This window comes from Foetidibacter luteolus, from assembly GCF_009650435.1.
Taxonomy (GTDB): Bacteria; Bacteroidota; Bacteroidia; order Chitinophagales; family Chitinophagaceae; genus Foetidibacter; species Foetidibacter luteolus.
In genome coordinates this window covers 1-57,671 of sequence record NZ_VVIP01000040.1, presented here as the reverse complement: position 1 = coordinate 57,671, position 57,671 = coordinate 1, and the positions used below count along the sequence as shown (strand labels likewise).

At 44.9% G+C, this 57,671-nt stretch carries 50 protein-coding genes and 1 other RNA gene; 25 read left to right on the top strand and 26 right to left on the bottom strand.

All coding sequences use genetic code 11. From position 1 onward, the window contains the following. Window positions 1–739 precede the first annotated feature (739 nt). Entirely contained in the window at window positions 740–1,417 is a 678-nt protein-coding gene (locus tag F0364_RS12250) for a hypothetical protein (protein ID WP_153798078.1), read from the bottom strand. A gap of 306 nt (window positions 1,418–1,723) precedes the next feature. Between F0364_RS12250 and F0364_RS12245 the strand changes: the two genes are divergently transcribed. The 4 genes from F0364_RS12245 to F0364_RS12230 all read left to right on the top strand — a co-directional run bounded on the left by F0364_RS12245 (window position 1,724) and on the right by F0364_RS12230 (window position 6,191). Then, complete coding sequence (locus F0364_RS12245) at window positions 1,724–2,287, top strand: CAP domain-containing protein (RefSeq protein ID WP_153798077.1); 564 nt, start codon at window positions 1,724–1,726, stop codon at window positions 2,285–2,287. An 80-nt stretch (window positions 2,288–2,367) separates the two neighbouring features. After that, window positions 2,368–3,501 carry a Gfo/Idh/MocA family protein gene (locus F0364_RS12240; RefSeq protein ID WP_153798076.1) on the top strand — a complete coding sequence of 378 codons (1,134 nt, stop codon included), beginning with the start codon at window positions 2,368–2,370 and terminating at the stop codon, window positions 3,499–3,501. Window positions 3,502–3,976: 475 nt separating this feature from the next. After that, window positions 3,977–5,089, top strand: a complete 1,113-nt coding sequence (locus tag F0364_RS12235) for an O-antigen ligase family protein (protein ID WP_153798075.1) — start codon at window positions 3,977–3,979, stop codon at window positions 5,087–5,089. A gap of 19 nt (window positions 5,090–5,108) precedes the next feature. Beyond that, complete coding sequence (locus tag F0364_RS12230) at window positions 5,109–6,191, top strand: endo-1,4-beta-xylanase (protein WP_153798074.1); 1,083 nt, start codon at window positions 5,109–5,111, stop codon at window positions 6,189–6,191. Between the two features lie 125 nt (window positions 6,192–6,316). On the opposite strand, the gene F0364_RS12225 is transcribed toward F0364_RS12230, so the two are convergent. The 5 genes from F0364_RS12225 to F0364_RS12205 all read right to left on the bottom strand — a co-directional run bounded on the left by F0364_RS12225 (window position 6,317) and on the right by F0364_RS12205 (window position 12,612). Next, complete coding sequence (locus F0364_RS12225) at window positions 6,317–6,796, bottom strand: hypothetical protein (protein WP_153798073.1); 480 nt, start codon at window positions 6,794–6,796, stop codon at window positions 6,317–6,319. Further along, window positions 6,771–7,820 carry an AAA family ATPase gene (locus F0364_RS12220; RefSeq protein ID WP_153798072.1) on the bottom strand — a complete coding sequence of 350 codons (1,050 nt, stop codon included), beginning with the start codon at window positions 7,818–7,820 and terminating at the stop codon, window positions 6,771–6,773. The genes F0364_RS12225 and F0364_RS12220 overlap by 26 nt, the downstream gene beginning before the upstream one ends. 69 nt (window positions 7,821–7,889) lie before the next feature. Continuing rightward, a complete protein-coding gene (locus tag F0364_RS12215; protein ID WP_153798071.1) occupies window positions 7,890–9,524 on the bottom strand; it encodes an acyl-CoA carboxylase subunit beta in 1,635 nt (544 codons plus the stop codon). 197 nt (window positions 9,525–9,721) lie between these two features. Continuing rightward, complete coding sequence (locus F0364_RS12210) at window positions 9,722–11,152, bottom strand: L-serine ammonia-lyase (protein WP_153798070.1); 1,431 nt, start codon at window positions 11,150–11,152, stop codon at window positions 9,722–9,724. Window positions 11,153–11,283: 131 nt separating this feature from the next. Next, window positions 11,284–12,612, bottom strand: a complete 1,329-nt coding sequence (locus F0364_RS12205; protein WP_207632643.1) for a M24 family metallopeptidase — start codon at window positions 12,610–12,612, stop codon at window positions 11,284–11,286. 405 nt (window positions 12,613–13,017) lie between these two features. Here F0364_RS12205 and F0364_RS12200 point away from each other — a divergent pair, with 405 nt between their 5' ends. After that, on the top strand, window positions 13,018–13,785 hold the full coding sequence (locus F0364_RS12200) for a metallophosphoesterase (RefSeq protein WP_153798068.1): 768 nt from the start codon (window positions 13,018–13,020) through the stop codon (window positions 13,783–13,785). 8 nt (window positions 13,786–13,793) lie between these two features. Here the strand turns inward: F0364_RS12200 and F0364_RS12195 are convergent, their stop codons facing one another. Further along, window positions 13,794–13,946, bottom strand: coding sequence for a hypothetical protein (locus tag F0364_RS12195; protein ID WP_153798067.1), 153 nt, complete (start codon window positions 13,944–13,946; stop codon window positions 13,794–13,796). 200 nt (window positions 13,947–14,146) lie between these two features. Here F0364_RS12195 and F0364_RS12190 point away from each other — a divergent pair, with 200 nt between their 5' ends. From F0364_RS12190 to F0364_RS12180, 3 genes are all read left to right on the top strand, one after another. Continuing rightward, entirely contained in the window at window positions 14,147–15,337 is a 1,191-nt protein-coding gene (locus tag F0364_RS12190; protein ID WP_153798066.1) for a DUF481 domain-containing protein, read from the top strand. 98 nt (window positions 15,338–15,435) lie between these two features. After that, window positions 15,436–17,931 carry a mechanosensitive ion channel family protein gene (locus F0364_RS12185; RefSeq protein WP_207632642.1) on the top strand — a complete coding sequence of 832 codons (2,496 nt, stop codon included), beginning with the start codon at window positions 15,436–15,438 and terminating at the stop codon, window positions 17,929–17,931. 193 nt (window positions 17,932–18,124) lie between these two features. After that, window positions 18,125–18,772, top strand: a complete 648-nt coding sequence (locus F0364_RS12180; RefSeq protein WP_153798064.1) for a COG3650 family protein — start codon at window positions 18,125–18,127, stop codon at window positions 18,770–18,772. Here F0364_RS12180 and F0364_RS12175 read toward each other — a convergent pair. The 4 genes from F0364_RS12175 to F0364_RS12160 form a co-directional block, all read right to left on the bottom strand. Further along, the gene (locus F0364_RS12175) at window positions 18,769–19,083 is read right to left on the bottom strand and encodes an outer membrane beta-barrel protein (RefSeq protein WP_207632641.1); all 315 of its coding nucleotides are present in this window, start codon (window positions 19,081–19,083) and stop codon (window positions 18,769–18,771) included. The two genes, F0364_RS12180 and F0364_RS12175, sit on opposite strands and share 4 nt — an antisense overlap. Window positions 19,084–19,285: 202 nt before the next feature. Then, a complete protein-coding gene (locus tag F0364_RS12170) occupies window positions 19,286–19,726 on the bottom strand; it encodes a response regulator (RefSeq protein ID WP_153798062.1) in 441 nt (146 codons plus the stop codon). Between the two features lie 273 nt (window positions 19,727–19,999). Beyond that, a complete protein-coding gene (locus tag F0364_RS12165; RefSeq protein ID WP_153798061.1) occupies window positions 20,000–21,322 on the bottom strand; it encodes a citrate (Si)-synthase, eukaryotic in 1,323 nt (440 codons plus the stop codon). Between the two features lie 371 nt (window positions 21,323–21,693). Then, window positions 21,694–23,052 (bottom strand): GH1 family beta-glucosidase, encoded by a 1,359-nt coding sequence (locus F0364_RS12160; protein WP_207632640.1) that lies wholly within the window; start codon window positions 23,050–23,052, stop codon window positions 21,694–21,696. Window positions 23,053–23,175: 123 nt separating this feature from the next. Here F0364_RS12160 and F0364_RS12155 point away from each other — a divergent pair, with 123 nt between their 5' ends. The 4 genes from F0364_RS12155 to F0364_RS12140 all read left to right on the top strand — a co-directional run bounded on the left by F0364_RS12155 (window position 23,176) and on the right by F0364_RS12140 (window position 26,026). Continuing rightward, window positions 23,176–23,574, top strand: coding sequence for a hypothetical protein (locus tag F0364_RS12155; RefSeq protein ID WP_153798060.1), 399 nt, complete (start codon window positions 23,176–23,178; stop codon window positions 23,572–23,574). A gap of 265 nt (window positions 23,575–23,839) precedes the next feature. Further along, complete coding sequence (mtaB, locus tag F0364_RS12150; protein WP_153798059.1) at window positions 23,840–25,129, top strand: tRNA (N(6)-L-threonylcarbamoyladenosine(37)-C(2))-methylthiotransferase MtaB; 1,290 nt, start codon at window positions 23,840–23,842, stop codon at window positions 25,127–25,129. Between the two features lie 156 nt (window positions 25,130–25,285). Further along, window positions 25,286–25,576: a hypothetical protein gene (locus F0364_RS12145; protein ID WP_153798058.1), complete on the top strand. Its 291-nt coding sequence runs from the start codon at window positions 25,286–25,288 to the stop codon at window positions 25,574–25,576. Window positions 25,577–25,759: 183 nt separating this feature from the next. Continuing rightward, window positions 25,760–26,026: a hypothetical protein gene (locus tag F0364_RS12140; protein WP_153798057.1), complete on the top strand. Its 267-nt coding sequence runs from the start codon at window positions 25,760–25,762 to the stop codon at window positions 26,024–26,026. Between the two features lie 68 nt (window positions 26,027–26,094). Here F0364_RS12140 and F0364_RS12135 read toward each other — a convergent pair whose 3' ends face one another. Together F0364_RS12135 and gyrA are read right to left on the bottom strand one after the other, a co-directional pair. Next, window positions 26,095–27,396: a hypothetical protein gene (locus F0364_RS12135; protein WP_153798056.1), complete on the bottom strand. Its 1,302-nt coding sequence runs from the start codon at window positions 27,394–27,396 to the stop codon at window positions 26,095–26,097. A gap of 24 nt (window positions 27,397–27,420) precedes the next feature. Further along, a complete protein-coding gene (gyrA, locus tag F0364_RS12130; protein ID WP_153798055.1) occupies window positions 27,421–30,111 on the bottom strand; it encodes a DNA gyrase subunit A in 2,691 nt (896 codons plus the stop codon). Between the two features lie 592 nt (window positions 30,112–30,703). On the opposite strand from gyrA, the gene F0364_RS12125 reads away from it, so the two are divergent. Continuing rightward, window positions 30,704–32,146 (top strand): hypothetical protein, encoded by a 1,443-nt coding sequence (locus tag F0364_RS12125; protein ID WP_153798054.1) that lies wholly within the window; start codon window positions 30,704–30,706, stop codon window positions 32,144–32,146. A 213-nt stretch (window positions 32,147–32,359) separates the two neighbouring features. Here the strand turns inward: F0364_RS12125 and F0364_RS12120 are convergent, their stop codons facing one another. Both F0364_RS12120 and F0364_RS12115 read right to left on the bottom strand, forming a co-directional pair. Beyond that, window positions 32,360–32,689 (bottom strand): DMT family protein, encoded by a 330-nt coding sequence (locus F0364_RS12120; protein ID WP_153798053.1) that lies wholly within the window; start codon window positions 32,687–32,689, stop codon window positions 32,360–32,362. A gap of 20 nt (window positions 32,690–32,709) precedes the next feature. Then, complete coding sequence (locus F0364_RS12115; protein WP_153798052.1) at window positions 32,710–33,147, bottom strand: hypothetical protein; 438 nt, start codon at window positions 33,145–33,147, stop codon at window positions 32,710–32,712. Window positions 33,148–33,270: 123 nt separating this feature from the next. Between F0364_RS12115 and F0364_RS12110 the strand changes: the two genes are divergently transcribed. Then, window positions 33,271–34,302: a DUF4421 domain-containing protein gene (locus tag F0364_RS12110; protein ID WP_207632639.1), complete on the top strand. Its 1,032-nt coding sequence runs from the start codon at window positions 33,271–33,273 to the stop codon at window positions 34,300–34,302. Window positions 34,303–34,482: 180 nt separating this feature from the next. Here F0364_RS12110 and fsa read toward each other — a convergent pair whose 3' ends face one another. Both fsa and ffs read right to left on the bottom strand, forming a co-directional pair. Then, window positions 34,483–35,133: a fructose-6-phosphate aldolase gene (gene fsa, locus F0364_RS12105; RefSeq protein ID WP_153798050.1), complete on the bottom strand. Its 651-nt coding sequence runs from the start codon at window positions 35,131–35,133 to the stop codon at window positions 34,483–34,485. 80 nt (window positions 35,134–35,213) lie between these two features. Further along, window positions 35,214–35,313: signal recognition particle sRNA small type (gene ffs, locus F0364_RS12100), an RNA gene on the bottom strand. 141 nt (window positions 35,314–35,454) lie between these two features. Here ffs and F0364_RS12095 point away from each other — a divergent pair. Then, complete coding sequence (locus F0364_RS12095; protein WP_207632638.1) at window positions 35,455–35,865, top strand: DUF3997 domain-containing protein; 411 nt, start codon at window positions 35,455–35,457, stop codon at window positions 35,863–35,865. A 182-nt stretch (window positions 35,866–36,047) separates the two neighbouring features. On the opposite strand, the gene F0364_RS12090 is transcribed toward F0364_RS12095, so the two are convergent. Together F0364_RS12090 and F0364_RS12085 are read right to left on the bottom strand one after the other, a co-directional pair. Beyond that, window positions 36,048–38,282 carry a cation:proton antiporter domain-containing protein gene (locus tag F0364_RS12090; RefSeq protein WP_153798048.1) on the bottom strand — a complete coding sequence of 745 codons (2,235 nt, stop codon included), beginning with the start codon at window positions 38,280–38,282 and terminating at the stop codon, window positions 36,048–36,050. Window positions 38,283–38,534: 252 nt separating this feature from the next. Next, on the bottom strand, window positions 38,535–39,011 hold the full coding sequence (locus F0364_RS12085; RefSeq protein WP_153798047.1) for a YkgJ family cysteine cluster protein: 477 nt from the start codon (window positions 39,009–39,011) through the stop codon (window positions 38,535–38,537). 106 nt (window positions 39,012–39,117) lie between these two features. Between F0364_RS12085 and F0364_RS12080 the strand changes: the two genes are divergently transcribed. The 4 genes from F0364_RS12080 to F0364_RS12065 all read left to right on the top strand — a co-directional run bounded on the left by F0364_RS12080 (window position 39,118) and on the right by F0364_RS12065 (window position 44,045). Beyond that, window positions 39,118–40,059 (top strand): sterol desaturase family protein, encoded by a 942-nt coding sequence (locus tag F0364_RS12080; RefSeq protein ID WP_153798046.1) that lies wholly within the window; start codon window positions 39,118–39,120, stop codon window positions 40,057–40,059. Window positions 40,060–40,160: 101 nt separating this feature from the next. Continuing rightward, window positions 40,161–41,492 (top strand): 4Fe-4S dicluster domain-containing protein, encoded by a 1,332-nt coding sequence (locus F0364_RS12075; protein WP_153798045.1) that lies wholly within the window; start codon window positions 40,161–40,163, stop codon window positions 41,490–41,492. Between the two features lie 269 nt (window positions 41,493–41,761). Continuing rightward, window positions 41,762–43,519, top strand: coding sequence for a glycoside hydrolase family 9 protein (locus tag F0364_RS12070; protein ID WP_153798044.1), 1,758 nt, complete (start codon window positions 41,762–41,764; stop codon window positions 43,517–43,519). 241 nt (window positions 43,520–43,760) lie between these two features. Next, window positions 43,761–44,045 (top strand): DciA family protein, encoded by a 285-nt coding sequence (locus tag F0364_RS12065; protein WP_153798043.1) that lies wholly within the window; start codon window positions 43,761–43,763, stop codon window positions 44,043–44,045. Here the strand turns inward: F0364_RS12065 and F0364_RS12060 are convergent. From F0364_RS12060 to F0364_RS12035, 6 genes are all read right to left on the bottom strand, one after another. Then, complete coding sequence (locus F0364_RS12060; protein WP_153798042.1) at window positions 44,042–44,503, bottom strand: CBS domain-containing protein; 462 nt, start codon at window positions 44,501–44,503, stop codon at window positions 44,042–44,044. The two genes, F0364_RS12065 and F0364_RS12060, sit on opposite strands and share 4 nt — an antisense overlap. 102 nt (window positions 44,504–44,605) lie before the next feature. Then, window positions 44,606–45,652 (bottom strand): ABC transporter permease, encoded by a 1,047-nt coding sequence (locus F0364_RS12055; RefSeq protein ID WP_153798041.1) that lies wholly within the window; start codon window positions 45,650–45,652, stop codon window positions 44,606–44,608. Between the two features lie 55 nt (window positions 45,653–45,707). Further along, window positions 45,708–46,097, bottom strand: coding sequence for a VOC family protein (locus tag F0364_RS12050; protein WP_153798040.1), 390 nt, complete (start codon window positions 46,095–46,097; stop codon window positions 45,708–45,710). Window positions 46,098–46,106: 9 nt separating this feature from the next. Then, window positions 46,107–46,364, bottom strand: coding sequence for a hypothetical protein (locus F0364_RS12045; protein WP_153798039.1), 258 nt, complete (start codon window positions 46,362–46,364; stop codon window positions 46,107–46,109). Window positions 46,365–46,520: 156 nt separating this feature from the next. Next, window positions 46,521–47,363: a mechanosensitive ion channel family protein gene (locus tag F0364_RS12040; RefSeq protein ID WP_207632637.1), complete on the bottom strand. Its 843-nt coding sequence runs from the start codon at window positions 47,361–47,363 to the stop codon at window positions 46,521–46,523. A 243-nt stretch (window positions 47,364–47,606) separates the two neighbouring features. After that, window positions 47,607–48,863, bottom strand: a complete 1,257-nt coding sequence (locus F0364_RS12035) for an aminotransferase class I/II-fold pyridoxal phosphate-dependent enzyme (RefSeq protein WP_153798038.1) — start codon at window positions 48,861–48,863, stop codon at window positions 47,607–47,609. A 416-nt stretch (window positions 48,864–49,279) separates the two neighbouring features. Between F0364_RS12035 and pafA the strand changes: the two genes are divergently transcribed. The 3 genes from pafA to F0364_RS12020 all read left to right on the top strand — a co-directional run bounded on the left by pafA (window position 49,280) and on the right by F0364_RS12020 (window position 54,140). Beyond that, window positions 49,280–50,932, top strand: a complete 1,653-nt coding sequence (gene pafA / locus F0364_RS12030) for an alkaline phosphatase PafA (RefSeq protein WP_153798037.1) — start codon at window positions 49,280–49,282, stop codon at window positions 50,930–50,932. A 523-nt stretch (window positions 50,933–51,455) separates the two neighbouring features. Beyond that, entirely contained in the window at window positions 51,456–52,472 is a 1,017-nt protein-coding gene (locus F0364_RS12025; protein WP_153798036.1) for a ligase-associated DNA damage response exonuclease, read from the top strand. A 6-nt stretch (window positions 52,473–52,478) separates the two neighbouring features. Continuing rightward, window positions 52,479–54,140: an ATP-dependent DNA ligase gene (locus F0364_RS12020; RefSeq protein ID WP_153798035.1), complete on the top strand. Its 1,662-nt coding sequence runs from the start codon at window positions 52,479–52,481 to the stop codon at window positions 54,138–54,140. A gap of 166 nt (window positions 54,141–54,306) precedes the next feature. Here the strand turns inward: F0364_RS12020 and F0364_RS12015 are convergent, their stop codons facing one another. After that, window positions 54,307–55,209, bottom strand: a complete 903-nt coding sequence (locus F0364_RS12015) for a sugar phosphate nucleotidyltransferase (protein ID WP_153798034.1) — start codon at window positions 55,207–55,209, stop codon at window positions 54,307–54,309. 65 nt (window positions 55,210–55,274) lie between these two features. Between F0364_RS12015 and F0364_RS12010 the strand changes: the two genes are divergently transcribed. The 3 genes from F0364_RS12010 to F0364_RS12000 are packed head-to-tail and all read left to right on the top strand — an operon-like array spanning window position 55,275 to window position 57,317. Further along, window positions 55,275–56,171 carry a 1-aminocyclopropane-1-carboxylate deaminase/D-cysteine desulfhydrase gene (locus tag F0364_RS12010; protein WP_207632636.1) on the top strand — a complete coding sequence of 299 codons (897 nt, stop codon included), beginning with the start codon at window positions 55,275–55,277 and terminating at the stop codon, window positions 56,169–56,171. A 38-nt stretch (window positions 56,172–56,209) separates the two neighbouring features. After that, complete coding sequence (locus F0364_RS12005) at window positions 56,210–57,025, top strand: hypothetical protein (RefSeq protein ID WP_153798032.1); 816 nt, start codon at window positions 56,210–56,212, stop codon at window positions 57,023–57,025. Window positions 57,026–57,056: 31 nt separating this feature from the next. Next, complete coding sequence (locus tag F0364_RS12000; protein ID WP_153798031.1) at window positions 57,057–57,317, top strand: acyl-CoA-binding protein; 261 nt, start codon at window positions 57,057–57,059, stop codon at window positions 57,315–57,317. The last annotated feature ends 354 nt before the right edge of the window (window positions 57,318–57,671 follow it).

The window sequence follows — 57,671 nt, the reverse complement described above, 5'->3', positions numbered from 1 at the left end:
AGCAAAAGAACATTGAACAACAAAGCCTCGTAGAGGCGGCATGTTAGTAGATAAGGAAAGATGCGGTTGCAAAGAGCGCCGTAGGTGCGATATGTTAAGCTGGGCGATGTGAAACAGCATGTTGGTGATTACCAGGCCCTTTTGCAAGAAGCTGTTTAACATGCCGCCTCTACGAGGCTTTACAAAACAGGCCGCGATGTTATGCTTGCTACTAACATATCGCTCCTACGGAGCTTTGCGGTTGGTTGTGAAAAGCTTAATCAAAAGGTTACCCGGAAGCTGGTTGCTGGTTACAGGTTGCAAGTTGCTGGTCTGTTGATGGGTAAGTGATTGAGGTTTTTTTGGGGTGATGAAGTGCAAGTGCCATACAAAGTCAGGGCCGCAAACATAAAGCTTTAAGCAAAAGAACATTGAACAACAAAGCCTCGTAGAGGCGGCATGTTAGTAGATAAGGAAAGATGCGGTTGCAAAGAGCGCCGTAGGTGCGATATGTTAAGCTGGGCGATGTGAAACAGCATGTTGGGGGATTATCACGAACATGGAACATTAAACAAAAGAACATTGAACAACAAAGCCTGACAGAGGCAACAAACCAAACTATACTGCGGGAAAAGCCGCATAGCGTACAAGGCGTACACGAGTGCGACGCAACGAAAGCCAAATTAAAGTTCCTGCTGCCGGGCCCATAATTCTCTTCCTCTAAGGCAAAACATTCGGTAGAACATTAAGGGCATTGCCCTTACCTGAATTTTATACTGAAGGCTTTGGAAAGAGTATCATAGTCATGGCTGGTAAGCTTCCCTTTTGTTTTTCTTAAGGTGATCAGTTCGTCGCTTTTATTGATAATCCTTGCCACAAGTTCGCGGGTATCCTGTGAATAATTGAAGGAAAGTTTTTGCCAGTTCTGCCGCAAAATGGGTGACTGCATCCACATAAGAAAGTTATTGACCCAAACATAACTACCCGTAATATCGTAAGAACCGGTTGATAAAAAATCTTCCATAGCCTGGAAGATGCGCATGGAACTGTACACCTCCAGCTGCCGGCGTTTGGCCGTATCAAAGTGGGTGGGTTCTATTGTGCCGAATTCTGCATCAGGCGTCATGCTTTTATACAGAAAATAGCCTTCGGGATAACTCTGGCATAGTTCCCGCTGGGGCTGCAGCCAGTTTTGCTGTATGTTGGCCAGCGTGTTGTAGGATATCCTGCTTTTCTCAATACGGTCGTTAGAGCGTACCGAAACATAGATATTATACGTAACCAGGAATACAGACAATGCCGCAATATTCCTTACGCTCAGGTCAAACTTTTTATCGCTGCTGATGTCGAACTTCCTGATATAGTAGTACCCCACCAGCCAGATAAAACAAACCACGCAAAAAATAATGAGGGGGCCATTTTGGCTTAAGCTTGTCATATGTAAAATGCATTTTATTTTTTGATACGGCCCAAAACTGGTTACTGTATGCGGTGGATTTTTGCAACGTAAAAAAAGCAGGAGACAATACCGTTGCCTGAAGACACATTACAGGGAAAACATTTGCCATAATGGGCCGGATTAATAACAATAAATATACAAATATCACTGCATCTGTAACCTATTCCTTACCATACATAGCGGAAAAAAACAGACCTGACCAACAGGATTTTTAACGGCAGCTTGACAACTTACAACAAACCGCCAGCGTTATTTTGACAAGAGTTTAAAACCACTCTTTTTTACATGAAAACTGCAGCCTTTTTTTTACTCGCAATCCTTTGCTCCTTTTCTCCTGTTGCGGATAAACCTGTAACTGACAAAACCGAAGCCCTTAAAGCGTTTGAACTGATTAACAGCATAAGGCAAAACCCGGCCTCTTTTACCGGCGCCAACCTTAGCGGCGTTAACGCGATGCCCGCACTTAACTGGAATGATACGCTGGCCAAAGCCGCAGAAGCCAAAGCGCTGGATATGGCCAGGCGCAATTATTTTTCTCATACAGACCCTAACGGGTTGGGCATGAACTACCACATTAACAAAGCCGGGTACAGCCTTAACCAGGCATGGCTTACCAATACCAGCAATAACTACTTTGAATCTATACAGGCCGGCGCTGCCGATGGAGAAGAAGCTGTAAGCATGTTGATTATAGACAATGGTGTTCCCACCCTTGGCCACCGCAAACATTTGCTTGGCATGGACCAATGGAATGCCTCGCTGAAAGACATAGGCATTGGCTTTGTGCGTACTGCAGAAGGATCGAAATTCAAGAGTTATACCTGCATACTGATTGCCCGGCACAGGTAGTGTTACAAGTTACTTGTAAAAATATTAGCCATACCAGCCGGTTTGTATCTGCTATCTTAGCCTGCTAAACAGCCGCCGGAATGAAAAATAAATTGCACTGCTATTACACCGTTGCGCTTATAACGATTACATGCCTTACTGCAAACCTGTCCGCCAAGGCACAGGATAATTTAGCCAAACCTGTACGTGTAGCCGTAGCGGGCATTACCCATGGCCATGTACCCTGGATATTGAGTAAAAAAGACAAGAAAGATGTTGAACTGGTGGGTGTGTACGAAACCAACAGCGAACTGGCTGCACGCTATGCCAAACGTTATGGGTACAGCGAATCTTTAATTTACAGCGACCTGGGCAAAATGCTGGATGCGGTTAAACCTGAGGCTGTAGTTGCATTTGGTTCTATTCTGCAGCACATGGCCGTTGTAGAAGCCTGTGCCCCGAGGGGGATACATGTTATGGTGGAAAAGCCGCTGGCTACCACTATTGAACAGGCTTTGAAAATGCAAAGCCTGGCAAAAAAATACAGCATACACCTGCTTACCAATTTTGAAACATCCTGGTACCCGGCTACCGTTAAAGCGTACCAACTGGTTAACGACAGCAACTACATAGGCAGTATTAAGAAAGTTGTTATACATGACGGGCATGAAGGGCCCCGTGAAATTGGCGTAAACAAAGAATTTTTTGACTGGCTTACCGACCCCGTGGAGAATGGCGGCGGCGCTTTGGTTGACTTTGGCTGTTATGGCGCCAACCTGATGACTTACCTGATGAAGGGCGAACAACCGGTTTCAGTAACCGCGGTTACGCAACAATTCAAACCGGGCATTTATCCTAAGGTGGATGATGAAGCCACTATTATTGTAACCTATCCTTCCGCACAGGCTATTATACAGGCTTCGTGGAACTGGCCGTTTGGCCGCAAGGATATGGAGGTGTACGGGCAAACGGGTTATGTTATTACCGTTAATGATACTGATATGCGGGTGCGGGCTAAAGGGGATAAAGCCGAACATTTCGCAAAAGTTACCGAAGCCGATGTTCCTGTGTATAGAGACCCGTTTGCTTACCTGGCTGACGTTATCCATGGCAAAATTACTGTACCTGAATATGGGGTTTACTCACTGGCCACCAACGTTACCGTAGTGAAAATACTGGATGCCGCGAGGGAGAGTGCCAAAACAGGAAAAACGGTTTGGCTGAAAGATAGATAAAACTACCTGCACGCAAGCCAAAGCTAAAGCTTACGGCCGCTATATTAACCCTCTTGCTTGTAACACCAACAGCAGACATAGCAACATACGTATACATTAGCCTATACTATTACTACCATTTAAAAAGCAGTTTAAGCGGCTCTGTTCAACCATTTGGGTAAAACGATGAAGTTTTTAATTAATTTATTGACAGATAATATTTTAAGCCTGCTTTTTTAGCTACTTCATTATATTTGTTTGCAAGTTTTAACCCGGCATTTCATAATGCCCTGGTATATACCTTCGTACAATTACCCCTGATTGATAGTTCATCAACATCAAGCTTAGCCATTTTAGAAACGTTACTTGCGTATGAATAACATTTTGTAGTTATTCACAAACTACCTGGCAATATATTTTTTGCTGCTACAATAAGCTTTCCGGTTAAGTTTATTGTACGGCTAAAGCTATACCAGGTACCAACCTAGCTAATGAAATGACACTAAGAAAGCTTCTTATACTGGTATCCATAGCCTGTTACTATCTTGTACCCAAAGGGCTGGGATTGATTCCTATGGCAGCGGTAATAGCCGGAAATTTTGTTGAGTGGACGGGCTCCCTGCCTATTAAAAAATACTGGGCACTTTACCTCTTTACTTTATCAGTGGCAATGGCAGCCCCGCTAAACCATGCAATAGAAACCATCGTGGTTATCTTATTTTGTCACGCAGCCGCCACAACAACAAAAACTTACATTAAGGCCCTTCTATTGTTGTACGGTGTAGTTATCGCTTTTCTCAGCCTGAAGTTTCCGCCTAAACTGGGTGCATGGTATTTTGCCGGGGAAGAAGTTGTCATCATCAACTCTACGATGGATATTCCCTTGTTAACCGCTATTTTTATCGGGCTTGCCGCTACCTGGCGACATAGGCTGTTAACCCTTCCTGTGCTTTTTTACCTGCTTTTAGTGTGCAACAGAAGAATGGTTATTGCCATCAGCATTATTCTATGCATTCTAGTTCTCACTAAATGGATCAATCAAAAAAAGATCTATTGGATAGCTGTAATTGCCAGTTTTATTGTTCCGCTTAATTTTTTGCTGTTGATTAAGTACGCTGATACATTCAGCTCCATACCGCTGCTGCAGGAGTTATTACTGAGATCCGGGGATCTTAACGAAGACAATGCAAGGTTATCAGGATGGTTATTGGCGCTGGATAATTTTTTCCCCATCAGCCTCGAAGATTTTTTTGGGTTTCACCGTGAAATTCAAAGGCATGCAGACCCACGCTATAATCATTTTCACAATGGATGGATACAGCTTTATTACAAGCAGGGCATTTTTGGATTTGTTACTTTACTCATCCTGATAAAACAGGTTATCGGCAAAATAAGCAATGCAGCACTACCCTGGCAATTGATTTTCTTTACCACCATCATTTTATCCATCACAGAAAGCGTATGGATGAATGCAGGCTTCATTTGCAACTTTTTTCTTATGGCTTGCTTTTTTATTTTAAAAGGTGGTCAAACCGAACCGGGTTTTAACCTTCCGTATCCACATTATCCTTACCGGCAAAAAAAACAATTGCTGCAACCACAACTTTGATTTTGATTAAACTATCTGTATGTCACAAAACATTCTATCGTTAAAACATAGCCTTACGGTAATACTATTTGTTTTTCTGTGCACTTCATGCTCATCGCAACCTCAATCCGCAACCGCGATGTTGCAGCGCGGAAAAAAACTTAAAGAGGCTTACAAAGATTATTTCCCTATTGGCGTTGCGCTGGACATTGAAGAGTTGCGGGATACTTCCATACAAAAACTGGTAACTGATCAGTTCTCATCCATTACCGCTAAAAAAGTAATGCAGCCTATGCGCATCCATGCAAAAGAGAAAGAATACAACTGGGCGCCGGCCGACAGTATGGTTAACTTTGCAGTTCAAAATAACCTCAAAATCAGGGGCCATTGCCTTGTTTACAATATACACATGCCAAGATGGTTTTGGCTCGATGAAAACAAGAAGCCTGCAGGCAGGGAATTGCTGCTTGCGAGAATGAAAAGCCATATTACTGCCGAAGTTTCCAGGTACAAGGGGAAAGTATATTGCTGGGATGTGGTAAATGAAGCCTTGCGGGATAACGATACACTGCTTAACCGTGTAGGCGAAGATTATATTGACAGCGCTTTTTTTTATGCGAAAGCGGCAGACCCGGATGCAATCCTTTTTTATAACGATGGTATATATACAGCAGCCCATATGAAGAAAATAGGCGGGCTAATGAAACGCTTAAAAGAAAGAGGGGTGCCTGTTGATGGTATAGGCATCCAGGGGCACCTGGGTATAGACGGTTTTGACAAAGATGAAATGCAGTCTTTTATTAGTAATTTCTCCGCCATGGGGCTACAGGTGCAAATAACTGAACTTGATATATCTGTTTACGACCGCATGTCAACCCCTGAAAAATTGCTTAAGGTTCCCGATACATTCTCCACCAACATGAGTGATAAGCAGGCCAGGATATTTGGCGATCTGTTTAAACTGTTCAGGAACAATAAAGACAAAATTACCGGGGTTACAATATGGGGGATAAAAGATGGCAACAGCTTCCTGGAACAGAAACTAAAAAGGAAAAACTACCCCTATTTGTTCAACGCTCAGGGGCAACCTAAAAAGAGTTTCCAAAGTGTAACTATGTTTTAGCATTGCTTCTACACCTGCCGGCTGATCTTATCCCATCAATAACAATATAAAAAATGGGAAAAGCTATAGCGTACCACAATGGATTACAAGACAGTTTAAAGTGAACCGACCTTAAATTGTTCAATTCAATTTTTTAGGGTCAAAATGCCTGGTGATTCTTTTCTGATAAGTTCTTTCACAAACCTATAAAAATTGATATTCTTACTAATATCATCAACTTTTGAAATTTGGGCAAAGCCTGCTAACTCATGGGGAAGGTTAAAAGCAACCGGATCTACATTTACACCTGATGCAGCCTGCAATAACCACTTTTCAATTGCCGGACAGATAACAATGAGGTAATGCGCCCGAAGTAGATGCTTTTTCAGCTTCAGCGAATATTCATCCTTTAGCTGAATAAAGTCAGAAAAATAGTTAGCCTTTCTCACCTTAGTGGTATCCTCATCAATAATCCCCAAAGCAGGTGACTCCGCAAGAGTGAGTTGCATTTTGCTTGCGACATTACCGTGACCATGCTGATGATTATATTTTTTAGCCGACTGACTGACAATTTCTGCAAGACGGGTATCTACAAAACATTCAGGTACGATATTCAAAACTGTCATCAAGGTACTTATTAAGGTTGAAAAATATATCCACTCCGTAATCCAAAAGCTCTGAGAGATCTGAGTCAGTTAATTTTTTAGCCTGTGTACTCCTGGCATTATTGTCATAGCTGCACACAAATACTCCCAAGTCGCCTGCCGGTGTGTTCTCTATAAGTGTATTTAACAGATATGGATTATGCGTAGCAATAAAAAACTGGGAATTATTGTTCTTAATTATTTCATCTGCAAGAAAGCTTACATAAGGAGGAAATGCGTGTGTATCAGGTTCATCCAAAGTAATAACAGAAGCATTATTATGCCTTACTGCAGCGATGTAAAACAGCATCCTTTTAAATGTGTCAGCTAATGCTTCATAAGACAATGTATAAACCAACCCATCCCCAAGCCTCAACTGGATATTTATAGTTTCGGTTGACTTATCAAGGTTAAATTCAAAGCCGTTTTCTTTTGCAAAGGTTTTTGCTAAACTAACCATGTCAGCATTATGATAAATAACCTTCGCAAGGTTATTGCCGAAAGGTGGCATTAGATTATAAAAATAATTACCTGAGTCGTGAAACTCAATATTACTTTGATATCTAAAAGGCTTAATAGGTGAAGCAAAAAATTGCATTGGATCTACTACCGAAAAATCTTTTTGGAACAAAGTTTCCGAACCGTTCGAGGTACTCCACTCAAAATAGTTTTTATCTTCTTCAGCATTATACTTCAAGTAAGTATTGATTGAGAACCCAGGATGCAATATTTCAATCGAATGCTGCAAATTCCCCAAGTGAAAGAGATCCGATGCACTTTGTACTCTAAAAAACTTCTGGATATCAATTAGCTCCCTCCCCTCTTTTCTGTTAGTCTCATTAGCTCCCAGCATCCACGACAAATAAGAAACATCAAGCGCTTCCAGAATATTCGATTTTCCAGAATTAGGCTCTCCTATCAGGACATTTATCCGGTTACATGATAGTTCAAGCTTCTTGATTGATTTGTAATTCTTTATTATAAGTGGATTTATATGATTTATCATTTAAGAAACTTTGCAACAAAAATAGTTATTACATTTTGTAAGATACTGACTTCTAAAATGCACAATTTTCTACACCTGCCACACACCGCTCTTCAACACCTCTACATCCGGGTTAAGGTTAGCCGCAGCAATACCTTCACTAATGCGTTCCCTTGTTTGCAGAGGGTCAATAATATCATCTACCCATAAACGGGCTGCGGCGTAATAAGGCGTGGTTTGTTTATCGTAGCGGGATTTAATGTTTTCAAGCAATGCCTGTTGCTCCGCTTCTGTTGTTTCCTTACCGGCAACCTGTATTTGCAGCAAAGTTTTCGCAGCCTGGTCGCCGCCCATTACCGCTATTTTGGCGCTGGGCCATGCATATATGAACCGGGGATCGTAAGCCTTGCCACACATGGCATAATTGCCGGCCCCGAAACTGTTACCGGTTATAATGGTTATTTTAGGCACCACGCTGTTGGCTACGGCGTTTACCAGCTTGGCGCCGTCTTTAATAATACCCGCATGCTCGCTGCGGCTGCCTACCATAAAACCTGTTACATCCTGCAAAAATACCAGCGGAATTTTCTTCTGGTTGCAGTTCAATATAAACCTGGCCACTTTATCGCTGCTGTCATTATACAATACGCCACCCATCTGCATCTCGCCCTTTTTGGTTTTAACAATCAGGCGCTGGTTGGCTACAATACCAGCAGACCAACCATCAATTCTTGCATAGCCGCAAACAATGGTTTTACCGTAATCTTCCTTAAACTGTATAAAAGATGACTTTCCCGTACCGCCATGCTCTGCATCGGCTATGCGTTCAATTATTTCCACTACATCATAAGGCCGGGCATTGTTTACGTGCATCAGGCCATACAGCTCCTGCGGGTCTTTGGCAGGGGCCAGCGGTTCAATCCTGTTAAAACCTGCTGTTTTACTGCTTCCCAGCTTGTGCATTATTTTCTTTATGTGGTCAAGACAGGCCTGTTCCGTATCAAATTTGTAATCTGCAATGCCGCTTATTTCCGTATGCGTAACAGCCCCGCCCAGGGTTTCATTATCGGTATCTTCTCCAATGGCGGCTTTAACAAGATATGGCCCGGCCAGGTAGATGCTGCCGGCGCCGTTTACCATCAGGGTTTCATCGCTCATAATAGGCAGGTAAGCCCCACCGGCCACACAGGCGCCCATTACAGCAGCAATCTGTGTAATGCCCATGGCACTCATGCGGGCATTGTTGCGGAATACACGGCCAAAATGCTCCTTGTCAGGAAAAATTTCATCCTGCAGCGGAAGAAATACACCGGCACTGTCAACCAGGTAAATTACCGGCAACCTGTTTTCCATGGCTATTTCCTGCATGCGCAGGTTTTTTTTACCGGTTATGGGAAACCATGCGCCAGCTTTAACGGTTTGGTCGTTGGCAAGTATTACACATTGCCGGCCACTAACGTAACCGATGCCTGCTACAGTTCCACCGGCTGGGCAACCGCCCTGTTCCGCATACATTTCATAACCCGCAAAAGCGCCAATCTCAGTAAATGGTTTATCCTCGTCACACAGGTAAGCAATGCGTTCCCTTGCTGTTAGTTTATTTTTTTGGTGTTGCTTGTCTATGGCTTTTTGGCCGCCGCCTAACATTATTTTGTCTAACCGCTGGCGTTGTTCGCTTAGCAGTTGCTTCATCCACTCTTCGTTACGGTTAAAATCTGTACTCATACTTACACTCGTTAGTGCGACAAATATAGAAGATTAAAGCCTGCAAGAAATGCTTTGGGAAATTGATTGGAATTATTGAGGTGCCTATAACCTGTTTTGATGATGCACATTGCAGAGTAGAGGACAAGGCGTACAAGTGAGTGACACAACCAAAGCCTCATAGTAGCCATATAGTCCGGGCCATAAAATTTTTTGTTTTAGCATTCACTTAAGCTAATGGGTATGGCTACGGCCAGGCCGCCGTCGGCGGTTTCTTTGTATTTGCTGTTCATGTCAAGTGCGGTATTCCACATGGTTTTAATAACATTATCCAGGGATACCTTGGCATAATCAGGGGCACTTTGCAGAGCAAGCTGAGAAGCAGTAATAGCTTTAATGGCGCCCATGGTATTGCGTTCTATACAGGGCACCTGTACCAGTCCGGCCACGGGGTCGCAAGTAAGGCCCAGGTGGTGCTCCATGGCAATTTCGGCGGCCATCATGGCCTGCTTTTGCGTACCGCCAAGACTTTCTGTTAATGCTGCGGCAGCCATGGCAGACGATACGCCTATTTCGGCCTGGCAACCGCCCATAGCGGCGGAAATGGTAGCCCCCTTTTTAAAAATGCTGCCTATTTCGGCGGCGGTTAGCAGAAAACGGATAATCTTTTCATCATCGTAGCCATTGCAAAAGCAGATAAAATATTGCAGCACGGCGGGTATAACGCCTGCGGCGCCGTTAGTGGGTGCTGTTACCACCCGGCCAAAAGAGGCGTTTTCTTCGTTAACGGCCAGCGCAAAACAACTTACCCAATCCAGGATGTATTGAAAGCTGTTGCCTTTGTCACGTATCAGTTGAAGCCATTCGTCGTAGTTGGTGTAATGGGTTTCACCACACAATAGTTTTTTGTTAAGGTCTGCCGCACGCCGCCTTACATGCAGGCCACCGGGCAGTTCGCCACGGTTGTGGCAGCCACGGTAAGTGCAATCCCGCATGGTGTGCCAAATGCGCAGCATGCCCTTTTTAGTGTCGGCATCGCTTCGCCAGGCATTCTCATTTTCCATCACTACTTCATAAATGGCAAAGCCCGTTTTAATACACCAGTGCAATAAATCATTCGCCGTATTGATAGGAAAAGGCAGTTGCACGGCGTCTTTGCTGCTTTGTCCCTCTCCTTCCTTTACCACAAAACCGCCGCCTATGGAATAATAGGTTTCGCTGATGGTTTCGCCATTGGAAAAAGCTGCCAAAAAACTAATGCCGTTGGGGTGAAAAGGCAAGGTTTCTGTAAACAGGAATTGAAGGTTTGTCAGCGGGTCATAGGCCACCGGTTTACCACCACCGATAAGTATCTGTTTGTTTGTTGTAATGGCCTTAACTTTTGGTGTAATGGAATCTACATCTATGGTTTCCGGGTTTTCTCCGCAAAGCCCCATCAATACTGCTATATCTGTTCCATGCCCTTTGCCGGTTTTGGCAAGTGAGCCATACAACAGCACAGTAACAGATTGCAGTGAAGTTCCAGTATAATTTGTTTCTATGGTATGCACAAAACGCAGCGCCGCCTTCCATGGTCCCAGTGTATGCGAACTGGATGGCCCCACGCCTATCTTAAACATGTCAAAAGCGGAAATGGCTTCGTGCGGCATAGATTTAATTTAAGCCACAAATCTAAGGGTGATTTAAAAAGCGGATTTAGAAAGATTTAGTGAACAGAAAATTTTACGGTGAGTGGGTGTCTTCTTTCGCCATTCTACACTCTTTGTTCCTTGTGCAACATTCACTCCCTTACCCTTGGCACCAGGTAAATTTCTTTTTGCCTGCCATTAATGTACCTGAACCCAGCTTTGTCAAAATATCCATCTTCTTCCAGCATAATGCGTATTTCCTTGTTCCATTCAGGCACATGGGTGGCCGCATTTAACTCAATGGAGTAAGCGGTGTTATAGTGCAATGGGTAATCACCGCTGCCGGGCACGCCGCCCTGCATATCCCACATGCCAATAGTGGGGCCAGCGGCATGGCCATGATAACCCAGCGGGTGTGTGTAAATAGTTGGTTTTAACCCCTCTGACCGTGCCTGCTGCAATGCCGCTGCCAGCATTTGATTGCCCGTATTGCCAGCTTTAAACTGCGCCGTTAATATATCCTGCAGGCGGTTGGCCGCGGCAAATGCTTTTTTAATACCGGCAGGCACATCTTCCTCACCCGGTCGCAATATATACGCATGTTCCTGTACATCGGTATTAAGCCGCAGGTAGGTAATGCCAAAATCAACATGCAGCAAGTCGCCGGGTATAATGGTTTCCGCGGCAGCATTCTTAGAAAAGCTTTTCAGGTGGTCGAATACGGCACTGTCATCACGCTGTATGGATACTGACGGATGAAACCAGGTTGCCAGGCCCATATCATTTAGCTTTTGCCTAAACCACCATACAAGATCGGTAGTGGTGGTAATGCCCGGCGTAATTACGTTTTCTGAAAAACCCTCTTCAATAATTTTATGGGTTATGCTTATAAGCTGCGGGTAAATTTGCATTTCGCGTTGTGTTCTTGTTTCCAGCCAGGCTACGGCCAGTTGCTCCGCTGAAATTATTTTGCTTTTGGTTTCTGCAGGCAGGTGCTGCAGCATTTCCAGGTAGTCGGTATGGTCAAGCCCGTCTGCATGGCCAAAATCCGTAGAAATGTTCAAAGCAATTTTTGCCGGCTTGCGCTCATTAACCAGGTAGGCCAGTGCGTCCCACTGGTCGGGGTAGCGTTTCATATCCCATGCGGCAGTAATACTGTCGCCCACATTGTAGCGGGCTACCGCCAGTTTTTCAAAAAGGTTCTTTCCCGCGTTCCTGTAAAACACCAATATCGTTCTTCTTCTTGCATTCAACCATTCAGCGGGCAGCATGGTTTTTAAAACAGGGTCTTCATTGTACTCGCGGCTTACAATTACCCACATGTCAATGTTGTGTTTGTCCATCAGCGCAGGCAACAGGTTGCTTAGGCGGTCATTAAGTATATCATTGATAACTTTTGCCTGCTGCCGCAGGTTAAGTACCTGCGCATTTAACAATGATGCGCACAGGCATAGCAGTAGTAACATGGTGTTTTTCTTCATAAACAGGGGATATATTGCAATATAATGCATTGGCCGGCAAAGCAGCCACAATACAGTTCTTTTGGGGGTGCCCCCAAGCTATCGCAAGGGGTCGGGCTTTCCGCTCATACTCCGGCACAAAAGCCGGGCTGCGATGGCCTCACCGGGGTATCCGCTTCAATCCCTCACCCAAAAGTGCAGCAGGCTGCTTTTTCTGTGGGCAGCGCCTTAAGCAAGCGTGGTTATAAATACGATGTGATTGGCCGTAAATACACTATTTGACATAAAGTAGCTTTTAGAATTAGCATAAGTATGTACACAACCCTTGTTCCTTCAAAAAACCTTTAGTCATTTACCATTAAAAACGCGACCAAAGTTGTTTGTAAGTGCTTATTTTGCATCCTTCAAGCAATTAACTGCTTTGGCATGAGAACATTTGTAATGGGCGACATACATGGTACACACAAGGCCCTGCTGCAATGCCTTGAACTGGTGAATTTCGATTACAGTAACGACACTTTAATACAGTTGGGCGACGTGGCAGACGGCTATGATGAAGTGTTTGAATGCGTGGAAGAATTACTGAAGATACCTAACCTTATCGCTTTAAAAGGCAACCATGATGAATGGATGAGCCACTTTTTGGAAACGGGGTTTCACCCGCAGGCCTGGGCGCAGGGCGGAAAAGCCACAGCCATGTCGTACCTGCGGCAGGCAGGTAAAAAAGAAGTCATCCTCAGCAGCCGGCAGGGCTATACCACTACACTAAACCCTGCTGACATACCGGAAACCCATCATAGTTTTTTCAGGAAACAGCACCTCTATTACATAGACGATAACAATAATTGCTTTGTACACGGCGGCTTCGACAGGCGACAGGCATTTAAGGGGCAAACGCCTTTTTTGTACTACTGGGACAGGGACCTATGGAACGAAGCCCTCTCCTGGAAAGCAAGCGCAAGAGGAGATTTATCTGCGGGCCAGTTTCACATGGCAACCGGCTTTAACCATATATTCATAGGCCATACCAATACACTCTATTGGAATACTGACAAACCCATGCACGCCGCCAATATTTTTAATATAGATACCGGCGCCGGGCACAGCGGCAGGCTAACCATTATGAATGTGGAAACGCTGCAATACTGGCAATCGGAGCCGGTAAGCACCTGGTACGATAAACGCCACAGGTAATTTGTTATTTAGCTGCCACGGTTGGCGCCGGTGCTTCTTATTTTCTTGGTTACATTGGCCTGCTTGGATGATGTTTTGATAAACTTAGAACCACCAGCCTGGTTTTTAGGCCCTTTACTTCCTTTGCTTTCGCCTTTTTTATTATTTACCGGTAATGACATATTGTAAAGTTTTATTGCTACAAATATAACAGTTTCATGCAAGCATGTAAGCAGTATGGCAAACGCTGCAATAAACTGTACAATCCATGTAATCTTCTGCCGCCCTGGCGATACTGCTTTCTTTGCCAGTACAAATTATTCCGCCAGCCAATTGCTAAAAGTTGCTGATGCTTGGCGAATAAAGAACAAACCGTACAAGTGTGCGACGCAACGATGCCTTATGTCAGTTCCTGCTGCCGGGCCCAAAATATTGCTTCACCAAGCAATCAATTGCCGCAGGCAACAAAGGCAACCAGGCGCTTTGTAAAAACCTTCTTCTTTTTTATGCGTTATTGGTATATTTTGAAGCGCTATTCCTGTTTAGTGCAACCATGAAAAAACTAATTGTAACATTCTCAATATTGTTGCTGCTCACATTAAAAGGCTTTGGCCAAATGGCAGATACCATAGTCACCAAAAAAGGCACAGTGCTTAGCGGAGAACTGGTATCTCTAAGCCGTGGTGTTTTATTGCTTAAAACAGACTATGCTTTTGACCCGCTTAATTTAAAATGGAACGAAATAAGCCTTATAAAAACTGCCAAGCGCTTTAAACTGTTTAGCCGTAAAGGATTTCTGTACATAGGGCGGCTGCAGTTAGACACCCTGAACGGTAAAGCCGTTATGAGCGTTATAGCAGACAGCACCCTGCAACTTAACAAAGACGAGATTGTGGAAATAAACCGGTTTGAGAATCAAAAGCTGTCTGACAAGCTTGCACTAAGAGCCGACATTGGCTATACGCAAATAAAAGCCAACAAATCCATACAAATGAGCCTGGGCTTTAATGCCGCTTACACGGCCAAACGCTGGCTGCTGAACCTTGATTACTTTTCTTATGGGGCAATGGTAGATACTGTCAGCAACGGAAGGGGCAGCCTGGGGCTGGGTGTAAAGTATATTTTTCCCGGCAACTGGTTTATTGTGGGCCAGGGCAACTTCTTTTCAAGCACAGAGCAAAATATTGACCTTAGAAAAACAGCCTTACTTGGTTTAGGCAATTTTTTAATACGGCGCGATAAAAACCTGTTGTACATAAATGCCGGCGGTACTTTTAACGATGAGAAATTTACCACCTCGGCAGAAAAGTTTAAAAGCTCCGAAATATTTGGCAACATACATTCTGAACTTTACCTGGTACGGGGTATTGACATTTTAAACGAGCTGATACTGTATCAAAGCCTTAGCGAGGCCGGAAGGTTCCGTGTTTACTTTAACAGCGATATAAGGCTGAATTTTGTAAGGCATTTTTCTTTTGGTTTAGGCGGTACATTAAACACAGACAGCAAACCACCCGTAGCCAGCAACAAAACAGATTACATCCTGAATATTAAACTTGGCTGGAAGCTGTAGAGGCAATGTCTGCCAGCGGTACTCAAAGGCTTACACACAATAGCGCCCAAAGCGTTTTTTTATTACTTTACAGTTGCATGAAAACACCGCGGCATACTATGGCATTTAAAAGATTGCTTACCTGTGTATTTACATTTTTCTGCCTGGCGCCTACTGCTTTTGCGCAGCAGGCAGATTCGCTGCCACCGGCGCCGCCTGATACGCCGCATATTCCCGCCGTAGTAAAAAGGGTACAGGAAGCTTCAAAAGAAGAAGCCCGCAAAAGCATTCTTAAATACCAAACCAACCTGTTAACAAAAAAGCAGGAAGAACTGTTGGAAGGCCTGCGTTTAAATTCTGTTGCCGCAGGCGACTACCTGAAAAAAGGCCTTGACACCACCACCATAAGCCAGGAGCTTGAGAACATAAAAAACTGGTACAGCATTGCGGCCGATGGCGTTTTTAACAATAAGGGCACAGCGCAAACGTATAGGAACCTTACCGCTACCTACAATATTCTTTACGAGTTGCACAAACGGGCATTAAACCGTAAGCAATACATTGACAACTATGAAAAAGACCTGCGAACTTTCAGGTTCCAGATTGACTCGCTGTCTGCGGACAGCCTGATGTATAACCTGCCTACAGATTCCGCGGAGCTGATAAGGTTTGCACGCCGGTACATTTACATAGCCCGTGATATGAGCCATACAGATTCCGCATTGGATAATGCCATCGTCAGCGCTCAGCAGATGCAGGTACAAATTAACCAGTTGGTGTATCAGCTTAACTCCAGCTTAGAAGAAATTAACCACTACCAGCAACAGCTTTCCCTCAAAACGTTTAACCGGGAGTTTTCCAACATCTGGGGCGAAGTTGGCTTCAGGCGTCCCTTCACAGAAATACTACATTATTCTGTTGCCAAGACCAGGCTAAACCTCGGTTTTTATACGGCAGATAATCTTGGAAGGATTCTATTGCTGCTGCTTTTGATTGCCTGTGCTACATTTTTCATGCGTTCCGTTAAGCAAAAGCTACAAAACGAAAACCTGCTTAAAGATGATTTTGATGGCCAGTTGGCACTTCGTTACCCGTTTCTTTCGGCAGTTGTAATCGTCATTAGCCTTTTCCAGTTTATTTTTCCCGCACCCCCGTTTGTTTTCAGCACCTTGTTATGGGTAGCCGCGGCCACCTGCCTTACCATCATATTCAGAAACTTCATCGTTGGTTACTGGATGAAATTCTGGCTCATTACCCTGCTGCTTTTTATTGCTGCCTGCACTATTAATTTGGTGCTTCAGGCGTCGCGTACAGAACGTTGGGGCATGCTTGCATTAGCCCTGGCGGGCATGGGTACAGGGCTTTACTTTTTGCTGAAAGGCCATTTAAAGGAGTTGCGGGAAAAACTTATCATTTATTTTATCGCCCTGCTGGTTTTACTTGAGGCAGCTTCTGCAATAGCCAATTTTTACGGGCGGTATAACCTGTCGAAAACATTGCTTACCGCGGGGTTTTTAAACATTATAACAGGCATTCTTTTTTTGTGGGTGGTACGGCTTATCAACGAAACCCTTACACTCGCATCTGATGTATATACCACGCCAGAAAAAAAACTCTTCTTCATTAATTTTAACCGTGTGGGCAACAGGGCGCCTGCCTTACTTTATTTTTTATTGGTTATTGGCTGGCTTATTGTTGTAGGGCGCAACTTTTATGCCTTCCGGCTAATTGCCGAGCCCCTTAAAGAATTTTTCATAACCGATCGTAAAATAGGCAGCTTTTCATTTACCATCAGCAATGTGCTCCTGTTTTTCCTTATTATTTCCTTGTCGGTTATCACTTCTAAAATCGTGTCGTTCTTCGCATCAGACAGTCATGTACCAGCCCGGGAAGCAAAAGAAAGAAAGGCCGGTGTGGGTAGCTGGCTATTGTTGATACGCGTTACCATTATAACAGCCGGGCTGTTGCTGGCGCTGGCAGCAACAGGCTTTCCCATGGACAGGATTACCATCGTTATCGGCGCATTGGGCGTAGGTATTGGCCTGGGTTTACAAACCCTGGTTAATAACCTGGTCAGCGGTCTTATCATCGCCTTTGAAAAACCTGTTAACGTAGGCGATATTGTTGAGTTCGGCGGCCAGGCCGGCACCATGAAATCAATTGGTTTCCGCAGCAGTGTGGTAACCACCTGGGAGGGCGCCGATGTAGTGATACCCAACGGAGACATACTTAACGCCCATCTGGTTAACTGGACTATCGCCGGCAACAAACGCCGGCTGGAAATAATAGTAGGGGTATCCTATGGCACCGATCTTGACAAAGCCAGGCATGTACTGGAGCAGGTACTGGCCAACGACGAACGCATTCTTCAATACCCCGCCCCAACGCCGCTGTTCCAGCAGTTTAACAACAGCTCTATTGACATAAGAATTGTTTTTTGGGTAAGAAACATCCGGGAAGGTTTTCCACTAAAAAGCGACCTTATCCGGGAGATTGACAAAGCTTTCCGCCGCAATGGCATAGTAATACCTTTTCCCCAGCAAGACCTTCACATACGCACCAACAGCCAGTTTGAAATTAAACCATCAGACAACAGCCATGAAAAACAGGATTAGGGCGTGTCCCCAAGCTGCGCAAGGGGCCGGGCTTTCCGCTATTACTCCGGCACAAAAGCCCTGCTGCCATGGCCTCACCGGGGTAACCGCTTCAATCCCTCACGCTATGGTGACGCAACCAAATTGCTTACCAGCCTGTTTTACAATACAACATGCAATCAACACCATCTTTAAAACCATGCAAACCACTCTTATGCTTAAAACAATGTTACGCCTGTTGCTTGCGGGCAGTATGGCAATAAGCGGTTGCCAATCGCCAAACAGCAATACCAACAATACTGCAACCAGCGATACTGCGGCAGGCAGTACACCGCCTGCAACGCAAAGCACTGCAGAAGACCCGGACATTACTGATACCGTACCTGCCGAAGCCTATGGCATTAACACGTATGGAAAGCAGGCCGCAGAAAACGTTAAGGCTACTTTGACAAAAATGTATAGCGGCGATCTTGAGAAAAATATTATTGACAGCATCAGCAGAAAGTTTATCATTTTTCAATACGATCTTAACGGCGATGATGCCAAAGAAATATTTGTTGGCCTTACCGGCCCCTACTTCTGCGGAACCGGTGGCTGCACCTGTTTATTGCTGGACAGCGCAGGCAACAGCATTACTGCATTTACCGTTACAGATTACCCCCTTATAGTAGCGGGCACAAAAACAAACGGCTGGAAAGATTTGATACTTTCCAGCCGTGGCACTAATCACCTGGTTAAATATAACGGCAAAAAATATCCCTCAAACCCCAGTGTGTTGCCGGCATACAAAGAAACACCGGGTGATGAATTACCAAGATTGCTGGATTTTTTGAATGAGCCTTATCCCTGGTTCAGGTTTTAGTTACCGTTGCCATCAAGGGAAAAATTATAGCCCAGGTGAATGCCCACAAAAATGATGTCGGAATCATTATCTTTTAACCCGCTGTGCTGGTATCGAACCCCAAAGTCAAAATTATTAAACACATACCCTATTCCTGTATTCCAGGTAAAAGATGTTTGGGTATCTGAAGCAGAAGCGCCGCCTGCTTTGGCGGTTATGGTGGTAATTGAAATACCAGCCTGCGGCTGCAGGTAAAAATCGCCCAACAAATAGCGTACACCGGCCAGTACTGGTATTGATTTGGCAAAAAGTAGGACAAAGTGCTGTTGCAAACCAGGGATACCAGCCCTATTATCGTAAAAGCATAGCAACCTATCACACAAAAAGCAGCCTGCTACACCTTTGGGTGAGGGATTGAAGCGGTTACCCCGGTGAGGCCACGGCAGCAGGGCTTTTGTGCCGGAGTAATAGCGGAAAGCCCGACCCCTTGCGATAGCTTGGGGGCACCCCCTGAAATTCTTTCCTTAGAAAGATTTAATTCCCCGAATGCTGAATGGCTTCTATAAGCCCGGGCGTAACCAAATCGTTGTACACATATTCATGAAGGATAGCCTCGTCAAGCGCTTTTTTTAACTCTGCCGGTTCGGCGTCTTTAAGCAGGTAACCTTTGGCGCCGTTCTTTAGCATTTTTACGATGGCCGTAATGGTATCCATGGTACTAAGGGCCAGTATGTTAACCTGGCGGTAATGCCCCTGCAGCCATTCGGCGGTTTCGTAACCGTCCATTTCGGGCATGCTGATATCAAGCAAAGCAATATCAGGCAACCGGTATGGGTTTAGCTGGTTAATAAAATCTTTACCGTTGGCCGCGCCGAACAATACCTCATACCCGGGAAAACTGTTGATAAGCACAGCCAGCCCTTTCCTGAACAGGTCATGATCATCCACTATGGCAATGTATTTTTTACCAGTCATAAGATATTCGATTTTAAAAGAGTTTGTATAGGGTGGCAAAATATGTGCCTCGCTAATAGTTTCATGTGACCCTCCCCGCACTTTAGATAATAAACAACCGGTCAAAATTCGGAGAAAAGGTTTTGTTAAATAAGGGGGAAAACACCGTAAAATGCGAATAAATAGCACAATGGAAAACTGCCAGGCTACCGTAGTTTATACACGTATTTCTACTTAAGGGCATTAAAAAGCCCGGCTGGCGCCGGGCTTTAAACAAGGTATGCATGTGGATAATTATTCCCAAATTTCTTCTTTTCCTTCCAGCCACATTTTAACCGATTCTGTGGTAACACTCTTGGGCCTTTCCAAGGGAAAGCCGAGGGCCCTATCCCAGCAAAGGCTGGCCAATACCCCTAATGCACGGCTTACGCCAAAAAGAACCGTGTAAAACTCGTATTCCACCATGCCGTAGTGTACCAGCAGGGCGCCGCTGTGGGCATCTACATTAGGCCAGGGGTTTTTAATTTTACCCAGCGACTGCAGGATGGGCGGAACGGTTTCGTACACGTTCCAAACTGTTTGCACCAACGGATCGTCTGGCATGTGCTTTTTGCCAAACTCCATTTGTGCGGTAAACCGGGGATCGGTCTTTCTTAACACGGCATGGCCATAGCCCGGCACCACTTTGCCCGAGGCAATTGTTTGCTGTACATATTCGGCAATTTGTTCTTTGGTAGGTTGCTCTGTGCCCAGTTCTTTCTGCAGTTCAAAAATCCATTTAATCACTTCCTGGTTGGCCAGGCCGTGCAACGGGCCTGCCAGTCCATTCATGCCCGCGGCGAAACTAAGGTAGGGGTCGCTAAGTGCAGAGCCTACCAGGTGAGTGGTGTGGGCAGATACATTGCCACCCTCATGGTCGGCATGTATGGTCATGTACAGGCGCATCAGTTCTTTAAAACTTTCATCGCCATAACCCATCATGTGGGCAAAATTGCCGGCCCAGTCCAGCAGGCCGTTGGGCTGTATATGATCGTCGTTTTTATACTTGCGGCGGTAAATATGCGCAGCTATGCGTGGCAGGCGGGCAATAAGGTCTAATGTATCGTCAAAAACCGGTTGCCAGTAATCTTTTTTATTAATGCCCTGCGCGTAAGCTTTGGCAAAATTGCTTTCTGTTTGCAAAGCCATTACCCCGGTAACAAACATAGTCATAGGGTGGGTTCTAAGGGGCAAAGCATCCATTACATCAAACACATGGGTTGGCACATGGCTGCGGCGTTGCAAGATGGATGATACACGCTGCACATCATCGTCTGTGGGCAGTTCCCCTATCAGCATCAAATAAAACAAACCTTCCGGCAAAGGTTCGCTGCCACCGGGGGCTTTGGGCAGTTTCTCCTGCAGTTCCGGTATGGAGTAACCGCGAAAGCGGATACCTTCCTGTGCATCCAGCAAGCTTGTTTCACTTACAATACCTGTTATCCCCCTCATGCCCTGGTAAACCTGGGAAAGCGTTACTTCCCCAATTTTTTTACCGCCATGCTCTTTCAATAAATTCTTTATCTCGGCATTGGCAGATTGCGCCTTTGCATTGAATCGCTCTTTTAATACATCCATAAACTGGTTATTTTAACAGGCTAAAAAATATTAAGTGAAGGGCATATCGTTAAGACGGGTAAAGGTAATTGAAGTTGCTTGTCAGAACAAACATTTATGCCCCGTTGAAAGCAGTTTTTTAACTGCACGTAAACAGCAGAATGGCAATGCATAGCATGTGTAACCTGATGGCTCATAAGGTATGTTATTAACTGTTAAACAATCGGCTTAAAACCGGTGCTGAAATATACAGGATAAAACGGTTGCAGGGATAATTTTTTTTGTTAGCGCAGGCGGGGGAGAAGTTGTGGTGAGTAGGGAGTAGTGAGTGGGCAGTAGCAGGGCTTTCATTCAACATTCATTATTCCTTGCTCCTTGTCCGGTATTCTAAATCAGCTTGCCAAGAACTCTCTGAACCAATAACCGGAATTCTTAATAGTCCTTAGCTGCGTTTTAAAGTCAACATGTATTAAGCCAAAACGTGCATGATACCCTTCGGACCATTCAAAGTTGTCGGTAAGCGTCCACGCAAGGTAGCCGTTAATGTTCATGCCTTCGTGTTTGGCCCTTAGCAGTGCGGCCAGGTGCTGCTGAAAATAACTGATACGCTGCGTATCGTTTACAACACCATTCTTCACCTCGTCTTTAAAGGCGGCGCCATTTTCTGTAATGATTATTTCTTTAACGCTGCCATACAGCCAAAAACGACGTATGATGTTGTAAAAACTGTTGGCATTAATTTCCCAGCCCATAGCTGTGTAAGGCACTTTACGGCTAACAGCTTTAACTTCTGAAGCCTGTATAACAGGTATAATGGGGTTGTACCTGATAACAATGGGAAAATAATTCTGAAGGCCGATAAAATCAAACCGAAACGCCATTTGCTGGGTATACTTCCAGGCTTTGTTGTGCAGTTCCAGCCGCTCCAGGAACTTAAAATCATCTTTGGGGTAACCGCGGCCAAGAGCAGGTTCAATAAAGAGCCGGTTCATTAAAATATCCATGCGTTTGGCAGCCATTACATCTTCATCACGGTCTGTATATGGAATTACTTCTGAGCAGGAAAAGGTTGTGCCTATATGCGCTTTATCTACCAACTGGCGTATTATGTGGCCGCCCTCGGCCTGCGCCAGTGCGGCATGGTGCACAGCCGGTAAAAAGTTAGACATGCCCGTTTTACCCGGAGCATGCCTGCCCAGCATATACCCCAGCGATGTAAAGCCCATGGGCTCATTTAAGATAATCCAGTCTTTCACCCTGTCGCCAAATTCTGCAGCACAAACAGTAGCATACCGGTTAAACCATTTAAGGATGCGGTAGCTGGTCCATCCACCCTCTTTTTCCAGCGCTTGGGGAAGATCCCAATGGTACAGCGTTACATACGGCTTCAGCCCCAGCTTAAGGCATTCATCTATTACCTTGTTGTAAAAAGCTACGCCTTCTTTATTCACCCGGCCGGTACCTTCGGGCAATATCCTTGGCCACGATAGGCTGAAACGAAAAGTATTAAATCCCAGTGCTTTGGCCAGCATCAGGTCGTCTTTATACCGGTAATAAAAATCGCAGCTATTGTAGGGCTTATCGCCGTTTTTAATTTTTCCCTGGCGGCGTGCAAATACATCCCAGATAGACAGACCTCTTCCATCTGTCATGTAGGCCCCTTCATTTTGCTGGGCAGCCATGGCCACGCCCCATTGAAAACCTGGGCCAAACATTTTTGCTGATAAATTATTGCCGTTGTATGCACTCATAGGCGCCTGCAAAACTCTGCTGTATCTGTATTATCTTAATATTATGATTAAGTTATCAATTTAACAGGCACTGTGGTGCGCTAATTGAAATAAATATCCCATTTTTAACCCGTAACATTTTGCATGAAAATATTTGTACTCTTGTTTCTTACCGCATCAGCCATATCCGCGTCGGCCCAAAAGCCTGACAGCATTTGCTTTCACCTTTATACAGACAGCCTTAAAAAAGGAGTTTACAATTACATTAATGTAGATGGCAAACTAAGCAATGGCAGGTATATACCGCTGGATACTGCTGACATAAAATTTACCGCAAGCTATGGCAAATGGTTTGGCAACAGTCTTGTAATTGACTCGTCCTATACCAAAGACTCGGTAGTGGTGCAAGCCACTTCCCGGCATAACCCGGCCCAATCCATCAGCGTTACGATGTTTATTAAAAAACGGCCCGATGATGAAGTATTAAAAACACTGGATGAAATACTCAACAGCCCGGCGCCGCGAAAGAGAAAAAGAAATTGAGCCTACCCTTATAGCCCCCTGCACATTAGTTTTAAAATGGCCAGGTTTTAGATACCAGCGACATATTTTCATGGGATCGCCTGTTGCGTCGCAAGCACTTCATCGTTCGTTTAATTGGGCATCTTTTCAGACCCGGGGCGGTAGAAACACGATGCATCGTGCCTTTATGTAACATTGAACAATAAAATATTGAACACGGGAACATTAAACAGCCAAACATCAAACTGCCTGAAACAACCCCAACCTTTCTTATCTTTGCGCCCTTATGCAAAAAACGCGTTCTGTAGCTTTTCATACCTTGGGTTGTAAACTCAATTTTTCGGAAACCTCTACCCTTTCCCGCATGCTGGAAAATGATGGTTTTGAAAAAAAAGAGTTTGATGACGTTGCAGACGTGTATGTCATCAATACCTGTTCCGTTACAGAAAATGCTGACAAAGAGTGCCGGCAACTGGTACGGCGCATACAGCGTAAATCGCCGGAAAGCCTCGTGGTAATTACCGGTTGCTATGCACAGTTAAAACCTAAAGAAATAGCTGAAATACCTGGTGTTGACCTGGTGTTGGGCGCTGCCGAAAAATTTAACATAGGACAGCATTTGAGAGAGCTGGCTAAAGGCGACTCTGCCCGTATAAGCAGTTGCGACATTGAGGAAGTCAGCGGTTTTAATGCCTCCTTCTCTATAAACGACCGTACCCGTACTTTTTTAAAGGTGCAGGACGGCTGCGATTATACCTGCGCTTTTTGCACCATACCTATGGCCCGCGGTAAAAGCCGCAGCGACAGTATTGCCGGCGTACTTAACAATGTACAACAACTGGCCGCCAGCGGCGTGAAGGAAATTGTGCTTACCGGTGTTAACCTTGGCGATTTTGGCAAAGGCCCGGATGGCAATGCCCCGATTGGCATTAACAGCAGGCCTGAAAATTTTTATGAACTAATACAGCAACTGGATAAAATTCAGGGCATTGAACGCTTCAGGATTTCATCTATTGAGCCCAACCTGCTTACCAACGAAATAATTGCTTTTGTAGCCAACAGCGCCAGGTTTATGCCGCATTTTCATATTCCCTTACAAAGCGGCAGCAATAAAATATTAGGCCTTATGCGCAGGCGCTATAAGAGGGAACTGTATGCAGAAAGGGTTGCGCTTATTAAAACCTTAATGCCACATTGCGCTATCGGGGTTGATGTTATCGTAGGTTTCCCCGGCGAAACTGAGGAGGATTTCCAGGAAACTTTTCATTTTTTGCACCAGCTTGATGTTGCTTACCTGCACGTTTTTACTTACTCCGAAAGACCCAATACCAAAGCGCTGGAAATAAAACCGGTTGTGCCGCTTAACCTGCGCCACGAACGGAATAAAATATTGCGTAACTTGAGTTACCGTAAAATGCAGTTTTTTACGGAACAGCACAATGGCCAAACCCGTAAAGTGCTGTTTGAAGACCACGATAAAAACGGGATGATGGAAGGTTATACCGATAACTACATACGCGTTACCACTCCTTACCGCATTGAATTCGCTAACCAGGTTATTGACTGGAACCTTTGATAAACATACAAACGAATGCCTGCTGTAGAAAGATTGTAAACAAGGCCTCTTTTAACAGTTGTCTTTATACACTTCTTTTTTGTTTCAACGTATATAATATAACTGTTAAAGCGGTGCCGTTTACAGGTATTGTTTAATGGTTAATAATTAAATATCATGAAGAAGTTTCAGGCGATTATACAGTTTACGATGGACGAGCATTTTATGAAATTGATTCCGCCCCACCGTACTTACATCAACTACCTTATCAACAAAAACATTATTGAAAGCTATGCCGTAAGCATGGAATCGCAAACGGTTTGGGTAACATTTACGGCGGAAAGTAAAACCGAAGTGGACAAATACCTGGCAAAATCGCCGCTGTATGTTTACTGGAGTTATGTAATTGAAGAATTGTTTGTGTACGACAGCCAAACCTACCGGCTGCCATCCCTTCAGTTAAACTAATTAATTATCAATAACTTATATTATTTACAATAATTTATTCCTGCTTATTTTTGGCGTCTTGGCCAATACCCTTATTTTTGTTTCACTCACTTACTACCTCTTAATTATATAACTACCCATTCAGCACAAAGCCAACGCAACTTACTGCCCGTATAAACTTATAAAAACCATAAGGAGGTTGATATGTATTCGTATGCGCTGTTAGAACCTGAGTGTTATTACCTGGTGCAGGAAAAAGAAAATGAGCCGCTTACATTATTGCAGGTAAAAGTAGTTTCTGATACCAGCATGTACGTTATTAAATACGGAGAAACCGAAGTAAGCGAATGGAAGCTGAAAACAGATTACATAAAAGACATTATTGAGTTGCTGAGTGATGATGTGGCAAGGCAATGGATGAAAATCTATTACAGCAATGAAGATGCTTACTACGAGGAAGACGATGATTAAACGTAACTTATGCGCAAAATAAAAGCCGGCTACAAGCCGGCCTTTATTTTTGGACTTTCTATTTGGTTTTATTGTTTGTATTTATCGTGCTCAGAATCGTAGAGGTTAAATTTAGCTTCGTACTCATCATAAGCTTTTGTATCGCGGCCTCTTGCTTTATCGCGTTTCCAGCCGTACAGGTTGGCCAGGTTATCAACCGCCCTGTTTAAAGAAGTTGCTTCGCTTTTTTCCCTTGTTGCTTTAGCTTTTAAAACTTCATACGCTTTCTCAAGCCACTGTATTGACTTATCGGCCAGCGGAATCTGCGCCTTTTCCAAAGCTTCTCTTTTTGCTTTAAGTTCGGCGCCCTCGCCACGGTAATCGTAAGATTTCTCATCCAACACACTAAACTGGGCATAGTACATTACACCGGCGTTGTATGCATAAATGCCATTCGGCTCTTTTTCAAAAGCCTTGGCAAAAGCTTCGGCAGCAATGTTCTTTATTTCCACTTGCTGGGCACTATCCAATTTGTCAACCTCAGCTTTTTCCGCTGTAGCCAATGCGTCCGCATAGCCCAGGTATTGTTCAAGGGTAGTTATTTTACCTTCTGCACTTTCTTTTTTATAACGCCCCATCAGGTCAGTAAGGGAAGAACTTGCCGTAATATTGGCCATTTCTGTCTGATTCCATAATGTAGCCTGGTCAGGATATAGCTCTTTTGCAAGTGCCAATGTTTGAGTAAACTTGTCAGTTTTCTTTTCTTTCTCGTAAAAATCGAGCATATAACGGTACATGTCGAGGAACTCTTTGCCATTTACCTTAAGGTTGGCCAGTTTCTCGTAATAGCCTACAGCATCGCCCATTTTACCGGCATTCTGTGCTGAATATCCTGTATAAAGGACAGTAAACGTGTCTATTGCAGACTGGTTGGTACCAAAACCATTCTTGTTAATGAAATCGCCCATTTCTTCCGCAACCTTAAAATATTTAAAGGCAGAATCCCATTTGCTGTCCTGGAAGTATTGTTTGCCGTAGTCGAAAGAAGTTCCATACATAACACCCACGGGGCGTGGGCCGTTTTCTTTCATAAATTTCAGGTCCGGCTGTAATTCCTTGTATTTGGCAAAAGAATTATATGCCTCCACATTGGCATCAGGATATTTTGCAAAGAGGGCTTTGTCTCCGAATATTTCACTGTAAACAGTTGAACGCCAGTAATAGGTCTCCGGATTATTTTTCGCTTTTTCCTTTGTCACCAGTTCATCCACTTCCTTCTTTGCATCTTCGTACTTTTTCGTTTGGGTCAGGAGCATTACCTTGGAAAAGTCCTGGCTCATGGCAACCAACCCGAAAGAGGCGAATGCAACCGTAAAGAGAATTTTTTTCATAAAAGGATGTTTATTTAGATGTAATTATTGATTCTCCTGTTCTCCGGGCTCCTGGGTTGTGTCGTTGTTATCGTTCGTACTTTCGTTATTGTTTTCTACATCTGTTGCAGGCTGGTCTGCATTTTCAACTTTTTCCTCGCTGATACTGCCGTCCTCCTCAATCACTTCCTGCTCATTTATCTTAGAAATGGCCGCAATTTCGTCTCCCTCATCCAGCCTTATCAGTTTAACACCTTGTGTAGCCCTGCCAGCGGCTTTTATGCTGTTCACCGCTGTTCTTAGTGTAATGCCTGATTTACAGGTTATTATTAAATCTTCCTTTTCAGTTACATCCAAAATGCCTACCAGTTTGCCGGTTTTTTCGGTAACGCTTATGGTTTTAACACCTTTACCGCCACGGTTTGTAATCCGGTATTCGTCAACAGCGGTGCGTTTGCCAAACCCTTTCTCACTAACCACCAGCACCGTTTTTTCTTTGTCGTCTTTATCTACACATATCATACCAATTACCTCGTCAGTTTCATCATCCACTTCTATGCCGCCAACACCTATAGCGCCGCGGCCGGTAGGGCGTACTTTGCTTTCCTCAAACCGTATGGCCCGGCCACTTTTTATGGCCAGCATAATTTCATCTTCCCCATTGGTCATCCGGGCTTCCAGCAATTCATCCCCTTCCACAATGTTAATGGCGTTCACGCCGTTTGCACGTGGGCGGCTAAAATCTTCAAGCAAAGTTTTTTTGATAATCCCCTTCTTGGTACACAACACAATGTAATGACTATTTACAAAATCTTTATCATCTATCTTTTTAACATCAATGATGGCCCTAACCTTGTCGTCAGAAGGTATTTGTATAAGGTTTTGTATGGCCCTTCCCTTGCTTTGCTTTTCTCCTTCCGGTATCTCGTATACCTTAAGCCAGTAACACCTGCCCTTCTCTGTAAAAAACAGCATGGTATCGTGGGTAGATGCAACAAACAGGTGCTCTACATAATCTTCCTGCCTTGTTTTACTGCCTATGGCGCCACGGCCACCGCGGCGTTGCTGGCGGTATTCTGTGGCAGAGGTCCTTTTGATATAACCAAGGTGAGAAATAGTAATCACCACATCTTCCTGCTCAATCAAATCTTCAATGCGCATTTCATCCGCCAGGTACTGAATTTCGCTTCTGCGCGGATTACCGAACTTTTCCTTTACTTCAGCCAGTTCTTTTTTAATAAGGTCGTAACGCAAATCTTCGCTGGCGAGCAATTCCTTCAACCGTTTAATATTCTTTATCAGCTCATTAAATTCTTCCAGTATTTTATCACGCTCCATGCCCGTTAAGCGTTGCAGGCGCAATTCCAGTATGGCTTTGGCCTGTAGGTCAGAAAGGCCTTCTTCCTGGGTGTACAATTCACTGGTCAAATCTGCAAACAGTTCCTGGCCCAGGTACCATTTTTCTTCCCGGCTTTTGGTCATTAAAGACTCTTTGGCCTCTTCCGGTGTCCTGCTGCCGCGTATAAGGGCAATTACTTCATCAAGGTGGTCCAGCGCTTTCAGGTAACCTTCCAGTATATGGGCCTTTTCTTCGGCTTTGCGCAGTTCAAATTTTGTACGGCGTATCACCACCTCCATTCGGAATTCCACAAACTCGCTGATAAGGTCACGTACATTTAAAATCCTGGGCCGCCCTTTGCTGATGGCTACATTGTTAATGCCAAAGCTGGTTTGCAGCTCGGTAAATTTGAATAACTGGTTAACAATTACATTAGCCACTCCGTCACGCTTAAGGTCAACCACAATGCGGGTACCTTCACGTTTGTTACTCTCATTGTTAACATGTGCAATGCCTTCAATGGTCTTGTCATTTACAAGCTGGCCAATCTTGTCCGTCAACGCATCCAGGCCAACCTGGTAAGGCACTTCAGTAATTACAATCTGCTCCCTGCCACTTTGCTTGGTTTCAATATGGTATTTACCACGCACTACTACCCTGCCCCTGCCGGTCATTAATGCCTGCCTCACTCCTTCCATTCCGTAAATAGTGCCTCCGGTGGGAAAATCAGGGGCTTTTACGTACTGTATCAGCTCTTCAGCGGTAATTTCCTTGTTATCAATGTATGCAATACAGCCATCAATCGCTTCGCCAAGATTATGCGGCATCATGTTGGTAGCCATGCCCACGGCAATGCCGCTGCTGCCGTTTACCAGCAATTGCGGTATGCGGGTAGGCAATACGGTGGGCTCTTCCAGGCTGTCATCAAAATTGGGTTGAAAATCAACCGTATCTTTTTCAATGTCTTCCAGCATGGCTTCAGCAAAACGGTGCAGCCTTACTTCGGTATAACGCATGGCCGCTGGCGGATCCCCATCCTGCGTACCAAAGTTACCCTGGCTGTCAACCAGCACGTGGCGCATAGAAAACTGCTGCGCCATACGCACCAGCGTATCGTAAATAGAAGCATCGCCATGCGGGTGGTATTTACCCATTACGTCTCCCACCACACGGGCACTTTTTTTATAAGGCTTGTTGCTGTTATTGCCCAGTTCGTTCATGCCAAACAGTACCCTGCGGTGCACCGGTTTAAACCCGTCACGCACATCGGGCAGGGCACGGCCTACAATAACTGACATTGAGTAATCAATGTACGCCGTTTTCATCTGCTCCTCAATATTCACCTGGATGATCCTGTCATTATCACTGGTCTCCTGTGGCTGTAAATTCTCTTCCATATTGCAATTTAACTGTATTAAATACGCCTTTTTTGCGGGATTGCAAATCTAACAGATTAGGCACTAAAACCACTAAATTCACTGGCTTTTTTAGGGTGTTTTATCAACAAATGTGCGTAGTTAAGGCAATAATAACCGGGCGGTGTTTTTAAGACCCCGGGCAGCCTATGTTTTGCTTCGCAAAAGAGGGGTAATTGTTATGAGCCAGGCAAAGGAATATCTATTGAACTTTGGTTGTGTCAATCACTTGTACGCCTTGTACGCTATGCAGCTTTTCAGACCCGGGTAAATATCATTTCAGGCAATACCTGCCAGTAGTACTGCCATTTAAAAACTTGCCTGTATGCAAGGTGCTACACAAAGCTGCGTAGCGAATCCAGCCGTACAAGTGAGTGACACAACGATGCCTCATAGCAGTAATACTGCCGGGAACATGCAGCACCAAAAACACGAAGTGTTTTAAAAGCTTTATAACCAACACAATAAATTGAAGTGTTTTAACGATATTTGCATTGATATTATGCGCATTATAACGTATTCTTTACAATAAAGGGCATGTTGTGTGCATTATATAGAACACTAACTCAACGATATGAAGACCTATCTGTTACTAAGAAACAACAAAGAATCAGGTCCCTACACCGCCGAAGAGCTGATAAAGGCTGGCTTAAAAGCTTACGACCTTGTGTGGATTGAAGGCAGAAGCACCGCATGGCGCTACCCCAGTGAGGTGGATGAACTAAAAGCCTATGCCCCCGCGGTTGAAGAACAACCTTTTGACCGTTTTTACAAGAAAAAAAATGATGCTGCCAACGCTTCACCTGCATTACCGGATATTCCCAAAAAAGAAAAGCCCAGGTTTCGCATAGCAGCCGCCTGGAAAAAGCTGGACGCAACGCCTGTGCCACAGCCAGTATTAGCTGAAACTACCACACCGGTTGAAACCAAACAAGCGGCGGCGGCCGTAGCCCAGGCTACAGTGGCGCCATCGTGGAAGGAGGTTTACAGCGAATGGAAAACCACACCGGCAACCACGCCAGAGACGGTAAAGCCTACTCATTCAACAAAAGATGCGGCCAGGCTGGAAACAAAATATTCCCAGTCCCTGGACGAAATAAAAGAACGTTATGTAGAAAGCGTTTTAAAACCACGTGCACAAAGGGGATTTAGCCTGGATATAAACGCGAAACAAATTGGGGAAGGTTTGCTGATAGTATTGGTTATCGCTTTTGGCTTATGGATGGTATTTAAGCCAGGCGACAGTAAAGCCGATGAAAATGCTACGGTTGTTGCTGAAAAAACAGCCCCACCAAAAGAACAGCCAAAACCTGTACAGGAACAGGAAGTAACATCCGGTGAAGAAGAAAACCTTCCCCTGCAACAGAGCAGCAACATGACGGTAGAAAGTGCTACCGTAACAGAGCCTGAAACAAACCGTGGCGCCAACGTTATCTCTTTCGACAAGCCTGCACAGCAAAAGAAGCAGGCATCCGCTGCTCCTGCTGTTACAAAAAATAATCTGCCGGCCAGGTATGTTTCTGATGAAACGGCTAATGTTCCGGCCAATGTATCTACACAACCAACTGCAGGCGTAAGAAATACTGTACGGAGAAATACTGCTACCGTTCCAGCCGAAACGGTGCTTGGTAAAAATGCAGTAATAAAAGAAACATCTACAGACGTGCAGAAACAGGCCGTAGCTAATACGCCACCAACATTTAAAAGCGCATCATTTAAATCTGTTGACCAACTGGTAAAAGTTGACCAACTTAACCGCCCCTCCGGCATAGTGCAGGACGTAAAACTGAACCTGCAGAACATGACCAATTCTGTACTTGACCTGGTGGTAGTTGACCTGCAGTATTTTGACAAAAAGGGCTTTTACAAAAAAGGAGAAACGCTGTATATAAAAAATGTTCCTGCCAACAGGGATGTTATCATAAAAACCCCGGACGATCTATCTGCAGCCAACTTAACGTATAAAGTATCGCTGATTAGCTCTGAGCAGAAAGGCCTGTATGTTGTAGCAGACTAATACAATACATTTTACATTATTAACAAACCAGAGATGCCTGCGTAACCGCGGGCATTTTTAGTTATTGCCTTTCTGCACCAAAAAATTAATCAGCAGTTTTAAACCCTGGTTAATACCTAAAGTCTATTTACCTGTAAGTGCAATTTTAGAAACTGATTATAAACTTGCAGCAGGGTTAAATGGGTGTTCCAGCCGGAGGCGGGGGCACCCTCTTTATTTTTTAAAGGCAAAGTAAACCGCACCCAGCAAAAGCAGGAAACTGACCCCATATTTCCAGTGAAACGGTTCCTTCAGGTACAACACAGCAAAAAAGCTAAATACTACCAGCGTTATTACTTCCTGTATCATTTTTAACTGAAACCCATTGATACCTTCCTGGAAGCCGATGCGGTTAGCCGGTATCATGAAACAATACTCAAAAAAAGCGATAGCCCAGCTTACAAGTATGGTTTTCCATAAAGCAACGCCCTGGTGCTTAAGGTGTCCGTACCAGGCAATGGTCATAAAAACATTAGAGCATACTAACAACAAAACTGTGCGCATAGGTAACTGTTGAAATTTAATTAACCGGTGTATTTTCTGCGGCGAAGTGGTTTGGCCTCAAGTTCCTCTATCAAAGCCTCAGGCGCCGGGTTTTTTGTAATGTTAACCGCCACCTGGAACAATACAATAAACAACACCAGTGAAGCTGTTAATTCTTTCCAGGTAATCCAATAACCCCACCAGCTATATATGGCCCCTTTTTCAGGATGGGCGGGCTCATAAATTACCATTACAGCCTCATTTGGCTGATAGCTGCGGAACAAATAGTCCGCATTAACCGCATATTCTTTTTTCTTAACAGAAAAAATAGCTTTATTTACTGCTTTTCCGGATGTGGAATCCGCCATTTTTTTAATAGATGCCTGTATTTGTTCGCCGTTGAAGTAATCCGGCTGGCGGGTAAACAAAACATAAGCTGAGAATACAATAAGATAAAGTGCTATAACCGTTTTATACATCTCCAAAGAATATGAAAAAGCCAAATGTACAACAACTGAACGCTGATTTTGGTATAATAGTAGCTTAACACATTCACACTACTTTGGAAATATATGAATAACATGAAAACTGGCACGGGTTGCATGCTTTTATTGTTAACAGGCATTGTTACAACAGTTAACGGGCAATACCGTAAAGACACAGTAAAAAACCAACCCCAAAAAGCCCACAGCAATCCTATACAAACATTTGACGATAAAATTACAACCAGGGTTTTTATCGGGGACCGTATAAACTCGCTACGAATAAATGGCAGCGGGGAGCGTGGTTATTTCCGCTACAGCCCTAATACCAACTGGAACATGGGTGCAGGCGTTACTTACAGGGCCATTACCCTTAACCTGGGACTTGGACTGTTTGGGCGGGATGCAGATAAAGGTACTACCCGGTTTTTTGACCTTCAGTCTAATATTTACACCCGCAACTGGACGATTGATGCAATATGGCAAACCTACAAAGGCTTTTATATCCGTGAAAAAGGTATTGTGCCGGGCACGGCGTATTACACTAACCCGGATTTACGCGTTACCGTTGTGGGCGGCGGTATCTGGCGCATATTTAATGGCGAAAATTTTTCGTACCGGGCAGCCATGACGCAAAATGAATGGCAGAAAAAATCAGCAGGATCTGTATTGGCAGGCTTTACAGCCTATTACGGCAGTGTAAACGCGGCAGGCCTGCTTATACCGGAAGGCATGCCATCTACCATACCTCAAAACTGCGTAACCGGTATCCATTTTTTTAAGGCCGGGCCGGGTGTTTCCTATGCTTACACGTATGTTTACGACGAACATTTTTTTGCCACCGGCGGGCTGGCTACCACCCTGGAAGTTGGTACGGCAAGAGAATTTACTGACACTGCTACCCTGGATAAATTTAATATTGCCCCTAACGCAACATTCAGGCTGGCAGCAGGATACAACAGCGAAAAATGGAATATACAACTGGCGCTGGTAAACAGTTCTGTAGCTATCCACGGGCAATCTGAAGCATTGTCTTACCGCATTACCAGCGGCAACTTCAGGTTAACCCTTGCCAGGAGATTTACACCCAATCCCAAAACAAAGGAATTGCTTAAACCTGTAGATGATAAATTGAATGAAATGGAACAGTAAAAAAGCATTTTTATGGGCCCGGCAGGAGGTGGTACTATGAGGCGTCCCTTGCGTCGCACACTTGTACGACATATTTTCATGGCAACATCCACCTTACTTCAATCACTTACTTATACTACCCCAGCAAAAACAAACGCCCCGCTTAAACAGGGCGCTGTGTATAAACTTGAGCTTGATTTCTTACATTTTCTTCGCGTCTTCCAAAAATTTGGCGAGGCCAATATCTGTCAGCGGGTGTTTCAGCAGGCCCATAATAGGCTCCAGCGGGCAGGTGCAAACATGGGCGCCCAACTCAGCGGCACGAATAATGTGCAGCGGGTTACGGATAGATGCGGCCAGTATTTCTGTTTTAAAGCCCTGCACTTTATAAATACGGGCTATCTGTCCAATAAGTTCCATTCCATCCCAGCCACTGTCATCAATACGGCCAAGAAACGGAGAAACATATTTAGCGCCGGCCTTAGCTGCCAATATTGCCTGGCCTGCAGAAAACACCAGCGTACAGTTAGTTTTAATACCGTTATCAGTAAACCATTTAATGGCTTTTACCCCTTCTTTTATCATGGGCACTTTAACAACGATGTTTGGATGAATAGCGGCAAGTTTCTTGCCTTCTTCAACAATTGTATCAAAACTGGTGGTAAGCACTTCGGCGCTTACATCGCCATCAACTATATCGCAAATAGCTTTGTAGTGATTGGTTATAGCTTCTTCACCTTTGATGCCTTCTTTGGCCATCAGTGAAGGGTTTGTGGTAACACCATCTAAAATACCTAAGTCGTTTGCTTCTTTAATTTGAGAGAGATTTCCAGTGTCTATAAAAAACTTCATACTATAAAGGGGATATATAATGTGGTCATCATACCGGCAATCATTATGTAGGCGTGAATCGTCACATCAAGGTTAGAAAAAATCGGCAGGCTTATTACATCGCACCGCTACAACCGCCTACTCTTGCTGCATTCCTGCCCTGGGAGGGTTCAGCAGGAGCTGGTCGTGTAAGACCTGCCGGGCGCAAAGATAAGGGTTGAAGTTTTTTCTCAATTGATTTTTTTGAGAAGAATTTTAAACATTGTTTAAAGTTAAAATCCGGCACGGTTATCTCTGCATGTAATTGCCCGGCATTTTTAACCCGGCACTAAAACCATCACCTTGAAAGCAAGTACATCCGTTATACCTTTTGCCATTGTGTTATCTGTAATTAGTTTCTGTGCCTGCGTAAGCAATTCCGGCTCAACCATTATAACCGGCGGTTATAAAGCCACATGGACTAAGGCAATTATAACCCGCAGCATCTACAAAAATGAAAGCCTTGTACCGGCTTATGTATTTGCCGTGGGCCACAACAATAAATTCATCTTCGCCAAACAACACCCGGTTGCGGAGTATGCATCAAAGCCGGATACCTCGGTTACCAATTATTATCTTATTGAAATAACGGATGGTGAATTTCAAAACAAGCCTGTGCATGGGCCATTAACGAAAGGTGCATTTGACAGCCTTTGCAGCAACCTTAAAGTAACTGAAGTTTTGTTTAATATGCAGTATGATGAAAACCCATAAGCCTTAATCTACATGGTGGGAAAAGCTGAAAAAAGTTATACAGCATAATGGCTGCCGGATTGAAACGGAAACCCCGCTGAGGCCCTTGTGCACTGGATTTTGCGGCGGAGTTGCAGTGAAAAGCCGGGACTGCAGTATCATTAAAGCTTCCCCTGCCGAAAGCCCAAAAGTATTTGCTTACTCTATGAATCGAGGGTATATATCTCTTTAATTTTACGCCTGTTACCCACCAGCCAAACCACATCATCCCATTCAAAAACAGTGTCTGACGCCGGGTTTAAAATCCGCTCATTGTTACGCTCAATACCTACCACAAGGCCATCGGTTTTTTCCCTTATGCCAGACCTTCGTATAGACTGGCCCTTAAGCCTTGTATGTTCATCAATAACAATGCTCATAAGGCCAATGTTTTCGGTGTCTTCTTCCGGCATATTCATCCAGCTTACGTTGATGCCTTCAATAACGGGTTTAAACTGCTGCAGTTGCTGGTCTGTAGCAAGAACGCCAATCCTGTCGTAAGGAAACAGTTTTTCAAACCTTGATGGCGCATGCAAAATTTTTCCGGCCCTGTCAATAAAAGCTACGTTAATGCCATACTGTTCCCGCCAGGCAAGTTCTTCCAGTGTTTTGCCCGTAAAATCTGCGTGGGCGCCAACCGTAAAGTCAACAATATGCGCATCCCAAAAGTTAAGGGATTTGGCATTTTCCTCTATCTCTTTCTGGTTAAGGTTATGCAGGAAACGGGTTTGAATACGGTTATAAAATTTCTCCAGCTTTTGCCGGAAAATGTACAGTATAATGGGCATAACAATAAGCGCCCCAACAAAGGCTACCTGTACCGAAAAAAGCCTGCGCAACAAAAAGCCCAGCAGCAGCACAGCTATTATGTTACGCGATACTTCCAGCAACACCAGCGGGCCGTGGTTATACTTACTGTCAAGCCACAGTTGCGTATAGGCAGAGCTATGAATTTTTTTAGCTGTTAATGCCCATAAAAAAGGCATCATAAAAGCCAGCGCAACAATAGCCGTTGCCACTTTTGCCGTTAGCGGGTTTTGCAGTTTGGCCTCAATGAAAGGCGCAGCATACTGCGATACCAGCAATATACAGGCAATAATGATAACAGAGTTTAACAATATCAATTGCAGGTAACTTCTAACTACGATGCGCCAGTCGCTTTCGCTCTGCAGGGTTTGCATATTAGAGCTGTAACGGTTAAGCCCATACACCCATTTGGCAGGCAGTGTTTTTTCTAAAAACTGGTGCAAAGGCTCGGCAAGCCGCATCATATAAGGTGTGGTAAAAGTGGTAATAACAGAAACGCCCACCGCTATGGGGTACAGGTAATTGCTGGTAACTTTTAAGGACAGGCCAAGGTTGGCGATAATAAAAGAGAACTCCCCTATCTGGCTCATACTGGTGCCGGCCTGCACAGATTGTTTTAAAGGCTGGCCTGATAATAAAGCACCCAGGCTAACAAAAATAGTTTTGCCAAAAACAACAGCCAACGTAAGAATAAGTACGGGTATGGCATGCTCCAAAAGCAGGTCGGGCTTAATGAGCATACCTACCGATATAAAAAACACGGCGCCAAACAAATCTTTTACCGATGCAAGCTGATGCTCAATTTTTTCTGCCTGCGGCGTTTCTGCAAGTATAGAGCCCATGATAAATGCGCCAAGCGCCGATGAAAAGCCAACACTGCCTGCCAGCAGCACCATACCCAGGCATAGTGCCAGCGACACGATTAACAGCGTTTCGCTGGTAAGTAATTTGGAGGTGCGCTTTAAAAAAGTGGGCAATAAAAATATGCCCGACAAAAACCAAAGGCTTAAAAAAAACACCAGCTTAAAAATGGAAAAAATCATTTCTTTCCCCTCAAACTGCTTGCTTACCGCCACGGTTGACAGTAATACCATTAACAATATGGCCACCAGGTCTTCTATAACCAGCACACCTAATACCAGGTTGGCAAACTTCCTGGTTTTAAGGCCAAGCTCATCAAATGCGCGGAAGATGATAGTGGTAGAAGAAATTGAAATAATACCTCCGAGAAATATACAGTCGAGCATAGGCCAACCCATTAACCTGCCTGCAAAAAAGCCCAATGCAAACATGCAGCTAATTTCAGTAAGGCCGGTAACAGCGGCACTGCCGCCTACCTTAACCAGCTTTTTAAAACTAAACTCAAGGCCCAGGGCAAACAGCAGGAATATAACGCCAATATCGGCCCAGGTACGGATACCTTCTATTTCTGTAATGGTGGGAAATAGCTTAAAATTAGGGCCTATTAAAAACCCTGCTATCACATAACCCAATACAACCGGCTGCTTTAGCCTTTTAAAGATTAAAGTAACAATACCGGCCGCAGCAAGTATTAGCGCAAGGTCTTTTATAAGATGAGGTATATGCGTCATAGGCAGTTCGTTCAAAAATAAGAAACTCGTACAAACAGCCTAATAAAACAACGTGCCCGCCTTTGTATTGTATTTTTTTGATGGGTATTCTGGTTGTAACAAGAATACTTATGGGCCCGGCAGCAGGAACTACTATGGGGCTTTGGTTGCGTCGCACTCTTGTACGGCTGATAATTCTATTCGGCATGGTGGAACAGCTTTGTTATACGTGGGCAGGCTGTATAACAAAAAGGCAAAATCCAGCCTGGCAACCTATTCCCCCAGCCTTTCCAGCACATAATATACAATCGGGCAAAAGCTGGAGTTTTTTAAGGTTATATTCTGGCGCTTGATAAGCACATCTTCATCCGTGTAGGGAAACCGCTCACAGTCCGATGGCCGTACCTCGTAGATGCCGCAAAAATTGTCAGCTCCTAAAAATGGGCAGGGTGATTGCTTTACTACGTAATCGCCATCATCATCCAGCCGCAGGTAAGTTTCTATAAAATTACCCTCCCGCATGCCCAGGTGCTTACTGATGCGTTTGATATCCGGCGTTTTAAAACGTGGGGAATAGTTCTTGCAACAGGCTGCGCAGCTAAGACAGTCAATTTTTTCAAAAGCCTCTTCATGCAGTTGCGGTAAGCGTTTCAGCAACTTATTTTTATCTGCACGCTGCAGCAATTTTTTGTATTCTTTCTGCTTTTCTGCAGAACGCTTTTGCCAGTTGTCTAATTTTACTTCTGTCATTACATAATATTCGCTAAGCCACACAAATATTCAGTTGCCTGTCTTAACATTCAATTTCGGGCTAAGAAGGCTATTTTTGCAAAAATAGACAAATTAAACCCTTGGCATGGAAGCTGTAAAAGAACAATGGCTTATACTCATATCCACCCCGGTTTATGTCCTCATCATCGGCCTTGAGTTGTTGCTGTCTCATATCGGGCACAAAAAAGCCTACACTTTTAAAGATACCGTAACCAACATTTACCTCATGTTGCTCAACTCCGGTATTGACTTGCTGTTCAGGGCCATTTACATGGGGCTTATCCTTCAGTATTTTTACGAGCACCGCATTATGGAATGGCGCCAGCCCATTAGTTACTGGCTGTTGCTGCTGCTGGCAGAAGATTTCATTTACTACTGGCTGCACCGGTTTGACCATGAGATACGCTTTTTCTGGGCTACCCATGTAACGCATCACAGTTCAGAAAAACTCAATTTCAGTGTAGGTTTCAGGTCTTCAGTTTTTCAGCCGTTGTACCGCTTTATGTATTTTATCCCGCTGGCCTGGCTGGGCTTTAACCCGGTTGACATTGTGTTCATGTATTCCGCCACCCAAATATGGGGCATATTTGTGCATACGGAAATGATAAAGAAAATGGGCTGGCTGGAGCACATATTAATCACACCATCCCACCATCGTGTGCATCATGCTTCCAATCCAAAATACCTCGATAAAAATATGGGTATGTTCCTGGTGGTGTGGGATAAGCTTTTCGGCACTTTTCAACCGGAGTTACCTGAAGAAGAGTACCAGCCCATTAAATACGGGCTTACCAAAAACATAGAAAATCCCAATGCGGTAAACATTGTTTTTCACGAGTGGGACCAAATGTGGCAGGACGTACAACAGGATGGCATCAGCATGCAGGATAAATTTAATTACTTGTTTGGCCCACCCGGGTGGAGCCACGATGGCAGCAGGCTTACCAGCGAAGAAATGCGGCAACAGGAAGATGAATCAGGCCTGGGCAGCGATACACCCGCAAGCATCCCCATACCTTCAAGATAACTTTATTGCTATGGGATGCGTTAAAAAATACAGCGCATTTGCAGGGCCATGGCGCATCCTTTCATTCATCTCTGCTATCTTAGCATATCAACTATTGCCGTATGCACATTTTACAGGAAGCCTTGTTTATTATTATAGCAGCTTTGGCTGTATGGCTGTTTATAAAAAAAGCAGGCGAAATAAAAAGGAACATTTTTTTGGGCAGGGATGAAGACCTTGATGACAACCCTCAGCAACGTTGGAAAAACGTATTGCTGCTTGCCTTTGGCCAAAAGAAAATGTTTAAGAACCCGCTGGTGGCCGTCATGCATTTTGTTATCTATGCCGGCTTTCTCATCATTAACCTGGAAGTGCTGGAAATTGTGCTGGATGGCATTCTCGGCAAACACCGCCTGTTTGCGGAACCATTAGGCCCCGTGTACAAATGGCTCATTAATGCCTTTGAGTTTTTGGCAGTTGGCGTAATTGTCGTTTGCGTTGTTTTCCTGGTTAGAAGAAACATCATCAGGCTGCGGCGCTTTATCAGCAAAGACCTGGATGGCTGGCCGCGCAGCGATGCCAACTATATATTACTTACAGAAATACTGCTGATGTGCCTGTTTCTTACCATGAACGCTGCCGACACATTGCTGCAGCAACGGGCCTACGGCGAGTATGCAGAATACCTTACCGGCAATTTCGCTTTTTCGCAGCTTTTACACCCTTTACTTAACAGCCTTGGCAATAACGCCCTTGTAGCTGTTGAGCGCACCTGCTGGTGGCTGCATATTATTGGCATTTTCGCATTCTTAAACTACCTGCCCTACAGCAAACACCTGCATATTATACTGGCTTTCCCCAATGCGTATTATGCCCGTATAAAGCCTGTCGGTAAAATGCACAACATGCCCGAAATTCAGCAGGAAGTATTGTATGCCATGCAGCCTGAAATGGTGCCGCCTGCCGATGCTGCGGCACAGGAACAACATAAAAAATTTGGCGCTAAGGATGTTTTTGATCTAAGCTGGAAAAACCTGCTGGATGCTTACAGTTGCACTGAATGCGGCCGTTGTTCTGCCGCCTGCCCGGCCAACATTACCGGCAAAGCGCTTAGCCCCCGTACGATAATGATGAAAACCCGCGACCGTGCTGAAGAAATTGGAAAAAACATTAATACCAACAAGCAGTTTGTTGATGATAACAAAACGTTGCTACGCGACTATATTACCGAAGAAGAATTACGTGCCTGCACTACCTGCAATGCATGTGTGGAAGAATGCCCGGTCAGCATCAGCCCATTAGATATTATTTACCAGTTGCGCCGCTACCTGGTAATGGAGGAAAGTAATGCCCCGCAGGAATGGAACAGCATGTTCAGTAACACAGAGAATAATTTTGCACCATGGAAACTATCGCCTGACGAGCGGGATAAATGGGCAGAAGAAATGGCCTGAGTTTTTTATGGGCCCGTCAGCAGGAACACCCCATCCCCCTGAAGGGGAGTTTAGCTTTTACATAATGAAAGCATTTTAATGAGCCCGGCAGCGGGAACTATTATGGGGCTTTACTTGCGTCGCACTCTTGTACGGTTGGATTCGCTACGCAGCTTTTCAGCCCTGGTAGTATGTGTTTCTCCCGCCTCCGGCGCCAGAAACTTTTTGAGTGCTTAAAGTAATGTTGGTTTTTCTATCATTTTCACGATTAAACCTTGCAGTTAACACCAATGAAATGCACCCTTTTATTTGCAGCAATCACTGGCAGCCTGTTCTCCATTGCAAATGCGCAAACAGGCACAGAAAACATCAGGCTAAACCAGTTGGGCTTCTACCCTTCCGCACCAAAGATAGCCATCATAACAGGCCGGGATGCCAGCCGTTTTTATGTGCTGGATGTACTGTCTTCTGATACGGCTTTTAGCGGCGAAACCAGCGCACCGGTTAAATCAGCCAATTCATCCATCAGTACACAAGCTGCTGATTTTTCCGTGCTGCATAAGCCAGGCAATTATAAAATTTTTGTGCCCGGTATAGGCTATTCCTACAACTTCAAAATAAAGAACAATGTATTGCGTGATGCCGCCGTTTCATCGCTAAAGGGCTTTTATTACCAGCGGGTATCCATGCCGCTGGAGGCTGCTTATGCCGGCAAGTGGGCAAGGCCTGCCGGCCACCCGGATACGGAAGTGCTTATCCATCCTTCCGCGGCAACAGCAAAGAAACCCGCAGGTACAAAGATTTCTTCACCGGGCGGCTGGTATGATGCAGGAGACTACAACAAGTACATTGTTAATTCCGGCATTACCATGGGCACATTGCTATCCGCTTATGAAGATTTTCCTGCATATTTTGATACACTACATACCAACATACACGGCAGCAACGACCAGCTACCGGATATACTCAACGAAATAATTTACAATTTGCGCTGGATGCTTACGATGCAGGATGCCGATGACGGCGGCGTATATAATAAGTGTACCAACGCGGCATTTGACGGTATGGTGATGCCCGGCGTTACTACACTGCCCCGCTATGTGGTACAAAAAGGCACGGCCGCTACGCTTGACTTTGCAGCCGTAACAGCGCAGGCTGCACGGATACTTAAAAAGTTCAGCACTCAATTACCCGGCCTTGCAGACAGTTGCCTTAAAGCTTCTCAATATGCCTGGCAATGGGCTTTACAATATCCTTCACTGGCATACAACCAGGACAGTATTAACCAACTTTACGAGCCTAAAATATCCACTGGCGGGTATGGCGACCGCCGCTTTACTGATGAATGGTTTTGGGCAGCCTGCGAGTTGTATATATCTACCGGCGCCGAACAATATTATACCGTAGCTAAAAAGAAGCAGGCCCCAACTTTATCCCTGCCCACCTGGAGCAATGTTTACCTGCTGGGTTGTTATTCTTTAAGCAGGCATAGTGCAGTTCTTACATCACATACAAATGACATTGCCATCATCAGGCGGCAACTAACAACTTTTGCAGACGGATATTTGCAGCACATTGCACCATCCGCTTTTAAAACAGCCATGGGCGGCAGTAGCCGGGACTTTAACTGGGGCAGCAACAGCAATGCAGCCAACCAGGGCATTGCCCTGGTAAATGCATGGCTTATCACCCAAAACAGCAAGTACCTGCATGCGGCATTAACCAACCTTGATTATATACTTGGCCGCAATGCTACGGGTTATTGCTTTGTAACCGGGCTGGGCAGCAAAAGCACCATGCACCCACACCACCGCCCCTCCATAGCCGATGGTATTGATGAACCGGTACCCGGGCTGCTGGCCGGCGGCCCCAACCCCGGCATGCAGGATAAATGCAGCTATGCTTTTACAGAACCGGAGACCGCTTACAGCGATACAGACTGCTCTTATGCCAGCAACGAAATAGCTATTAACTGGAACGCCCCGCTGGTGTACCTGGCCAATGCGATGGAGGCCCTGCAACATTCGTTATCCGCGAATGCTGAATGATGGGTAAATGCAAGCTACCCGGGCTAAAAAGCTGCGTAGCGAATCCAACCGCACAAGAGTGCGACGCAAGTAAAGCCCCATAGTAGTTCCTGCTGCCGGGCCCATAAAAAAATTTTCATCATCCAAAAGCTAAATTCGCCTTCAAGGGATGGGGGTGTTCCCGCTGCCGGGGCCATAAAAATAACTCCACATTTTTTGCACTATGCTTTACGGGCAACGCACATATAGCTACTTTTACAATATGGCTCAACTGCATATTGGCGACGCGATAAAAACATTTTTGAATAAAAGCACTTCGATAAAGAATGGCGTGCGTGCTGTACAAATAGAAACCGTGTGGGAAGAACTGATGGGCAAAACCATTGCCAAGTACACAGATAAAATACAGATTGTTAACCAAACACTTTTTATACAAACCGCTGCAGGCCCGTTAAAACAGGAACTGTTGTACCAGAAGAATAAGATTATTGAGAGAGTTAACGAGGCTATGGGTGAAAGAGTAATTACGGAAGTCGTTATACGCTAAATCCAGTAGTGCATGTATTCGCCAGAAGTATCTGTTTGAGTAATTACGCCGTCTGCAACATTTTTAAGGTCTTTGTCTCTCATCGCTTCACGCATAAGATCGTGAATAGTTATTACGCCAATAAAATCAAAATCCTGAAACACAGGCAGGTACCTGCTCTTACAGCCATTCATCATAATCATGGCTTTTTCAACGGTAGTGGATGCATCAAGAACCGGTAAATCGTTGGTCATGATTTCTTTTACCCTGGTTGATGTGGAGTTCCTGTTCTGAAGAATCACTTTACGGGCATAATCCCTTTCAGAGAGGATGCCGGCATAATTTCCGTTTTCCATTACAATAACATAGCTGAGGTTATTGCATTGCATTAAGGAGAGTGATTCCAGCACAGTCGCGTCAGCATCAATGTAATTAAAGTGGGGACCCTTGTTGTCAAGGATATGCTTTACGGTGCGCATAGGAATTAATTTTAATGTGTATAGTTAAGTTACGAAACTTATGATACAATTAAACAAAAGCACTTTGATTATATCATTTTAACAATAAAATTATGTAGCTGTTTATGCCGGTTTAACACGGGGATCAACCACCCTGTACAATACATCTGCCAAGAGATTTACAAATACAAAAAACAAAGCTGTTAACAACACGCTACCCATTACCACAGGAAAGTCTAATTTTTCCAAAGCATCTACTGTCACTTTGCCAATACCTTTCCACCCAAAAATATATTCTACAAAAAAAGCCCCTGCCAGCAGCTCTGCAAACCAGCCTGTAACGGCGGTTATAACCGGGTTAAGGGCATTGCGCAGCGCATGCTTCCATATTATTCTTTTAGCAGTTAAGCCTTTGGCATAAGCGGTGCGTATATAATCCTGGTCAAGCACATCCAGCATGGCGCTGCGGGTTAGCTGTGTTATAATGGCCAATGGCCTTATGCCCAGTGTAAGCGCAGGCAATATTAAATTTTGCAGTTGCAACTGGCGGCCATTGAAAGGGTCCACTTCGTAAAGGCTGCCCGTCATGTGCAGGCCTGTATAACCGCTTACCACAAATCCAAACAAATAAGCCATGATGATACCCACAAAAAATGATGGGGCCGATATGCCCAGCACGCTGGCGAATATGGAGGAAGTGTCCCAAATGCTGTGCTGCTTTACGGCCGCCAGTACACCCAACGGTATGCCAATAAGCACAGCAATAAACATTGCTGCCGATGTCAGGACGAGTGTACCGGGCAATGCTTCCATCAACACTTCGGATACATTTTTTTTTGTTTGATAAGAGCGGCGCAGGTAAGGCAGCTTTATTGCGAATTTTGTATCTCCACCAATGAAAATGCCTTTCAGTTGTTTGGATGCTATTTCTTCTTTACTATGAAATGATACAGGAGATACATCCTTGAGGTACAGCAAAAATTGTTGCCATTTGGGTTTATCCAAGGCCAGTTCTTTTCTGATGTTTTCAATGGTGGCTTTGTCGCCGGTCTGCCCGATAACCAGCCGCACAGGATCGCCGAAGCCGATAAACAAAAGGAATACCAGCACAATAACGCCCGCCAGCACCAGCAGTCCATAAAGCATTCTTTTTATAATAAATTGAACCACTATTTTATCTGATTTTTTCGATTATCCTGAAACTATAAATAATACGGCAACATCTCTATTCCGTTATTTCAATACGGTTGTATTCAGGGTCTGCTACCACGCTTTCGTAATACCCGTCGCCGGTAGTCCTGGGCTCTCCTTTAACGGCATAGCCATCCTGCCTTAAACGTTCTGTAAGTGCATCCACCTGCTCTTTACTGCCTACGGAAATAGCGAAGTGTACCAGCCCCCTGTATTCATCCAGCAGTTCATTCATATTATCTGCCAGGTGCGGCTTATGCATCAGCTCTAAACGGCAGCCACCGGAAAAGCTGATGAAGTAAGAGGTGAATTTTTTTACAGGGTTGTGGTATTTCTCACCAGCCTTGCCCCCAAAATAAGTGACGTAAAAATCTTTCATCTTTTCCAGGTCAGCGCAATAAATGGCAATGTGTTCTATATGCATCAGGCTTAATTAAGTAATGATAAGTATGTAAACGAAAATAACGAAGATGGCCGCTTCTCCAATCCATATATAGTGCACTTTTTCTCTAAATATCAATCTCAGCAGCACATCAACACATAAAGCTGCTATCGCCAGTATCAATAATCCCAGACCCATTATTCCCTTCGCTTCTCCGGGAACATGGGTAAATACAGCTAAATAAATAAAACCGGTTACTGCAGCCAGGAACAGCAGCGCAAACGGCGTTATCTTCTTCAAGTATTTCATGCCTCAAAGCTAATGCTGCTTGTAATATGTAAGGTGTTAGATGTGGGATGTACGATGTAAACTCATTCCTGGTAACCTAAACAAATACAACTCTGCCAAACATAAAAAGCCCGCCACTTTAAAGCGGCAGGCTTTACAATTTCAATACATATTAACCTATGATTTAGTAATGATTACCCTGTGCGGTGTGGGGCCTTGTATGCCGGCTGCATCCCAGGCTTTTTTAACTACTTCCTGCGCACCAAAAAATACATCCCAGTAATCTTCCTGTTTGGCATAAGGGCGAATGGCCAGCGTTGTCATGCCATCGCCAACCTTGGTTACCGTTACGCCGGGCTCTGGTGTTTTTATTACTTTAGGCAGCTTTAGCATGGCATCTATAGCGGTAAGCCTGGCGTTGTCAATGTCCTGGTCGGGTGCAATGGCCATAGTAATATCTACCCGCAGGCTGCCGCTGGCGGTATAGTTTATAATGGTACCTGTAGATACCGGCCCGTTTGGCAGTATCACAGTTTTGTTATCGGGCGATAGCAATATGGTGTTAAAAATGCCCAGTTCTTTTACAGTGCCCGTTTGCCCCTGCGCTTCAACCAGGTCGCCTACTTTAAATGGCTTAAAAATCAACATCATTACACCGCCGGCAAAATTACCCAGCGAGCCATTGAGGGCGCCGCCAATAGCTATGCCCATACCGGCAAGCAGGGCGCTGAAAGCAATAAGGTTTACGCCCAGCATACCAAATATGGTAAGCAGCAACAAAATGGTAAACAAAGCTTTTACCAGCGAATACAGGAAGGTTTGCAGCGATGGGTCGTAATTCCTGCGCATCATGGCTTTTTGCATAAGCTTTGCCAGCTTACCAATAAGCCACGAACCAATAATGTAAACTACAATAGCCCCCAGTACTTTGGGTGCGTATTCAATAGCCATGTCTTTAATCTTGTAAGCAAACGAAGTTGTTTCGGCAGTGATGTCGCCAATTTGCAGAAGGATTCCCATAGAAGGTAGTTTTAGATTGTTTCAACAACAAGATAAGTTATTTAATTCCTGCTTGCAAGTGAGAGTTACCGGTTTGTTGACGCGTAAAAAGGTGACATGATTACAGCGATGAAAAGTTGGTTAATAAAGTTTGCTGCCGCCCTAAAGCTGCCAGCTACCAGCAACAAAAAGGCCCTCCTGCAAGGAAGGCCCTGAATAAACTATACGAAGCGGCACTAAAACAAACGAGTTACCAGCAACCTGCTACGCTTCTGCCATATCGGGTATTGCCTCTACCTTGTAGGCGCCGGCATCCAGCTTGGCTTTGGTCTCGCTAAAGGCTTTAATGGTAGCATCAATATCAGCATCTGTATGCGCCGCGGTAGGTATCAGCCTGTAAATAATATGTCCCCTGGGTATTACCGGGTACACTACTATGGAGCAGAATATGCCATAATTTTCCCTCAGGTCCATTACCATAGCCGTGGCTTCTTCAACTCCGCCCTTCATATAAACCGGGGTAACCATGGTGTTGGTTTTACCAATGTCAAAACCATTGTCTTTTAAGCCTTGTTGCAGCCGCAGAGCGTTGTGCCATAGTTTTTCCCTGAGTTCCGGCATGGTGCGCAGCATTTGCAAACGTTTAAGGTTGCCCAGCACAATTGGCATGGGCAGGCTCTTGGCAAAAATTTGTGAGCGTATGTTGTACCTTATGTAGTCTATAATCACTTTAGGGCCGGCAAGAAAAGCACCTATAGAAGCCATGGATTTGGCAAAGGTTGAAAAATAAAGGTCAATACCATCCTGGCAGCCCTGTGCTTCTCCGGCGCCCATGCCTGTTTCGCCAAGAGTACCAAAACCATGCGCATCATCTGCCAGCAGCCTAAACTGGTATTTGCTTTTCAACGCTATAATTTCTTTCAGTATACCCTGGTCTCCTGCCATACCAAACACACCTTCGGTAATTACCAGTATGCCACCCCTGCCCTGTTTATCAATTAAAGCGGTGGCCCGCTCCAGTTGTTTGTCAAAGTCGGCAATATCGTTGTGCTTAAATACATAACGGTGGCCGGGGTGCAGGCGCAGGCCGTCAATAATGCAGGCATGGCTTTCGGCGTCGTAAACAATTACATCGTGCCTGCCGCAAAGCGCATCGATGGCGCTCATTATACCCTGGTAGCCGTAGTTAAGCAGTATGGCATCTTCCTTTTGTTCAAACTCGGCCAGCTCTTTTTCCAGTTGTTCATGATGGTTGGTATTACCACTCATCATCCTTGCGCCCATCGGGCTGGCAAGGCCGTACTGCACACTCGCTTCACCGTCAACTTTACGTATATCGGGGTGGTTGGCCAGGCCCAGGTAATTGTTCAGGCTCCACACTACCACATCTTTTCCCCGAAATTTCATGCGGCTGCCTATTTCGCCTTCCAGTTTGGGAAAAGCAAAATAGCCATGTGCTCTTTCACGGTGCTGGCCAATAGGGCCATAGTTCTGGATAAGTCTTTCGAAAATATCAGCCATATTTTAGTTATAGTTTTTTAACTGTTGCCGGTTGCCTGTTACCAGGTACCGGTTTTATATGGCGGCCCTGTGAAAAGGCCACACGTTGTTGTTGAAGTGTTTTTTATGTACCCGGCATCAGGAACATGTATGAGGCTTTACTTGCGTCGCACTCTTCTGCGTTCTGTCCGCTATTCGGCTTTTCAGCCCTGGTATAATTCCCGGCACAACAACCATTGCCTTCACTTTTCATACGCTAAGCTCACTGCTCACAGCCCATAACTCACCATCTATCTTCCCCCTGCCAAATTCCGCAAAAATAACCGATTCAGGGTAAAAGGAATACAGGTTTTGTCCACGCCCTGTGCATTCACCTTTTGTTAACGATTAATACATATCTTCAACCCCTACATTTGTTCCTTAATTTACAACGCACAATGAAGAACTGTCTTGCTTTTTTGTTTTCCCTGCTCTTTATTGGGGCCAATGCCCAAACCACTGCTAAAAAGGCCGCTGAAACCGGCATTACCAGGCCCAAACTTGTTGTAGGTATTGTAATTGACCAGATGCGCTGGGATTATCTTTACCGCTATTACGACGTATTTAAACCCACAGGCGGTTTTAAACGTTTTTTGAACGATGGCTTTTCCTGCGAAAACACTTTTATACCTTATACACCTACTTATACCGCCGCCGGGCATGCCTGCGTATACACAGGTTCTGTTCCATCCATTCACGGCATCATGGGCAATGGTTGGTACGATAATATTCACCGTGCCGAGGTTTATTGCGCAGACGATTCAACAGTCCAGGTAGTAGGCAGCGGTAACCTGGCTGCCGGCGCCATGAGCCCCCGCAACATGCTTACCACCACCATTACGGATGAATTGAGAATTGCTTCCAACTTCCAGAGCAAGGTAATCGGTATTTCCCTGAAAGACCGGGGCGCCATTTTGCCGGCAGGCCACTCTGCCAACGCGGCTTTCTGGTACGATACAAAATCCGGCAACTTTATCTCCAGCACTTACTACATGAATGTGCTGCCTGAATGGATGCAGCAGTTTAACAGCAAGAAAGTTGTTGACTCCCTGTACCAGCTTAACTGGACACCCTCGCTGGCCAGGGAAGTTTACGACCAGTACTGCACAGATGATGATAAACCTTACGAAGGCAAACCCTTTGGCACAACCACTTCCGCAATGCCTTACGACCTTAGCAAATACACCGGGCAGGATTATGGCAAAATATTCACTACGCCACATGGCAACACACTGTTAGCTGAAGCGGCCAAAACCGCCGTAACCAGCGAACACCTTGGCAAGGGCAGCGCTACAGATTTTCTTACAGTCAGCTTTTCTTCGCCCGATGCTATTGGCCATACTTTTGGGCCCAACTCCTGGGAGCAACTGGATGATTATGCAAGGCTTGATGAAACCATCGGCAAGTTCTTCGACTTCCTGGATGCCACTGTAGGCAAAGGACAATGGACAGTATTCCTTACCGCAGACCATGCGGTTGCCCATGTACCTGGTTTTATGAAAGAAAACAAACTGCCCGCAGGCACTATTGACGATGGCGGCCTTGCCAAATACATGAACCAGGTGTTAAAGGAAAAGTTTGGAAGGGACAATATCATTACCGGCATCTATAACTACCAGGTGTATCTGAACCACCCGCTCATTAACTCGTCTGACCTTAATGAAAAAGATATAACCCGCTGGATAGTTGATTATACCGGCAAGCTTGATGCGGTATCCATATCGTTCCCGTTAAGCGAACTGATGGCAACCCCCATGAACCCGATGCTGAAAGAACGTTTTGCCAACAGCTACCTGCCCAGCCGCAGCGGTGATATACAGCTTGTTTTAAAGCCAGGTTACATGGACGGGGGGCCTACCGGCACCACTCATGGATTATGGAATCCTTATGACGCCCATATCCCGCTGTTGTGGTATGGCTGGGGCATACGCAAAGGCAAAACCAATGCAGAAACCTACATGACGGATATTTCAGCTACCGTTGCCGCCCTGCTGCATATACAAATGCCTAATGGCTGTGTTGGCCAGGTAATTGAAGATGTGTTTAAATAGGTCGCTGATTGGGGGATTATAATGATGAAATGATTTACCTAACGCAATAACAGGCCAATAGTTTTATAAGATAAAGATGGCAACCTTTAATGGGGTGTCATCTTTTTTATTGAAAGTCTGGAGCGTATGGCAAAGTGTATATTAGTTTAAGGTGTTGCTTAACTGTGTTCTCCGCCTACAGCCAGGTAACGAAAAAACAGCATGCTGCACCACCGGGTGAGGGATTGAAGCGGAAAGCCCACAGCCACGAGGTACGAGTGGCGAGGACTTGCAGCACAACCTTCGTCAAAGCAACTAAATGTTGCTTTGACGAAGGTTGCGAACGCAGCTCTGCCCGACCCCTTGCGCAGCTTGGGGGCACCCCCAAAAAAATGTATGATGTACGATGTGGGATGTGACGTAATGGACATGCCCCTCCTTCACCCCATTTATCACTCACTACTCGCCTTGGTAATCCAATGCGTAACTTTATACAGTTGGCCGGCAGTAAGCATATCCGGCATAATCTTTTCATACCATAAGTATGGCGTTAATTGAGTTTAGTAACCGTGGATTGTATTGCCCACCGGGTGATTTTTATATTGACCCATGGAAGCCTGTAAACAAGGCTGTTATTACACATGCCCATAGCGACCATGCCCGCCCGGGCAGCGCTTATTACCTATGCCACCACCTTACCAAACCATTGCTGCAAGCCAGGCTGGGCGACAATAATTATGAAAGCAGCGGTTGGCATGAACCTATTTCAATCAACGGCGTTAAACTATCCCTGCACCCTGCCGGCCATATTATTGGCTCAAGCCAGGTTAGGGTGGAATATAACAATGAAGTGTGGGTGGTAAGTGGTGATTACAAAACAGAAAACGATGGTATCAGCGGCGCATTTGAACCTGTAAAATGCCATGTTTTTATCACCGAATCAACTTTTGGGCTACCCATTTATACATGGAAAAAACAGGAAGCTATTTACAGCGATATACGCCAGTGGATAATGTATAACAAGGCCCAAAAGAAAACCAGTGTATTGATAGCCTATAGCCTGGGAAAGGCCCAGCGTGTATTAAACGCGATAGCGCCACTGAACGAAACCGTTTACCTGCATGGCGCCATATACAACATGCACCAGGCATTGCTTTCAGCCGGGCTGCAGCTACCTGCGGTTGAACGCATTACACCAGATACACCCAAAGAAAAATTAAGGTCTGCTATTGTGATTGCACCCCCCAGTGCAGATGGCACTCCGTGGATGAAACGGTTTAATCCCTACAGCGTGGGTGTTTGCAGCGGTTGGATGCAGGTGCGTGGTAACGTACGCAGGCGCAATGTGGACGCGGGTTTTGTTTTAAGCGACCACGCAGACTGGAACGGACTGTTAAGTGCCGTAAAAGCCACAGGCGCAGAAAAAGTGTACGTAACACATGGCTTTCAATCTGCCTTTAGCCGTTACCTGAACGAGCAGGGTTTATGGAGTGCCGAAGTAAAAACAGAGTACGGTGGAGAGGAAGAAACTGACGAAACTATAATAAAAGAAGAAGCCTGACTAAGCATGCAGGAAAACGACGACATACTACCCATTACGGCGCTGCCACAAACAGGGTTTAAAGCGTTTGCCATGCTGGTAACCACGCTTGGCACCAGCACAAAAACCAACGACAAGCTGGATGCGCTGGGCAAATACTTTAATACAGCACCTGCAAAAGACAGGGTTTGGGTAATAGCTTTATTCAGCGGCAGAAGGCCAAAACGAATGGTAAGCTCAACCCTGCTGGTACAGTGGTGTGTAGCGCTTATACAACAGCCGGTATGGATGTTTGAGGAATGTTATCACACCGTTGGCGACCTTGCGGAAACAATCGCGTTGCTGTTACCGGAAACGGATACCCTAGAAGGAAGCGGTAAGAGCCTTGCCTGGTACCTTGAGCAGGTAAGCAGACTGGAAAAGGCAGACGAAGCAGACAGAAAGCTGTTTGTTGTAAACAACTGGCTTGAAATGAACAGGGAAGAACGGTTTGTATTTAACAAGTTGCTTACCGGGGGCTTCAGGATTGGCGTATCGCAAAAGATGATGGTAAATGCATTGGCGAAATCGGTGGAACTGGAACCATCTGTTATAGCACACCGCATTAGCGGTAACTGGAACCCTGCCACCACCTCTTTTGAGGAACTGTTAAGCGAACATGCAGCTACAACGGATTATTCGAAACCTTACCCTTTTTACCTGGCCTACCAACTGGAAGATGACGTAAGCACTTTGGGGGAACCGCATGAATGGCAGGCGGAATGGAAATGGGACGGCATACGCGGCCAGCTTATTAAACGCAATGACCAGTTGTTTGTGTGGAGCCGCGGCGAAGAACTGATGACGGAAAAATTTCCTGAATACGAAGTGCTGCGGGATTTATTGCCCAATGGCGTGGCGCTGGATGGCGAAATAATACCCGCTGTTGGCGGTCAACCCTTGCCATTTGCATTACTGCAAACAAGGATAGGGCGTAAAAACATTACCAAAAAGCAACTGCAGGAAGCCCCGATTTGCTTTTTCTGCTATGACCTGCTGGAATACAACCATGAAGACTGGCGGAACAACCCGCTAACAGAACGAAGGGCCCAACTGGAAGAACTGGTTACAAAAGCGGGCCATACAGCATTGCAGCTTTCACCTTTGATTTTTTACAGTACGTGGGATGACCTGATTGAAATAAGAAGGCAATCCCGCGACTACTATGCAGAGGGGCTGATGCTGAAAAGAAAGTCATCGGCTTACCAGGTTGGCCGCAAAGTTGGCGACTGGTGGAAATGGAAAGTTGACCCCTTTACCATTGACGCTGTAATGATTTATGCCCAAAAGGGCCATGGCAGGCGAAGCAACCTGTACACTGATTATACTTTTGCCGTAAAGGATGGAGATAAACTGGTATCGTTTACCAAAGCTTATTCCGGTTTAACGGATAAAGAGTTTGCCCAGGTAGATGCTTTTGTAAAAAGAAACTCGCTGGAAAAATTCGGGCCGGTACGCACGGTAAAACCAGAACTTGTTTTCGAGATAGCATTTGAAGGCATTGCTGCCAGCAACCGTCACAAAAGCGGGGTGGCATTAAGGTTTCCACGTATTAGCAGGTGGAGAAAAGACAAAAAGCCTGACGAGATAAACACACTGGAAGATTTACAGAAAATGCTGCTGTTGTATGGGCAAAAAACAGTTGGCTAAACGCCATTACTACCAGGGCTGAAAAGCCGCCCAGAGAACAGAACGATGAAAGGATTGGGACGCAACGGAGATGCCACAGGGTATTGTCGCTGGTACCATAAACCGGCAGCGCCTAACAGAATGTTGCAAGCAGCCACGGTGGCTGCCTGCAACATGTAAAATTAAATCAAGCCCACAAATTAGATGGGTACACACCAGAGCCGGTAAGCGCATCTATATTAGCCTGCACAACCGGCGCATCTTCTTTATAAGTTACGCCAAACCACTTAGAACTGGTGGGAACGATTTCAATAACGCCCTGGCCTGTCTTAATAAAATGATCGGCCATCTTTGGCATCAGGAATTCTGATTTGGGGTCCTGTATGTTAGCGTCAAGAAAACTGTCGAATTCCTTTTCGCACAAGTCTATAAAGTTGGAATCAAAACAGAAAAAGTTCATGCTCACTTTGGTATCAGAAGGCAGTTCGGTAAGCACATTATTTTCTTCGTACACAATGCGGCTGCCGTCTTTAAAAATCTTCAGGCGCTCATCTATGGCGGTCATTTCATTTTTATCGTTGATGGAAATAACGCCGCGGCTAACGCTGCCATTTTCGCTCAATGTATTCTCCAGTTCGTAACCTACCACCGCGTATGTAGTGGGGTTGCAATGCGTAGTTAAAAACTGGTAAGCTTTTACAAAAGAGTCGGCGCCGTAAAAATCATCGGCGTTTATTACAGCAAAGGGCTCATTTACCGTTCCCTTGCAGCAAAGGATAGCATGGGCAGTTCCCCAGGGTTTAACCCTTTCAGTGGGTATTACCCTGTCGCCAACAAATTTATCCAGTTGCTGGTATACGTAGGCGGTTTCAATTTTGCCCGCCAGCTTAGGTTCAAATATGGCTTTAAAGTTTTCAGCAAAATCTTCACGTATGATGAACACAACTTTTTTAAACCCGGCTTTAATAGCATCATAAATAGAATAGTCCATAATCGTTTCGCCGGAAGGGCCAAATGATTGTGTTTGTTTCATACTTCCGTACCTGCTGGCCATGCCGGCCGCAAGTATTACAAGAGTTGGTTGCTGCATATTCTTTATTTTTAAAACTTTGCGAATCTAAAGGATTCAATATAAGAGACCAATATTATTTTAACATGATGCACACAGGCAAACTGCAACCCGATAACATTGTTACACAGCCGGTAAAAGCGGCATGGTTGCAGGAAAAAAGCGTTGAGCTTTATGTACTGCGCCTGGACAAAATACATGCCGTTGTAAGCGGCAACAAATGGTTTAAGCTAAAGCATTACCTGCAGGATGCCGTAGAAAAACAATGCAAACATATCGCCACTTTTGGCGGCGCATGGTCAAACCACATTGTAGCTACCGCCTATGCCGCCATGCAACAAAATTTAAGCAGCACCGGCATAATAAGAGGTGAAGAACCCGCGATATACTCCAACACCCTGCAACAGGCAAAACTTTTTGGTATGCAACTGCATTTTGTAAGCCGCGAAGCTTACAGGAACAAAGAACTTATTAAAAGGGATTTTCCAGGCGGCTATTTTATTAACGAAGGCGGCTATGGGCCGCCCGGCGCTAAAGGCGCCGCAGAAATTTTAGAACATGCCGCCAATCCAGGCTGTTACACGCACATTTTCTGCGCTGTTGGCACCGGCACCATGTTGGCGGGGTTAAGCCTTGCTGTGCAACCGCACCAGCAATTAACAGGCATAAGCGTATTAAAAAACAATACAACCCTTTATAGCGAAGTGCTGGCGCTTAGCGGTAAAAATAATTTCACCATACTGCACGATTACAGTTTTGGCGGCTATGCCCGCCATACTCCCCAACTGCTGGCGTACATGACAGACGTTTGGAACCGTTATCACGTACCAACGGATATTGTTTACACATCCAAAACATTCTATGCCATAGAGCACCTGGTAACAACCAACCAGGTACCCAAAGGCGCTAAAATACTCATGGTGCACAGCGGCGGCCTGCAGGGAAATTTATCTTTACCCGCCGGCGCCTTACCATTTTTATAACGGGGCATACCTTTATATTTGCGAACAATTTTTTACTGATGTTGAGACAGGTGCTTTTGCTTTTGGTTATCGTTTTTTCCCTCTTCACCCTTCATGCACAGGAGGCGCCACCGGCCCAGGCTCCACTGCCGGCCTTTGGCGTAGGAAACCTGGGTAAAAACCGCATACGCGTAGATTGGAAAAACCCATTTGGCGAAAGTCTTATTCAACTGAATGTGCAACGCTCTGTTGACAGCCTCAAAAACTTCAGGACGGTATTCTCCACCCCTTCTCCCGAACTTCCTGAAAACGGTTTTATAGACACCAAGGTTTTCGGCAAAATGTATTACCGCATTTTCTATGTGCTCAGCGGCGGCGCTTATTACTTTACCAGGCCTAAAAAAGCAGCGCAGGGTTTTGAAGACACCCTGCTTACCCAGCAAATATCCAGCGAACGCAAAACCGTTACCGTACATGTAAGAAACAGTGTGCATGCCGTTCTTACCTACGATGAGTTTGTACGGTTTAAAGATTCCATAGTTAACCAAACCATGGACAGCCTTTTCTTTTTAAACGACAGCAGTGTAATGGTAAAGCCTTACGTGCAGCAGGGTGCATGGGTACCATCGCCCTATATTTTTACCAACAAGCAGGGTTACATAAGCATATTTATACCTGACGCTGCACAGAAAAAATACCGCATTGTTTTTTTTGACGAAGCCGGCAACAAACTGTTTACCATACCGCACCTTACAGAACCCGACCTGGTGCTTGACAAAGCCAACTTTTTGCATGCGGGATGGTTTAGTTTTGAGTTATACGAAAACGAAAAACTAAAAGAGCGCAATAAGTTTTATCTGCAAAAAGAATTTTAGACTTTTGCATAAGCAACCAAACTATACCGATATGATGGAACTGAAGGCCCTTTTTGAAAAAGCTGCCGGCGAAAGCAAACAACTAAGCCAAAAACCCAGTAATGAAATACTGCTGCAATTATACTCCCTTTACAAGCAGGCTACCGAGGGCGATGCCACAGAAGATAATGAGCCCACCAACCCGTTTGATTTTATAGCCAAAGCAAAGTTCAGCGCCTGGCAGGGCGTTAAAGGCAAAACCAAAGACGAAGCCATGCGTGAATACATTGCGCTGGTAGAAAAGCTGAAGTAGCAATGCCTGCGGCCTCGCAGAAATTTTTTGATACCGGCTGTTGTACTTTGTGGCATCTTCGTTGCGTCGCAATCCTTTCATCGGCTGGTACTTTGGGCGTCTTTTCAGACCCGGGTAGGAAAATCGTGAGTGGTGAATGGTGAATGGTGAGTGGTGAATAGTGAGTGGTGAGCACACTTCATTTACGTCGTACATCCCACATCTAACATCTTACATAAAAAAGGTACTTCGTACTTCTCCCTTCGTACTTGCTTACATCGTACATCCCACATCATACATCTAACATATTACAGGTACTTCGTAACTCGTACTTGTTTTGCATCGTACATCCCACATCTAACATCTTACATATTT

Coding starts and splice junctions, on each gene's coding strand:
- F0364_RS12250 (WP_153798078.1), bottom strand. CDS start 1,417: ATGACAAGCTTAAGCCAAAATGGCCCCCTCATTATTTTTTGCGTGGTT.
- F0364_RS12245 (WP_153798077.1), top strand. CDS start 1,724: ATGAAAACTGCAGCCTTTTTTTTACTCGCAATCCTTTGCTCCTTTTCT.
- F0364_RS12240 (WP_153798076.1), top strand. CDS start 2,368: ATGAAAAATAAATTGCACTGCTATTACACCGTTGCGCTTATAACGATT.
- F0364_RS12235 (WP_153798075.1), top strand. CDS start 3,977: ATGACACTAAGAAAGCTTCTTATACTGGTATCCATAGCCTGTTACTAT.
- F0364_RS12230 (WP_153798074.1), top strand. CDS start 5,109: ATGTCACAAAACATTCTATCGTTAAAACATAGCCTTACGGTAATACTA.
- F0364_RS12225 (WP_153798073.1), bottom strand. CDS start 6,796: ATGACAGTTTTGAATATCGTACCTGAATGTTTTGTAGATACCCGTCTT.
- F0364_RS12220 (WP_153798072.1), bottom strand. CDS start 7,820: ATGATAAATCATATAAATCCACTTATAATAAAGAATTACAAATCAATC.
- F0364_RS12215 (WP_153798071.1), bottom strand. CDS start 9,524: ATGAGTACAGATTTTAACCGTAACGAAGAGTGGATGAAGCAACTGCTA.
- F0364_RS12210 (WP_153798070.1), bottom strand. CDS start 11,152: ATGCCGCACGAAGCCATTTCCGCTTTTGACATGTTTAAGATAGGCGTG.
- F0364_RS12205 (WP_207632643.1), bottom strand. CDS start 12,612: ATGAAGAAAAACACCATGTTACTACTGCTATGCCTGTGCGCATCATTG.
- F0364_RS12200 (WP_153798068.1), top strand. CDS start 13,018: ATGAGAACATTTGTAATGGGCGACATACATGGTACACACAAGGCCCTG.
- F0364_RS12195 (WP_153798067.1), bottom strand. CDS start 13,946: ATGTCATTACCGGTAAATAATAAAAAAGGCGAAAGCAAAGGAAGTAAA.
- F0364_RS12185 (WP_207632642.1), top strand. CDS start 15,436: ATGGCATTTAAAAGATTGCTTACCTGTGTATTTACATTTTTCTGCCTG.
- F0364_RS12180 (WP_153798064.1), top strand. CDS start 18,125: ATGCTTAAAACAATGTTACGCCTGTTGCTTGCGGGCAGTATGGCAATA.
- F0364_RS12170 (WP_153798062.1), bottom strand. CDS start 19,726: ATGACTGGTAAAAAATACATTGCCATAGTGGATGATCATGACCTGTTC.
- F0364_RS12165 (WP_153798061.1), bottom strand. CDS start 21,322: ATGGATGTATTAAAAGAGCGATTCAATGCAAAGGCGCAATCTGCCAAT.
- F0364_RS12160 (WP_207632640.1), bottom strand. CDS start 23,052: ATGAGTGCATACAACGGCAATAATTTATCAGCAAAAATGTTTGGCCCA.
- F0364_RS12155 (WP_153798060.1), top strand. CDS start 23,176: ATGAAAATATTTGTACTCTTGTTTCTTACCGCATCAGCCATATCCGCG.
- mtaB (WP_153798059.1), top strand. CDS start 23,840: ATGCAAAAAACGCGTTCTGTAGCTTTTCATACCTTGGGTTGTAAACTC.
- F0364_RS12145 (WP_153798058.1), top strand. CDS start 25,286: ATGAAGAAGTTTCAGGCGATTATACAGTTTACGATGGACGAGCATTTT.
- F0364_RS12140 (WP_153798057.1), top strand. CDS start 25,760: ATGTATTCGTATGCGCTGTTAGAACCTGAGTGTTATTACCTGGTGCAG.
- F0364_RS12135 (WP_153798056.1), bottom strand. CDS start 27,396: ATGAAAAAAATTCTCTTTACGGTTGCATTCGCCTCTTTCGGGTTGGTT.
- gyrA (WP_153798055.1), bottom strand. CDS start 30,111: ATGGAAGAGAATTTACAGCCACAGGAGACCAGTGATAATGACAGGATC.
- F0364_RS12125 (WP_153798054.1), top strand. CDS start 30,704: ATGAAGACCTATCTGTTACTAAGAAACAACAAAGAATCAGGTCCCTAC.
- F0364_RS12120 (WP_153798053.1), bottom strand. CDS start 32,689: ATGCGCACAGTTTTGTTGTTAGTATGCTCTAATGTTTTTATGACCATT.
- F0364_RS12115 (WP_153798052.1), bottom strand. CDS start 33,147: ATGTATAAAACGGTTATAGCACTTTATCTTATTGTATTCTCAGCTTAT.
- F0364_RS12110 (WP_207632639.1), top strand. CDS start 33,271: ATGCTTTTATTGTTAACAGGCATTGTTACAACAGTTAACGGGCAATAC.
- fsa (WP_153798050.1), bottom strand. CDS start 35,133: ATGAAGTTTTTTATAGACACTGGAAATCTCTCTCAAATTAAAGAAGCA.
- F0364_RS12090 (WP_153798048.1), bottom strand. CDS start 38,282: ATGACGCATATACCTCATCTTATAAAAGACCTTGCGCTAATACTTGCT.
- F0364_RS12085 (WP_153798047.1), bottom strand. CDS start 39,011: ATGACAGAAGTAAAATTAGACAACTGGCAAAAGCGTTCTGCAGAAAAG.
- F0364_RS12080 (WP_153798046.1), top strand. CDS start 39,118: ATGGAAGCTGTAAAAGAACAATGGCTTATACTCATATCCACCCCGGTT.
- F0364_RS12075 (WP_153798045.1), top strand. CDS start 40,161: ATGCACATTTTACAGGAAGCCTTGTTTATTATTATAGCAGCTTTGGCT.
- F0364_RS12070 (WP_153798044.1), top strand. CDS start 41,762: ATGAAATGCACCCTTTTATTTGCAGCAATCACTGGCAGCCTGTTCTCC.
- F0364_RS12065 (WP_153798043.1), top strand. CDS start 43,761: ATGGCTCAACTGCATATTGGCGACGCGATAAAAACATTTTTGAATAAA.
- F0364_RS12060 (WP_153798042.1), bottom strand. CDS start 44,503: ATGCGCACCGTAAAGCATATCCTTGACAACAAGGGTCCCCACTTTAAT.
- F0364_RS12050 (WP_153798040.1), bottom strand. CDS start 46,097: ATGCATATAGAACACATTGCCATTTATTGCGCTGACCTGGAAAAGATG.
- F0364_RS12045 (WP_153798039.1), bottom strand. CDS start 46,364: ATGAAATACTTGAAGAAGATAACGCCGTTTGCGCTGCTGTTCCTGGCT.
- F0364_RS12040 (WP_207632637.1), bottom strand. CDS start 47,363: ATGGGAATCCTTCTGCAAATTGGCGACATCACTGCCGAAACAACTTCG.
- F0364_RS12035 (WP_153798038.1), bottom strand. CDS start 48,863: ATGGCTGATATTTTCGAAAGACTTATCCAGAACTATGGCCCTATTGGC.
- pafA (WP_153798037.1), top strand. CDS start 49,280: ATGAAGAACTGTCTTGCTTTTTTGTTTTCCCTGCTCTTTATTGGGGCC.
- F0364_RS12025 (WP_153798036.1), top strand. CDS start 51,456: ATGGCGTTAATTGAGTTTAGTAACCGTGGATTGTATTGCCCACCGGGT.
- F0364_RS12020 (WP_153798035.1), top strand. CDS start 52,479: ATGCAGGAAAACGACGACATACTACCCATTACGGCGCTGCCACAAACA.
- F0364_RS12015 (WP_153798034.1), bottom strand. CDS start 55,209: ATGCAGCAACCAACTCTTGTAATACTTGCGGCCGGCATGGCCAGCAGG.
- F0364_RS12010 (WP_207632636.1), top strand. CDS start 55,275: ATGATGCACACAGGCAAACTGCAACCCGATAACATTGTTACACAGCCG.
- F0364_RS12005 (WP_153798032.1), top strand. CDS start 56,210: ATGTTGAGACAGGTGCTTTTGCTTTTGGTTATCGTTTTTTCCCTCTTC.
- F0364_RS12000 (WP_153798031.1), top strand. CDS start 57,057: ATGATGGAACTGAAGGCCCTTTTTGAAAAAGCTGCCGGCGAAAGCAAA.